This is a genomic window from Pseudomonas sp. B611 (assembly GCF_055407965.1).
In genome coordinates this window covers 279,728-337,398 of record NZ_JBUZST010000003.1, presented here as the reverse complement: position 1 = coordinate 337,398, position 57,671 = coordinate 279,728, and the positions used below count along the sequence as shown (strand labels likewise).

Genomic DNA, 57,671 nt, shown 5'->3' with positions numbered 1-57,671 from the left:
CGCGCCATTGATATCGAACTGGCCGACCTTGTCAGTCAACTGGCGCAACGGGCGGGTGATCCAGGCAAAGGCGATCAAGCCCGCCATCAGGCACAGCAACGCCACCAGGCCGATGGACCACAGCGCGATTTTCAGCGCCATGCCGGTCGCATCCTTGGCGTCGAACACATCGTGGGCCTCACCCAGCAGGACCACATACAGGAAACCGGTCTGCTTGCCGTTGGCCTTGAGCGGCGCGGCGCTGAACACCTTGCGCCCCTCGACGCTGCGCGGGTCATCGCCGAGGATCGGCAGCATGGCGCCGCTGAGGAAACGCCGCACCGGCGCCAGGTCGACGCGGTCGCGCAACAAGTGCCCGCTGGGTGCGGCGTTGCCGACCACACGACCGTCGATGTCGAGCAGGTACACCTCGACGCTCGGGTTCACCAGCATCAACTGGCTGAACAGCATGCGCACCGCCTCGGGCTTGAGGCCATCGGCGTCCATCAGTTGCGTGTCACGGGCGATGTGCGCCGCGAGGTCGCGGGACAGGCCTTGCACCACTTCCAACTCGTGCATGCGGTTGGAGCGTACTTGCAGCCACGCCGAGGTACCGCTGCAGATCAGCAGCAACACGGCAAACACCACCGACAGGCGCTGGGTCAGGGTCAGCTTCATGGCGGGCTCTCGGCAAACTTGTAGCCACGGCCCCACACCGTAAGGATGCGCGCCGGGTTGGCCGGGTCGGTCTCGACCTTGGCACGCAGGCGGTTGATATGGGTGTTCACCGTGTGTTCATAGCCCTCATGGCTGTAGCCCCACACGGCGTTGAGCAAGTCCATGCGCGAAAACACCTTGCCCGGCTGGCGCGCGAAGAAGTACAGCAGGTCGAACTCACGCGGTGTGAGGTCCAGGCGCTGGCCTTGCAGAGTCGCGTCGCGGGTCAGCGGGTTGATGAACAACTGGCCCAGGTCGAGGCTGCCGGCGTCCATCTTCAGGTTGCGTGCCATGGCATCCACCCGGCGCAGCAGCGCCTTGACCCGCGCCACCAACTCCAGCATCGAGAATGGCTTGGCCAGGTAATCATCGGCGCCCAGTTCCAGGCCGAGGATGCGGTGCAGCTCACTGGAACGCGCGCTGGTGATGATGATCGGCGTGTAGCGCGTCATGGCACGGGCGCGCCGGCAGATCTCCAGGCCATCCACGCCAGGGAGCATCAGGTCGAGGATCAGCGCATCCCAACCGCCTTGCTCCAGCAGGCGCAGGCCCTCGTTGCCATCGGCGCTGTGCACCACGTCAAACTGCTCGTCACGCAGGTGCAGGCAGATCAAGTCGGCGATATGGGCATCGTCCTCGACCACCAGGACACGTTTGGGCTGATCCATGTAAGCGAAACCTTGGCTTGTAGTCGGCGCATTGTGCGGCTTTTGCCTCAGTGTAGTTATCACGAATTGTTTAACTCTGCGTGAGGATTTGGCGACCGGTCGAGGGGCAGGATGGTGTCATTGCAGTTGGGGAAGGGCTTGTATGTGGCGAGGGAGCTTGCTCCCGCTGGAGTGCGTAGCGCTCCCAAAAAGCCGGCTCCAGCTGCGCTGTCGAGCGGGAGCAAGCTCCCTCGCCACAGGGCCTTGAATGGAGAAACCTATGTACTCACGCAGACAAATCCTGCTGGCCGGCGGTGGCCTGGGTGTCGCCGTCCTTGCCGGTGGCTTGCTGAAACAGCTCAACCTGGTCAGCGAAGCCGAGGCGGCTGAAACCTTCGAGGTCAGCCACAGCGACGCCGAGTGGCGCAGCCTGCTCAGCGCCGAGCAATACGCCGTGCTGCGCGAGGAGGGCACCGAGCGCCCTTACAGCAGCCCGCTCAACGATGAACACCGCACCGGCACCTTTGCCTGCGCCGGTTGCGCGTTGGCGCTGTTCTCGTCCACCACCAAGTTCGACAGCCATACCGGCTGGCCGAGTTTCTGGCAGCCGCTGGACAACGCAGTCGCCAGCCGTACCGACCGTTCTTTTGGCATGGCGCGCAACGAAATCCATTGCCGCCGTTGCGGCGGTCACCAAGGGCATGTGTTCGACGACGGCCCACGACCCACGGGCCTGCGCTATTGCATGAATGGCGCGGCCATGACGTTCACGGCGGCTTAAGCCGATGTCTCTTTCTTATAAGGTCTTATCCCATGTGGCTTCTGCTCCTCGCGTACCTGGGCGGCGTGCTGACCATCGTCAGCCCGTGCATCCTGCCGGTTCTGCCTTTTGTCTTCGCTCGCACCGGGCAGCCGTTTTTGCGCAGTGGCTTGCCGCTGTTGGCGGGGATGGCGGTGACATTTGCCCTGGTGGCCACGCTGGCCGCCGTGGGCGGCGGCTGGGTGGTGCAAGTCAATCAATACGGGCGCTGGCTCGCGTTGCTTTGCGTGGCGCTGTTTGGGCTCACGCTGCTGCTGCCACAGCTGTCGGAACGCCTGACACGGCCGCTGGTGGCGGCCGGCAGTCGCTTGTCGGAGGCCGCCGGGGCCGACGCCAGGCCGCGTGCAAGCGCTTCGTTCCTGATCGGCGTGGCCACCGGGTTGCTCTGGGCGCCGTGCGCCGGGCCAATCCTCGGGCTGCTGCTGACCGGCGCGGCGCTGCAGGGCGCCAATATCGGCACTACCTTACTGTTGCTGGCCTACGCCGCCGGTGCGGCGACGTCCCTGGCGCTGGCGTTGCTGGTCGGCGGTAAAGTCTTTGGCTTGATGAAGAAGTCCCTGGGCGCCGGTGAGTGGTTGCGTCGCGGCCTGGGTGCGCTGATGTTGGTGGGTGTCGCGGCGATTGCGCTAGGCCTGGACACCGGCGTGCTGTCGCGCTTGTCGACAGCGTCCACCGGTGGCCTGGAACAAAGCCTGGTGGACCGCCTGAACGCCAAGCCGCCAGCGCAGGGTGGGGCGATGATGATGGCGGCCAACCACAACAGCGATTCGCTGCCGATCGAAGGCGCGCTGCCGCCGTTGGACGGCGCCGTGCAATGGCTCAACAGCGCGCCGCTGAGTGCCGAAGCCCTCAAGGGCAAAGTGGTGCTGGTGGATTTCTGGACCTATTCCTGCATCAACTGCCTGCGCACCCTGCCTTACGTCAAAGCCTGGGCCGAGAAGTACCGCGACCAGGGTCTGGTGGTGATTGGCGTGCACGCCCCGGAGTTTGCCTTTGAGCGGGATGTGGGCAATGTCACCCAGGCCATGAAGGACCTGGGGATCACCTACCCGGTGGCCATCGACAACAACTACAAGATCTGGCGCGCCTTCAACAACCAGTACTGGCCGGCGCATTACTTTGCCGATGCCAACGGGCAGATTCGCTATCACCACTTTGGCGAGGGCGACTATGCCGAATCGGAGCGGGTGATCCAGCAACTGCTGCGCGAGGCCGGCGCACAAAACGTCGCGGGCGGCTTGATCGACGTGGCTGCCAAGGGCGTGCAACAGGCGCCGGACCTGAACACCGTGCAGTCGCCGGAAACCTACCTGGGCGCGCAGCGCGCCGAGAACTTCGTCAAGTCCGGCCCCTTGGCGTTGAACAACTGGACCCTGGAAGGCCAATGGAACGTCGGCGGCCAGCAAGTCACGCTGGAGCAGGCCGGTGGGCGCATCGTCTACCGCTTCCACGCCCGTGACTTGCATCTGGTGCTGGCGCCTGGCGCGGATGGCAAGCCGGTGCGCTTCAAGGTCACGGTCGACGGCAAGGCCCCAGGCGATGCCCACGGCACGGATGTCGCGCCGGATGGTACGGGCACGGTGACAGAACAGCGCTTGTACCAACTGGTGCGTCAGCCGGGTGAGGTGCAGGACCGTACTTTCAGCATTGAGTTTCTGGACCCGAATGTGGCGGCGTATGCCTTTACCTTTGGCTAACCGATTTATGAACTGACAACCCAATCAATGTGGGAGCGGGCTTGCTCGCGAATGCAGTGTGTCAGCCACTGAAATGCTGACTGACCCACCGCATTCGCGAGCAAGCCCGCTCCCACAGTTGACCGTGTTCTGGAGTGAGATTTATGAAAGTTCTCAGATTACTACCTGCACTGGCCTTGGTTGCCTTTATCGGCCAGGCCCAGGCCTTTTCTTTTGGTTCTTCCGACGATGCCGTCGTCATCGCACCACCCGCCCTGGACCTGCCAGCCTCGGCCAACCTGCAAACCGCTGTCTTCGCCGGCGGCTGCTTCTGGGGCGTACAAGGGGTTTTCCAGCACGTACAAGGCGTAAAAAACGCAGTCTCCGGCTATGATGGCGGCGCGGCGGGCACGGCGCAGTACGAGTCTGTCAGCGTGGGCGATACGGGCCATGCCGAGGCGGTGTCCGTCACCTATGACCCGAGCAAAGTCAGCTACGGCAAGCTGTTGCAGATCTACTTCTCGGTAGCTCACAACCCCACAGAACTCAACCGCCAGGGCCCGGATACCGGCACGCAGTACCGTTCGGCGATCTTTGCGCAGAATGCCGAACAGCAAAAAGTCGCCCAGGCGTATATCGCGCAACTGGATGCTGCGAAGTCGTTTGGTAAACCGATCGCAACCACGATTGAAATGGGCAAGCCGTTCTACCCGGCAGAGGCCTACCATCAGGATTTCCTCACCGAGAACCCGTCTTACCCGTACATCGTGATCAATGATTTGCCGAAGGTGGCGCAGTTGAAAAAGCTGTTTCCTGAGCAGTACAGCGCTGAGCCGGTGTTGGTGAAAACCCAATAAACACCGCAAAACCAATGTGGGAGCGGGCTTGCTCGCGAATGCGGTGGGTCAGCCAACTAATCTATTGACTGACACGCCGCCTTCGCGAGCAAGCCCGCTCCCACACAAGCCCGCTCCCACATTTTGTTCCTCTGTGTGGTTTAGACCACTTCGAGGTAAGAGCTGTGTATCGCCCGCGCCAACTCGCGCACGGTGTCGATAAAGTCCGTCAGCCGGCTGTGCAGGCCGTCTTCCAGAATTTCATCAATCCCCGTATACCTCAGCCGCGCTTCGAACTCCGCTGCCAAACGCTGCGCTGTGCGCCCATAACTGCCGGGCAAGTCGGCGAGGATGTGGCTCAATTCCTCGATACACGCATGCAAGGATCGCGGCACGTCGCTGCGCAGTAACAGCAGTTCGGACACAGAGCGCGCATTCAGCGCATTCGGGTACAGCTCGGTATACGCCTCGAACGACGACAACGCGCGGAGCAGGGCGCTCCACTGGTAATAGCCGCGCGCCGAGACGTCGCTGACTTCCTCCGACTCTTCGCCAAACATCTCGTAGCGCGCATCCAGCAGGCGCAGGGTGTTGTCGGCGCGCTCGACAAAGGTGCCCAGGCGGATAAACCGGTAGGCGTCGTTGCGCATGATCGTCCCCGACGTGGCGCCACGGAACAGGTGCGAGCGTTGCTTGACCCAATCACAGAAGTGGCTGATGCCATGCCGCGCCAGGCCACCGGCAGCGATGCTGCGCATTTCCAGCCAGGTGGCGTTGAGGTTTTCCCACATATCGGCGGTGATGCGCCCACGTACTGCGTGGGCATTGCCGCGAGCGGCGCGCAGGCAGTTGTAGATGCTCGCCGGGTTTTCTTCGTCGAGGGCGAAGAAGTGCAGCATACGCTCGGCATCCAGTTGTTTGTGGCGCTCCAGGTAGCTGTCGAGGGTGCCGCTGCTGAGCAGCGACATCGCCAGTTCATCCAGGCCATCGCTGCGCCCGGATTGGGGCATCAGCGACAGCGAATAACTGACTTCCAGCATGCGCGCCAGGTTCTCGGCGCGCTCCAGGTAGCGGGACATCCAGTACAGATCTGCGGCGGTTCTACTCAACATAATCAGCCCTCCACCACCCAGGTGTCCTTGGTTCCGCCGCCTTGCGACGAGTTGACGATCAGCGAGCCTTCACGCAAGGCCACGCGCGTGAGGCCACCGGGCACCAGGCGGGTTTCCTTGCCCGACAGCACGAACGGCCGCAGGTCGATATGCCGGGGGGCGATGCCGTTTTCGACAAAGGTCGGGCAGGTGGACAGGCTCAACGTGGGTTGGGCGATATAGGCGTGGGGACGGGCCTTGATGCGTTGGCGGAAGTCCTCGATCTCGGCGGCCGTGGACGCCGGGCCCACCAGCATGCCGTAGCCACCGGAGCCCTGGGTTTCCTTGACCACCAGTTCCGGCAGGTGCGCCAGTACGTGGGACAGCTCATCGGGCTTGCGGCACTGGAAGGTCGGTACGTTCTGCAACACCGGTTCTTCGTCGAGGTAGAAGCGGATCATCTCCGGCACATAGGGGTAGATCGACTTGTCGTCGGCCACGCCGGTGCCGATGGCATTGGCCAGCACCACGTTGCCCGCGCAGTAGGCGGCGACCAGGCCGGGCACGCCGAGCATCGATTCGGGGTTGAACGCCTGCGGGTCGAGGAACGCGTCGTCGATGCGCCGGTAGATCACGTCCACGGCCTTGGGGCCATCGGTGGTGCGCATGAACACCTTGAGGTCGTGCACGAACAGGTCGGCACCTTCCACCAGTTCCACGCCCATTTCCCGGGCGAGAAAGGCGTGTTCAAAGAACGCGCTGTTGAAGCGGCCAGGGGTAAGTACCACGACGTTGGGGTTGTCCAGGCGGCTGGAGCTTTTCAGGGTTTTCAGCAGCAGGTTGGGGTAGTGGTCCACCGGCGCGATGCGTTGCTTGGCAAATACTTCGGGGAACAGGCGCATCATCATCTTGCGGTCTTCGAGCATGTAGCTCACGCCGCTGGGGGTGCGCAGGTTGTCTTCAAGCACGTAGTAGGTGCCGTCGCCGTCGCGCACCAGGTCTACGCCGGAGATGTGCGAGTAGATATCGCGGTGCAGGTCGAGGCCGACCATGGCTTTCTGGTAACCCTCGTTGCCCAGCACCTGGTCGGCGGGAATGATTCCGGCCTTGATGATGCGCTGGTCGTGGTAGATGTCGGCGAGGAACATGTTCAAGGCGGTGACGCGCTGGATGCAGCCGCGCTCGATCACGCTCCACTCACTGGCGGGGATGCTGCGCGGGATGATATCGAAGGGGATCAGGCGCTCGGTGTCTTGCTCGTCGCCATAGAGGGTGAAGGTGATCCCGGCGCGGTGAAACAGCAAGTCGGCTTCGCGGCGACGCTGGGCCAGCAGTTCCGGTGGCGTATTGGCCAACCAGCGGGAGAATTCCTGATAATGCGCACGGCACACACCGTTTGCGTCATTCATTTCATCGAAGAAAGATCGAGCCATTCCAGTACCTTGTCAGTGCCGAGGGACGCTTGGGTGGCACTGCCGCTTTGAAAAACGCATGTTTTTATGAGCCCGTGGCTAAGGATGCCACTGGGCCTGGTCCTTACTTTCTGATGGGGTCGGCTCTGGGTCGGGGGGTAACGAACGCTCCTGTGTACGGGCAGTGATGAAGGGCTAAAGCAATGCCTGTGCCGAAACCCGTAGTTGTGGCAAGGGAGCTTGCTCCGGCTGGGCTGCGCAGCGGCCGCAAAAACGTGGGAGCGCTGCGCACTCCAGCGCGAGCAAGCTCGCTCGCCACAGTTAGGTGCGTGGGTTGCCTTGGATTGGTGCATGAACGAACTTGAACTTCGGGCAAGTGCCGTTCTTCTAACGTCTCTCGAATCTTCTTGGAGCACCGCCGTGCCCAGAATCATCTCGCCTCAGTCCCCGGAAACGGCACTGACCGACCACAGTGAACACAACGCCAAGATCTTCGGCTCGCCCAAGGACCGCCTGGACTTCTACCGCCGTGAGATCCAATACGAAACGACGATCCTGGCCAACCGCACCGATGCCTACCTCACCGCGCAATCCTTCCTGGTCATTGCCTTCGTCTCGGGCATGGGCAACCTCAACCCCGAGTGGGGCAAGCTGTTCACTCTGGTGGTGCCGGTGTTTCTGGTGCTGCTCGGCATCTTCAGTTCGCTGAACGCTTGGCCGGGGATTCGCGCGGCGTACGACATCATCGACCACTGGCACTACAAGCAAAGCGAACTGCTGCGCAGCGAGCCGGTGATGGGCCTGGCGTATGACGATTCGCCTCTGTTCTGCGAGACCGAGTCGTCCCACAAGGGCTATCGCAAGTCGCTGCTATTCTCTATGCGTGCGCCGTGGTTATTCATGGTGTTCTGGCTGTTGCTGGGGGCGTATGCGTTTTATATCCAGGTGGATAACCCGGGTTCATAGAGGTGCAGGTCATGTCAGATGAACGTGAGAACGAACTGGACGAGGAGCTCAACGATCCGGGAAACGAAGACCCGGGATCGTTGATGGATGATGCGCAGGTGCCGCTCAAGGATGGCGAGCCGGATCAGGAATCGATCCAGGAGTGCTCGGCGCCGATCTTGACGTTGAACCGGTGCTGAAGCGGGAAGTAGTGCTCCTTCAGTTGCTTGATCTGCTTCCCCAGTGTGTCCGGTGGGACGATGCCGCTTCGCAGGAAGGACTGGCGAACATCGTTTTCAATGTTGACTATCGAGCCGTGCGGTTCGAGTTTGTTCCCGACCACCTTGTTCTCCCTGGTCAGCCCATCAAAGCCCAAGTCGTACATGTCAGGACGCTTGAGCTTGAGGTTGTCGTTGAACAGCGTCGGCCCGACCGTTTCGAAAATCTTGCTTTCATAGGCCTTGAACTCAGGGGTGTACTGCACGACACCGTTGGCGTCCCTGGCCCCAATGGGCCGGTTGGCCATGAAATAGTCTTTGTTGGCAGCGAAACGCTTTTTCATCTCGGTGATCATGTCGGTAATCACCGGGTTGTTTGCCTGGGTGCCGAAATTGCTGGTGTTGTAAAAAAGCTTGTAGTCACTGAGGGTATGGCCAACCGGACTGTTGAGCAGCACATCATTGGCGCCCGCATTCACCACCGCGGTGCTGACTTTTGTCTGAATGACATCATCGGTATCGAGATAGAACCCTCCGTATTTATTGGTGATGGGGTAGCGCGCAACATCTGAAGCCGCGGCCAGGTTTTTGCCTTGCCCTTGTCGGAAGTAATCGTACATCTCGTCGTTTTTCAATTGTTTGAAGACGTCATCTTCGCGAAGGTTCCTCACCTCAAGGCCTTGGACCTTGCTTTCCAGTTTCTGCTTTATCTGTTGAAAGAGGGCCGGGGTGTCGGCATCCACGTGCAGGATGGAGGTGTATCCGGGGGCCTGGGCAGCATTTTGGACGATGTTGTCAGCCAGGTTGGCAGGTATGTCCTGACCCGCCCAAAAATAGTGAAGGTTCTTGGGGATCGGTTTGGCATCGCTCGCGATTTTCACCGTTGTCGCCGGCATGACATCAACAAACGCATAGCGATGCGCGTCCTTTTTTTTGGCTTTCAGGAAGTCGCTGTACGGTCCTCGCTGCCATTTGCCTTTATCGGCTCGCCAGAAGTACTGGTGATTGAGCGCGTCGATCCCGGTTGAAAGATTGGTCTCTTTCCAGGCCCCCGCCACACTGTCGAAGATGACGTTATGATCCACGCCCTTGTAGTTGAGCTTGAAGGGAGTCGTCGAGTTTTCCACCGTCTTGATGCCGTCCATCGGCACCACATAGGTGTGGTCCCCCAGTTTCCAGCGCGAGGTGGAGTCGCTTGCACCACCGAGCAGGCGAGTGGACCGGCTTGAGGGCTCCCATCCCGCAGTACCCAGGTCCCTGACCGGAATATCGGGGCCCGTGCCCTTGGGATGTCGGATGATGCGCTGGCCGTCCTTGAGCTGCGACTCGTACAGCACGCCATCGATCTTCACATATTCCTTCTGGCTGCGACCCACATACACGTTGCCTTGCAAACCCTTGGTCGCGAGTTCATCTGGGACAATGTATTTGGCTTCATACCCCAGCAGGGTCGTGTCCAGGGACCGGACCTCGCCGCCGGCGGCAATCCGGCTAGGCGTGAAGTCTTTCAGGGGCGAGCCGTAGGGTTGTTTCTTGATCGCGTCGTAACGGTGCCAGTTGCCCTCGAACATGACGGCGGTGTCTTCCAGCGTTTTTTGCCCATCCTTGAACTTGCCACTGGCGGCCAGGCCGTGTTGCTGGCTGGCGGCAAGCACCCCATCAGCGTTGCCGATCGCTCGCAAACTGTCGGAAGCGGCGGCACCCGGGCCGTCAGCGACGAAGTTGTCCAGCGCTTTGCCATAGGCTTGCTGGGTGCGTGGGTCCACGGCGTACCACTTGCCTGTCGCCTCATCGAATTTGGCCAGGGCTTTGCTTTCAACCGTGGTGTTGATTGCCTTGTAGGTGCCTTCAGCGATGTCTGGCTGTTTGGCCAGCTTGAGCAGATTGGCGCTGTCACGGTACCTCAGATACCTGATGCCCCTGTGCCCCGCCTTGAGCACGCTTGCCGTACCGGTTAGTGCGCTGCGCAACAGGTCATCCACCCCGCTGACTGGATTGAGCGCGCCCACCCCGGCGCGCCCGACGATCTTGAGGGTATGCCCGATCTTGGCGAGCGCGGAAGCCCCGGTGGCCACCGCTTTCGCGCCTTTGAGCCCGGCGCCGAAGCCAACGAGGAAGCCGAATATATCCCATGACAAGTCCCCCAACCCCTGGGCAACGTTGCCTTTTTGGAAGTTGATGATCGCCGATCGGAATGGAATGAGGTTGAGGGCAAATTCCGCCGCTTTTTCATGGGTTGGTACTTCGGTATCAAAGGTGGTTTGACCTTTCGCCCATTTTTTCACCCCGGGCAGGTCCATGTCCTGGAGCATGGCATCTGCAAGGTAGGCGATTCTCGCGCTGGTGAAGCTGTCAGGGTTACCCGCCGCGCCTTTGGACTCTTTGGTCAGCCCGTCCGGGTATTGGCCCTCGGGGGTGATGACCTTGAATTCGTTTAAGGGCCGTCCTTCCTTGTAATAAGGCTCCCCGGTCTTGAAGTCGCCCAGGTCTGGACGTTGGGTGATGGTTCCGCCCAGGCGGTCCAGTTGATAGTTGTGGACCTTCCCATCGCGCTTGATCTTGATTTGCACGCAACCTTCGGGGGTTTCATTGCGTACACCGCCCCATTCATAATGGACTTCCTTGGCGATTGTGATGTTGCCGAACTCGAAGTTCTGACGATCTGCCAGGGGCAGTTTCGATACCATGTGCTTTATGTGCGCGGCAGTTGCCGTCTTGATCGCACCCGAGTAAGCCGAAAACGCCGTATTGAATGCCTCGGACAGCCGCGGCAACTGTTCAAGCTTTGGCATGACGGCGTTGATGTCCAATGCCGCCGAAGACGAAACCCAGGCACCCGGTCTGCCGTCCTCGGGTGGGTTCACAGCGCCAGATGTGAAATGTCGCACCAGGCTTCTGCCCGTTTCCCCCCAGTTGTCCGCAGAATCAGGTGCCTTCGGAATTCCCCGACCATCCATGTACAAATCCAGTATTGAATAGGGCCCCGGAAAATGTCGGTTGGACGGTTGAACGCTGATGCACTTTTCTTCCAAGAGCGTCGGGTCTAAATCTGGCAGGGCCTTTTTCAATTGCTCCAGTGCCATGTCCTTGGCGGTCGGCATCACTGCCATGGAGGCCTCAGACGCCTTCTTGAGTTCGTTGACTTGTGCTGAGAACGCCTCACGCACGCGTGTCAATGCGGCTTTGTTGACCGGATACGGCATGCCGTTGAAGACGGCCCACTCGTTGATCGCGGCACCCTGGGCGACAAACTCAATGCGCTGCTCCTCCTCGGAGATGGGCGCAATGCTCGCCCGGAGCATCACTTGGGTGTAGCTCATTGTTGCTGTCGCCCCCGGGGCCAGTGCTTCGATACGGGCGACAGCGGTGGTGAAGCTGACCCAGCTGTGGGTGCCCACGACCAGATCCTGCGGAATGTCCTTGACCAGAAACTCCGGTGCCCGGCTGGCCAACATCAGTGTGGCCAGAATCGCAGCCTGCTCAGGCGACGAACCCTTGCCAGCCTTGGCCAGCTCGGCCGTCAATTCACTCAATACCGTCGTGGCGGCCTTGCCTGCATTCTGTGGGGCTGACAACGTGTAACCCGCGATAACGGTTGACCCGGTTCCCGGAGCAGCCTCTGCCGGTCCGGACGGGTCCAGTGTCAGTGCGGCCAGCAACCAGTCGTTGGCACTGCCTTTGACCGAACGCGCCTCGAACTGCGCCTGAATCGCCTGGCTTAATGCCTGGCCCTTGGGTGACGCGATCAGACGATCGATCAGGCGCCTGGGATCAGTGGTGTGTGAAGGAAGCACTTGTTCGCCATCGAGCAAGTATTCCAACACGCTCGTGGCGGGATGGAGGTCAATCTCGCCGATCTTGCCCTGCCGGATATCGGCGCTCAATTGTTGCGCACTCTCGGTATCCAGCGGCACAGGCCATGCGCGCGCGCCGCCGTAGTTGCCGTTGACGGGGGCCTGGGGGAAAGGGGTCAGCAGCGCGTTGACGAGATTGTCCAATTGATCGAGGGTGGTGGGGATGTTCCAGCCCTGGTCCTCAATAAATTGCTTCAAACTCACGCTGTTATGGTTGCCGGTGTTCGCCGGTGTGTAAGTACCTGAACTGTCGACATAGACAACACGAGCGCTCAACTCGTCGGCTATCTCCATTTCATCCCGGGTGCCTTCCCTGACGAAGTCTGCCAGATGCCGCAAATCGAAAGCCGCCTGGTAGCGATTGCGGATATCGGCCAGTTGCGCCCGATGTTCCGCCAGCCGCTCCTCATTGCGGTTGTTGTGCAACGGCGAAAAGACTGCCGTTGCCTTGAAAAAATGCATCATCAGCGCTAACGGAGCGTTATTGGCAGTTCCTGACAACGGTGGGGAAAACGTGGTGGCGGTGCCGTTGGCCACGATGATACGGCCAGCATCCAGTATCGGACCGCTGACGGCTGCCCAGCCCGGGTCGTCGAGGCCCACGGTATGCACCCGTTGTCCAGGCTCTGTTTTAATCGTGAACTGGATCTGGCCTGAGGTTGGGTTGATGCTTATCGAGCTGGGGTTTATGCCTCTGTCTTGTATCCACTGCTGGACGTCAGGGGACTGAAACGCTTGCCCCAGTTGGTTCCACCATTGCTCGAAGGTAGAGTTGGCGGGGATGGGGAGGAGCGTGGGGGTGCCCTGGGGAGGCGTATCCGCCGTGCGCCGCTGCGGTGCTGCATGTACCTGCAGCTTGTCGGAGGGGAATGGGTGGTTGGAAGTCGCACGGCTTGGATGGATCATCGTGGCATTGCTCGTCATGTGGTTGGCAGGTTTTTCGCTGAGGCATTGCAGCCTCTCGGATAAATCTGTGTGTCACATGCGCATTCGATGATTCCGGTGCTGGGCTTGTTTTATATTGCCGCGCGTATCCGGCCCGGTTCATTGAGGCTTGAGCAATTTCCCCCGAAGCCATCGCTCCAGCGCCGCCGCCGGCAGCGGCCGGCTGAACAGGTAACCCTGCAACTGATCGCAGCCAGCCTCTTTCAAAAACGCCAACTGCGCTGGCGTTTCCACCCCTTCGGCCACGGCGCGCAGGCCCAGGCTGTGGGCCAGCTCGATGATGGTACGGGCAATCGCTGCGTCCTGAGGGTTGCTGGTGACTTCGCGGACAAACGCGATATCGATCTTCAAGGTGTCCAGGGGAAAGCGCCGCAGATAAGCGAGGCTGGAGTAGCCGGTGCCAAAGTCATCAATGGCGATCTTCACCCCCATCGCTCGCAGGCGTTGCAGGCTGCTGATGGTGTGCGGGGTGTTTTCCATCAGTGAGCTTTCGGTGAGTTCAACCTCCAGCCAGTGGGGTTCTACCCCGGCTTCGGCCAATAGCTGGCCGATATCGGTGATCAGGTCGCCTTCGATCAATTGATGGCCGGACACGTTCACCGACACTTCCATCGCGCCGACGTCCGAATGTTGCCATCGCGCGATTTGCTGGCACGCCTGCTCGATCACCCAGCGCCCCACGATGCCGATTAACCCCAGGCGTTCCAGGATCGGCACAAATACCCCGGGCGACACTGCACCATAACCGGGGCGCTCCCAGCGCAGCAGCGCTTCCACGCCACTGATCCGGCCGTTGGCCAAATCCAGCTTGGGTTGGTAGTGCAACCTGAATTCACGCGCAGTCACCGCTTGGCGCAGGGCATTTTCCAGGTCGAGCAAGGCCAGGTCGTGAACGTTCATCTTTGCCGTTTCGCTGCCGCGCTCGCGCAACTGCTGTTCCAGTATGAGGCTATGGCTTTTCAACTGGTCGCCATAGGCCTTCAGACGCAGGAGGTTGCGCACCCGCAGCCATAACTCGACGCGCTCCACTGGTTTGCTGATGAACTCTTCGGCACCGGTTTGCAGGCCACTGAGGCGCGCACTCGGTTCGCTCAGTGCCGAAAGCATGATGATGGGGATGTTTGCCGTGGCCGGGTCGCCCTTAAGCTGGTGAGCCACTTCATAGCCGTCCATGCCGGGCATCATGATGTCCAGCAAGATCAGGTCCGGCGGTTGCTGCGCCACCAGCGCAAGGGCTTCTTCGCCACTGGCGACGCTTTGGGTGTGGTAACCCTCGTATTGCAGCAAGGTTTCCAGGAGTTTGCGCACTTGGAGTTCATCATCGACGATCAGCAGCGTGGCCATAGTGGGAACTCATCCGAGTGGGGTTTTTCAAGTAGGGCGTCGATCACCTGATACAGCTCCTTGTAGCGCAAGGGCTTGATCACATAGGCGTCGCAGCCGGCCAGGCGGGTTTTTTCGCGGTCTTCCTTCATCGCCATGGCGGTCAGGGCGATCACCGGGATGTGCGCCGTGAGCGGGTCGTGCTTGAGCAGAGCAGTGGCCGCCAGGCCGTCCATGCCCGGCAGTTGGATATCCATCAGGATCAATGCGGGTTGGTATTCGCGGGCCAGGGTCAGGCCGCTTTCCGCATCGGCGGCCCAGCGCACGCTGTGCCCGGCATTGGTCAGCAGCAAGCGTGCCAGGCGCATATTGGCTTCGTTGTCTTCGATGATCAGGATATCGGCCATGGGCCCTCCAGGCGGGTGGCCCGCCGCAACGGCAGCCACACCACAAACCGCGCGCCGAGGCCTGCGCGGCTGGCCACGGCGACGCTGCCACCATGCAGATCGGCCAGTTGCTTGACCATCGCCAGCCCCAGGCCGGTGCCTTCGAATTTGCGTGCCAGGCTGCTGTCGATCTGGCTGAACGCCTTGAACAGCTTGCCCATGTCGTTTTCGGCGATGCCCAGCCCGGTGTCGCTGACGCTGAACTGCAAAAACGCCTGATGCGCGCCGGGCGGCAGGTCAAAGCCACGCACCGGCCAATCCCCGGGGACCTTGCCGACTTGATCAGCCTTGACCTCTCGCACCGCCAGGGTCACGCAACTGCCGTGTTCGCTGAACTTCACCGCATTGGCCAGCAGGTTGTAGATGATCTGCTTGGTCTTGCGCAGGTCCAGGGCCAGGGTGCCGAAGTCATCCGGGCTGTCCAGCTTCAACTGGATCTGCTGCAACGCTGCCTTCTCACGCACGATTAGCAGACTGTTGGCCAACAGCCCCGGCAGTTCTGCCGCTTCCAGCTCCAGTTCCATCATCCCGGCCTCGACCTTGGACAGGTCGAGAATGTCGTTGATCAACGACAGCAAGTGCTGGCCGCTGGTGAAAATATCGCCGATGTATTCGCGCTGGGTCTCGGTCATGTCACCCACCAGCCCGTCCTTGAGTGCTTCGGAAAACCCGATCACCGCGTTCAACGGCGTGCGCAGTTCGTGGGACATGGTGGCGAGGAACTCGGACTTCATGTGGCTGGCGTGCTCCAGCTCCAGGTTCTTTTCTTCCAGGGCGCGTTCAAAACCTTTGCGCTCGGCTTCTTCCTGCTTGCGGGCGGTGTTGTCGGTGCCGATCAGCAGGTAACCGATGATGGTGTCATGGCGGTTGCGCAGGGCGGTCACAGAGACCATCGCGGACAGGCGGCTGCCATCCTTGCGGATATAGGTCAGCTCGTAGATGTCTTCGATGCCCCGGGAGGCCTTGAATACCAGGGCTTCAAACCCTGGCGTTATCGGCGTGTCGAGTTCCTCGCTAAGGGCGGCGGCGCGGGTGATCAGCTCGACGGGGTCGGAGATATCGGCCGGGGTGATGCGGTTGACCACGTCGGCAGCGGCATAGCCAAGCATGCGTTCGGCGCCGACGTTGAAGATCTGGATCACGCCTTTTTCGTCAGTGGCGATGCTGGAAAAGTACGCGCTGTTGAAGATGGCATCCTGCAAGGCGCCGGCCTTGAGCAGGGTTTTCTGGCGTTTGAACTCGACGATCTTTTCGGCGCGTGATTGCGCGGGGCCGGGTAAAGGTGTGTCCATCGCTGGGTCATTCCGTGAGGTTCAGGCCCGCCATCGTCAAGTGGCGACGGCGCAGAGCATGCTCACAGAAGATCGCGGTGAGGCGACGAGGAGGAGATGAGGTCATTGGACAGTAGCAGAGATTGTGGCGTTTTGATGTCTTGGTTTTAGCGATAAACCCTCAATTGGATAGAAAGGTTGGAAAATTGCGTGTGTGGTCATAATTGCCTGATGAAACGATTCATCATTCGACAAATGGCGCACGCAAGCGCTTGCGCAAGCAAAAGCATCTGTTTTAGAGTCGGCCTCGCTCGACAACAAAAATAATAAAACCAGGAGCTCAGCCATGAGCCTTGAACCCTTGCTTGAGATGCAGGGCATCAGCATAACCTTCAACGGTTTGCGCGTGCTCAAGAATGTCGGCCTGAAGGTCTACCCCGGCGAAATCCACGCCTTGATGGGGGAGAACGGCGCCGGCAAATCCACCTTGATGAAAATCCTTTCCGGCGCCTACCAAGCCGACCCCGGCGGTGAAATCCGCATTGCCGGCCAAGCCATCGCCACGTTCGACCCCGCCACCGCCAAAGCCCTCGGTATCGCCGTGATCTACCAGGAACTGAGCCTGTGCCCGAACCTCAGCGTGGCCGAGAACATCTACCTGGGCCGCGAACTGCGGCGCGGCTGGACCATCGACCGCAAGGGCATGCAGGAAGGTTGCCTTGAGGTGCTGCAACGCCTCGGCGCCGAATTCACCGCGGCGACGCGGGTCAGCAGCCTGTCGATTGCCGAGCGCCAACTGGTGGAAATCGCCCGCGCCCTGCATGCCCACGCCAAGATCCTGGTGATGGACGAACCCACCACGCCGCTGTCCTCCCGCGAAACAGACCGCCTGTTTGCGTTGATCAAGCAGTTGCGCAGCCAAGGCCTGGCGATCATCTACATCAGCCACCGCATGGCCGAGATCTACGAGCTGTCGGACCGCGTCTCGGTGTTGCGCGACGGCCAGTACATCGGCGAACTGACCCGCGACGCGCTGTCGGCCGAGGTGCTGGTGAAAATGATGGTGGGCCGCGACCTCTCTGGCTTCTACAAGAAGGAACACGCCGCCTATAACCCCGGAAACGTGGTGATGCGCGTACGCGACATGGCCGATGGCAAGCGCGTGCGCGATTGCAGCTTCGACCTGCACGCCGGCGAAGTGCTGGGCATTGCCGGGCTGGTGGGGGCAGGGCGCACCGAACTGGCGCGGCTGATCTTTGCCGCCGACCCACGCACCCGTGGCAGCCTCGAAGTGGTGGGCAAGACCATCACCCAACTGCGCACCCCGGCGGATGCGATCCGCGCCGGTGTGGTCTACCTCACCGAAGACCGCAAGGCCCAGGGCCTGTTCCTCGACATGAGCGTGGCCGACAACATCAACGTCTGCGCCTGTGTGCCCGACGCCCACGCCGGTGGCGTGCTGGATCGCGGGCACGGCGTGCAGCGCGCCGCTGAGGCGATCAAGGCGCTGTCGATCCGGGTGGCGTCGGGCAAGGTCAATGTCGGTGCGTTGTCCGGCGGCAACCAACAGAAGGTGTTGCTGGCGCGGCTGCTGGAGGTCAAGCCCCATGTGCTGATCCTCGACGAACCGACCCGGGGCGTGGACATCGGCTCCAAATCCGAGATTTACCGCATCATCAATCAACTGGCCCTGGCCGGCGTGGGCATCGTGGTGATCTCCAGCGAGCTGCCGGAAATCATCGGCACCTGCGACCGCGTGCTGATCATGCGCGAAGGCCAGTTGGTCGCCGAAGTCGGCGGCGCGTCCGGCCAGGCTATTTCCCAGGAACGTATTATTGACCTCGCCACCGGTGGCGATCAGGTGGTGGCCAATGGCTGAATTACAGATGACAACAACAATCGGCAAGGCGGAGCGCGCACGGGAATTGATGCGCACGGTGGGCATGTTGCCGGTGCTGGTGCTATTGCTGGTGGGCTTTGCCCTGGCCAGCGAGAACTTCCTGACCATGCAGAACCTGTCGATCATCACCCAGCAGGCCTCGGTCAACGTGGTGCTGGCCGCAGGCATGACCTTTGTGATTCTCACGGCGGGCATCGACCTGTCGGTGGGCGCGATCCTCGCGGCGTCGGCGGTGGTGGCGTTGCAGGCGTCGATGTCGCCGCAGTTCGGCATGTTCGGAATCGCTGCCGGTATCGGCTTTGGTCTGTTGCTGGGTTTGGTCAACGGCGGCCTGATCGCGTTCATGCGCCTGCCGCCGTTTATCGTCACCCTTGGCGCACTCACCGCCATGCGCGGCTTGGCGCGGTTGCTGGCGGATGACAAGACCGTGTTCAACCCCGACCTGCCGTTTGCGTTTATCGGCAATGACTCGATCCTCGGCGTGCCGTGGCTGGTGGTGATTGCCGTGGCGGTGGTGGGGTTGTCGTGGTTCATCCTGCGCCGCACCGTAATGGGCGTGCAGATCTACTCGGTGGGCGGCAACCCGGAAGCAGCGCGGCTGTCGGGGATCAAGGTGTGGAAGGTGCTGCTGTTTGTCTACGCCATGTCCGGTGCGTTGGCCGGGCTGGGCGCGGTGATGAGCGCTTCGCGGCTGTTCGCCGCCAACGGCCTGCAACTGGGGCAATCCTATGAGCTGGATGCGATTGCCGCCGTGATCCTCGGTGGCACCAGTTTTACCGGCGGTGTCGGCACCATCGGCGGCACGCTGATCGGCGCGCTGATTATCGCGGTGCTCACCAACGGCCTGGTGCTGCTGGGGGTGTCGGACATCTGGCAGTACATCATCAAGGGCATCGTGATCATTGGCGCCGTGGCGCTGGATCGTTATCGCCAGTCCGGTGCGCGGACCTGATTTCACTCATACAACAATCACAAGAGAGACCCGCATGAACCTTAAACGCCTGTTTCCCGTCGTCGCCCTGACCGCCTTGATGGCCCATACCGTCGAAGCCCGTGAACTCAACGCCCTCGGCATCAGCATGGGCTCGCTCGGCAACCCGTATTTCGTGACCCTGGCCGACGGCGCCACGGCGCGGGCCAAGGAGTTGAACGCCAACGTCAAGGTGACGTCGGTGTCGGCCGACTATGACTTGAGCAAGCAGTTTTCGCAGATCGACAACTTCATTGCGTCCAAGGTCGACCTGATCCTGATCAACGCGGTCGACCCGTCCGCCATGGCCTCGGCGATCAAGAAAGCCCGCGACGCCGGGATTGTCGTGGTGGCGGTAGATGTGGACGCCAAGGGCGTCAACGCCACGGTGCAGACCGACAACGTCGAGGCCGGCAAGCTGGCCTGCCAATACCTGGTGGACAAGCTCGCAGGCAAGGGCAATGTGATTATCCAGAACGGTCCGCAGGTCACCGCCGTGACCGACCGCGTCAAAGGCTGCAAGGCCGCACTGGCCGGCGCGCCGGAGATCAAGGTGCTGTCCGACGACCAGGACGGCAAGGGCTCGCGCGAAGGCGGCCTGAACGTGATGCAGGGTTACCTCACGCGCTTCGCGAAAATCGACGGCCTGTTTGCGATCAACGACCCGCAAGCCATCGGCAGTGACCTGGCGGCGCGACAGCTCAAGCGCAGTGGCATCATCATCACCTCGGTGGACGGTGCACCGGACATCGAGAACGCGCTGAAGTCCGACACGCAGATCCAGGCCTCGGCCAGCCAGGACCCGTGGGCCATGGCGCAGACCGCGGTTAATGTGGGCAACGATATTCTGCATGACAAAGCCCCTGGCGAAGCGGTTACCCTGCTCACGCCAAAACTGATCACCCGCGACAACGTCGGTACGTACAGCGGCTGGTCGAGTAAACATTGATCGCATAAGGGGAACAGCAACGTGGTGACCATGGATGACGTGGCAAGCCGGGCGGGGGTGTCGACGTCCACCGTGTCCCACGTGTTGAACGGCACGCGCAAGGTCAGCCCGGCCTCGGTGCAGGCGGTGCAGCAGGCGGTCCAGGCGTTGGGCTACATCCCCAACACCCTGGCGCGCTCGCTCGCGCGGTCGAGCACCAGCACGATTGGCGTGGCGATCTCGGCGCTGTCCAACCACTATTTCAGTGAAACGGTGCACGCGATTGAAACCGAGTGCGCCAAGCACGGCTACATGATGCTGTTTGTCGACACCCACGACGACCCGGAGCAGGAGCTGCGGGTGGTCACCGCGCTGCATCACCGGCGTGTCGACGGGGTGATCCTCGCGCCGTCGAATGACTCGATGGCGTTGGAGTACCTGCGCAGCAACGGGATTCCCACAGTGCTGGTGGACCGGATGATGAGCGCGCAATTTGACCAGGTCGGTGTGGAGAATACCCAGGCCACCCAGGCCCTGATCGCGCATCTGATTACTCATGGGCACCGTCGCATCGGCTTTATCGCCGGGCGTACGGGGTTCAGCACCACCGACGAGCGGGTTGCCGGCTACAAGGCCGCGTTACAGGCGGCGGGGCTGGGGTTTGATCCGCAGTTGCTGGTCAATGGCGGCTCGAACACTGAGCCGGCGCGCCAGGCCACGGTGCAGTTGCTCGGGTTGAGCGCGCCGCCCACGGCGATCATGGCCGGCAATAACCTGATGACCCTTGGCGCCATGCACGCGCTGCGTGACGCGGGGCTTGAGGTGCCGGGGCAGATGGCCTTGGTGGGCTTTGATGATTTTGACTGGGCCGATTTCTTCGTGCCGCGCCTGACGTTGATCGCCCAACCGGTCAACGACCTGGGCGCGCGCGCCGTGCATCTGCTGCTGCAACGCATGGCGACGCCCGACGCGCCGCCGCAAAGCGTGCGCCTGGCGCCCAGCCTGCAACTGCGCCATTCATGTGGCTGTAACTGATTGGAATGAAACGCGTATGAGCAGTCCTGTTTCCCTCGGCATAGACCTCGGCACTTCCGAACTCAAGGCGATCCTGATGGATCTGGACGGCACGGTATTGGCCCACGCTGGCGTGCGCTTGAGCGTGTCGCGGCGCCACAGTGGCTGGTCCGAACAGGCGCCGGAAGACTGGTGGCGGGCGTGTTTGCAGGCGCTGGCGCAACTGCGTGGCCATCCTGCCTTTGCGCGGGTGGCCTGTATCGGCTTGTCGGGGCAGATGCATGGCGCCGTATTGTTGGGGGCGGACGACCGGGTGTTGTATCCCGCGATCCTGTGGGACGACTCCCGCGCCATCGCCGAGGCCGAGGCGTTGGGCGCAGGGTTTGCCGAGGTTACCGGCAGCTTGCCGATGGCCGGGCTGACGGCGCCGAAACTGCTGTGGCTGCAACGCCACGAACCCGAGGTGTTCAAGGCGATTGACTGTGTGTTGTCGCCCAAGGACTACCTGCGTTTGCGCTTGAGTGGTGAGCGCGTCAGCGAGATGTCGGACGCCGCCGGTACGCTGTGGCTGGATGTGGCCCAGCGCGAATGGTTCAGCCCGATGGTGCAGGCCAGCGGCCTGACCCCGCAGCAGCTGCCGAGGCTGGTGGAGGGCGGCGCGGCGAGCGCGGTGCTGACCGCCACCGGCCTGGGGTTGCCCGGCGGGGTGGTGATCGCCGGCGGCGGGGGCGACAACCCGGTGGCGGCGGTGGGCATCGGCGCGATCAACGCTGGCGACGGCTTCATCACCCTGGGCACCAGTGCGGCGATTGTGGCGATCACCGACCACGCCGCTGGCAACCCGGCCAGTGCCGTGCACAGTTTTTGCCATGCGCTGCCCAATCGTTGGTACACCATGGGCGCCATGCTCGCCGGGGCCAGTTGCCTGCGTTGGGTCACGCGCCTGACCGGCGCGGCGGATGAGCAAACGTTATTGGCAATGGTGCAGGCACAACTGCCGATTACCCAGGCGGTGCCGCTGTCGGCACCGCTGTTTCTGCCTTACCTGGCCGGCGAGCGCACGCCCCATAACGATCCCTTGCTGCGCGGTGGCTTCATGAACCTGGGCCACGACTGCACCCCGGCGCTGCTCGGCTATGCGGTGATGGAGGGCGTGGGCTTTGGCTTGCTGGACGCCCTGCACGCGGTGCAATCGGCGGGGGCCGACGTCGGTGCCTGTGCCTTGGTGGGCGGTGGCGCGCGCAGTGAGTATTGGGCGCAGTTGCTGGCGAATATCCTGCAACGGGAGATCTACACGTTGCAGGGCAGTGAACTGAGCGCCTGCGTGGGGGCGGCGAAGCTGGGGTTCATGGCGATCGGGGAGGGGGCCGAGCTGTTGCAGGCCGGTATGCCGGTCAAGGCGCGTTACTGGCCGGATGCCCGGCAGCAGCCGGTGTTGGCGGCGCGGTATGGCAAGTTCAAGGGGTTATTGGCGGCGGCGAAGGCGCTGCATGACTGAGGGGCTGATCGTTCCCACGCTCTGCGTGGGAATGCATCCCTGGACGCTCTGCGTCCGTTCTTACAGGCGTGACGCAGAGCGTCACCGGCGGCATTCCCACGCAGAGCGTGGGAACGATCAAACTCAATCCCCACCACCTAGCGGCGGCAAGCGCCGTTTCACCGGGGTTTTCTTGACGATCGCCGTGTTGGTCTCGGCGTAGACGTTGAGCCGATCGAGCAAGGTGTCCAGCTGTTCCATGGTGCGCACATGCAGGCGCGCGATAAAGCAGTCGTCGCCGGTGACCTTGTCGCACTCGGTGAACTCGGGGATGGCCTGGATCTGCCGCTCAACCTCCTGCAACTTCCCGGGCAGGGGGCGGATGCGCACGATGGCTTGCAGCAGGTAGCCGAAGTGTTTGGCGTCGATGTCCACGGTGTAGTGGGTCAGCACACCGCGCTCTTCGAGGCGGCGCAGGCGTTCGCCGACGCTGGGCGACGACAGCCCGGTGATGCCCGCCAGGGCCTTGAGGGACAGGCGCGAATCGTCCATCAAGGCGGCGATCAGTTGCTGGTCGATGCTGTCGATCATGGCTTTTGCCTAATAAGAAAAGGTGATTCGGGGTTCTGGCCTTTTTTAGTCACTGGAGGCGCTGCCCAGCAGATTGCCATAATTGAGCCTCACTTGAGGAGCATCAATCGTGGATACATCCATCCGTCGCGGTTCGTGGGAAATGGTCGCCGCCATGCTGATTTCGGGGACCATTGGCTGGTTCGTGCTGGTATCAGGCGTGTCGGTGATCGAAGTGGTGTTCTGGCGCTGCGTGATCGGCGGGCTGACCTTGCTGCTGGTGTGCGCCGTGTTGGGTTACCTGCGCGTGGACCTGCTGAGTTGGGCCACGCTCGGCCTGGCAATGCTCAGTGGCGTGGCCATCGTCGGCAATTGGCTGCTGCTGTTCGAGTCCTATTCCCACGCGTCCATCGCCATCAGCACGGCGGTGTACAACGTGCAGCCGTTCATGTTGGTGATGCTGGCGGCGGTGTTTCTCGGCGAGAAGATCACCGTGCAGAAACTCACGTGGTTGAGCGTGGCATTTGTCGGGATGCTCGCGATTGTCACCGCCCACGGCACTCAACAGAGCGGCGGGGATTACCTGGCAGGCATCGCGTTGGCGTTGGGCGCAGCGTTTCTGTATGCGATTGCTGCGCTGATCATCAAGCGTTTGAAGGCGGTGCCGCCCCATCTGATGGCGCTGGTCCAGGTGACCACCGGCGCCGTGTTGCTGGCGCCTCTGGTGCCGTGGGGCAGCGTGCCTGTGGCGCCCACTGCCTGGGCGGCGCTGGTGACGCTGGGCGTGGTGCACACCGGTGTGATGTATGTGTTGCTGTACGGCGCGATCCAGAAACTGCCGACCGCATTGACCGGCGCCTTGTCATTTATCTACCCGATTGCGGCGATCTTCGTCGATTGGATCGCCTTCGGGCATCGCCTGGGCTGGCAACAATGGCTGGGGGTGGCGGCGATTCTGCTGGCGGCAGCGGGGTTGCAGCGGGGCTGGTGGTGGCCCCGCTCCCGGAGGGTCAGTGCGTACCCTGGAAAATGATGTTTTCCGGGTTGAAGTGCTCCACTGCGCTACCGGGTTGCGGCAGGCCGAGGATATGCCCCTTGATCTTGCCCACCACGTGCATTTCGCAGGGTTTGCAGTCGAACTTCAGGGTCAGCACTTCATCGCCATGGATCAACTGCATCGGCGCGACCTTGGTCTTCACCCCCGTCACACCCTTGGCCTGTTTCGGGCACAAGTTGAACGAGAAGCGCAGGCAGTGCTTGGTGATCATCACCGGCACTTCGCCGGTTTCTTCGTGGGCTTCGAAGGCAGCATCGATGAGCTTTACGCCGTGACGGTAGTAGAAATCACGGGCCTTCTGGTTGTAGACGTTGGCCAGGAACGACAAGTGCGCTTCCGGGTACACCGGCGGCGGCGTGGTTTCGGCTTTACGCCCACCCCGCGGGTGCGCGGCCACACGGGCGGCGGTCAGCGCTTCGATCACTTCGCGGCGCAAGGCCTTGAGCTGCGAGTTGGGAATGAAGAACGCGTGCGGCGCATCCAGCTGGATGTCGGTGGCGTGGTATTCGGTAGTGCCCAGTTGGCCGAGCAGGTCGCGCAGGGTGTCGAGCGCCTGTTCCGGCTTGTTGGCCACGCCGAACGGGCCGGGCAGGGTGACGCTGGCGCTGATGCCTTCTTCGCTGGTGGCGGTGACTTCCAGCTGCTCTTCACGCAGGCGTGCGGCCCAGGTCAGGCCGATACGGCGTTCGGACGAGGTCTTGAGCAGCGCCTGTTGCCAGTTGTGGTCCAGGTTGCGGTTCAGCGGATGGTTCGGGCGCAGCTGATGCAGGCCGGCCGGCATTTCGTTCGGCTCGACGCGGTAGCGGTAGCGCTTCTCGCCGTCTTCCTCGAATTCGCCCTTGGGCTCGGCGATGTTGGCGCGGAAACCCACCACTTCGCGCTTGACCAGCACATTGAGGCCGTCGCCATTGGACAGTGGCTCATGGGTGACCACCTGCAAGTCGCGCTTGCCGGCTTTTTCCACCACACCCACCGGCAGGCCGGTGAAGGTCGGGGTGTCGAAGGCACCGATGTCGACCTTGCGGTCGGTGACGAAATAGTCGGTGCTGCCACGGTGGAAGGTTTTTTCCGGGTCGGGCAGGAAGAAGTGCACGGTGCGGCCGCTGGAGGCACGGGCCAGGTCCGGACGGTCCTCAAGTACATCGTCAAGGCGCTGGCGGTAGTAGGACGTGATGTTCTTCACGTAGCCCATGTCCTTGTAGCGGCCTTCGATCTTGAACGAACGCACGCCGGCCTCGACCAGCGCGCGAATGTTGGCGCTCTGGTTGTTGTCTTTCATCGACAGCAGGTGCTTTTCAAAGGCCACGACGCGGCCCTGGTCATCTTTCAAGGTGTACGGCAGGCGGCAGGCCTGGGAGCAATCGCCACGGTTGGCGCTGCGGCCGTTCTGCGCGTGGGAGATATTGCACTGCCCGGAGAACGCCACGCACAAGGCGCCGTGGATAAAGAACTCGATGGCGGCATCGGTCTCGTCGGCGATGGCGCGGATCTCTTGCAGGTTCAGCTCACGGGCCAATACCAACTGCGAGAAACCGGCCTGGTCGAGAAACTTAGCGCGGCCCAGGGTGCGAATGTCGGTCTGGGTGCTGGCATGCAGCTCGATGGGCGGGATATCCAGCTCCATTACGCCCAGGTCTTGCACGATCAACGCATCGACACCGGCGTCGTAGAGCTGATGGATCAGCTTGCGCGCGGGTTCCAGTTCGTTGTCATGCAGGATCGTGTTGATCGTGGTGAACACGCGGGCGTGGTAACGGCGGGCGAATTCCACCAGTGAAGCGATGTCGCTCACGTCGTTGCACGCATTGTGGCGGGCGCCGAAGCTTGGGCCGCCGATGTAGATGGCGTCGGCGCCATGCAGGATCGCCTCGCGCGCGATGGCCACATCGCGGGCAGGGCTGAGCAATTCAAGGTGATGCTTGGGCAAGGACATAGTTTTTTTAGTCAGGCTTGTCACGGTTGAGGCGCGCATTGTAGCTGTGAAACGCTGGGGGGGCACCTACCACAGTGCTGGCGGGGGTTTCCTATGCCTTGGGATTGCAAACCCAATCAAATGTGGGAGCGGGCTTGCTCGCGAAGGCGGTGGGTCAGCCCATGAATCTGGCGACTGACACTCCGTATTCGCGAGCAAGCCCGCTCCCACATTGGCTTAGGCTTTTGCGGCCATCGCGGTGACTTCGACACGCATGCCTTCAACAGCCAGGGAAGCCACACCCACCGCTGCCCGCACCGGCCATGGCTTGGCGAAGAAGCGCTTATAGACTTCATTGAACGCCGCACGATCGGCCATATCCGTCAGGTAGATGGTCAAGTGCATCACCCGGTCCATCGAACTGCCGGCCTTTTCCAGGGCGACTTTCAGCGCTTGCAGGGTGCATTCGCTTTGCAGGGTGATGTCGCCCAGTTCCAGGCTGCCATCGGCGCGGGTCGGGATCTGGGTGGAGACCAGGATGCCGTTGAAGCCGATCACGTCGGAAGAAATCGAGTCGGCATCCGGATCGGGGGTGTAGGACAGGTCGTGGTTGGCCATGGGCGCCTCTCATTGGCAGGTAAAAGAAAGGCGCCCATGGTCCGCGAAAATCACCTGCGGGGCAAACTACGCCCAGCGGCGGAACAGCACGCTGGCATTCACGCCGCCAAAGCCGAAGCCGTTGGACAGCGCGTATTCAATCGCCATTGGCCGGGCGGTACCGCGCACCATGTCAAGGCCTTCGGCGAGGGCGTCGGGGTTATCCAGATTCAGGGTCATCGGGGCAATTTGGTCACGCAGGGCAAGTACGGTGAAGATCGCTTCGATACCACCCGCCGCACCCAGCAAGTGGCCGGTGGCGGATTTGGTCGAGCTGATGGCGGGGCTGGCGGCTGCACCGAACACCGTTTTGATCGCTGCAAGCTCGCCCTTGTCACCCACCGGGGTAGAGGTCGCGTGGGCGTTCAGGTATTGCACCGCAGACGCTTCAATCCCGGCTTGGCGCAACGCCTGCTCCATGGCGCGGCGCGCACCGTCACCGTCTTCCGGGCCAGCGGTCATGTGGTAGGCATCGGCGCTGGTGCCGTAGCCCACCAGTTCGGCGATGGGTTGGGCGCCGCGGGCCAGGGCGTGTTCCAGTTCTTCGATGACGAGGATACCGGCGCCTTCACCCATGACAAAACCGTCACGGGCTTGATCGAACGGGCGGGAGGCTGACTCGGGCGTATCGTTGAAGTCACTGGACAGGGCGCGCGCCGCAGCAAACCCAGCGAGGCTGACCCGATGGATCGCCGCTTCGGCACCGCCGCACACCGCCACGTCGACTTCCCCCGCGCGAATCATCCGCGCTGCGTCACCAATGGCCTGCACACCTGCCGCGCACGCGGTGACAGGTGCGCCCAGCGGGCCTTTCAACCCATAGTTGATCGACACATGCCCAGCCGCCATGTTGCTCAGGAAGGACGGAATGGTGAACGGCGACAAGCGGCGTGGGCCCTTGCTGTCGGTGGTGCGCACCGCCTCGGCAATCGCCGGGAAGCCACCGACACCGGACGCGATGATCGTCGCGGTGCGCTCCTGTTCCTGCGCGGTTTTCGGTGCCCAGCCCGCCTGTTTCAGCGCTTCATCCGCCGCCGCCAGGGCGAACAGGATAAAGCGGTCCATCTTGCGCTGTTCCTTGGCCGCCAGCAGGCGATCAGGATCAAATCCGCCCTCAGGGTCTTGCAACACGCTCTGTACCTGGCCGCCGATGCTGATCGCGAGGTCGCCGATCAACTCTTCAGGCAGGCGCCGAATCCCCGACTGCCCGTCCAACAGGCGTTGCCAAGTGGATTGCACACTCGCGCCCAGCGGCGTCAGCGCGCCCATGCCTGTCACAACGATGCGTTTACTCATGATCAATCGACTCCGGTTGTGTTGAGGGATACAGACCCTATGGACGTCACTATCATCATGAAAGTAACATGGCGTCACACAACTTTGTACCCACCACGGGAACCACCCATGCAACGCAAGTCCCTCGTCAGTGAAGAATGCCCCGTCGCCCGTAGCCTTGAGCGGGTAGGGGAGTGGTGGAGCATCCTGATCATGCGCGACGCGCTGCACGGCCTGCGCCGGTTCGATGAGTTCTCGCGCAGCCTCGGGATCGCACCCAACATGTTGACGCGGCGCCTGAATGGTCTGGTGGAGGCGGGCATGCTCGAGCGCCGCCCTTATAGCGAGCGACCGCCACGCTACGAATACGTACCGACGGCGAGGGGGGAGGATTTCAGTGGGGTGCTGATGTCGCTGGTGGCTTGGGGCAATCGGCATTTTGCCGAGGAGGGCATCAGTGTGGAGGTGGTGGAACGTGCCACCGGGCTGCCGGTACAGCCAGCGATGGCGAATGCCGAAGGTAGGTGTGTGCCGCTGGAGGACTGCATGATCCAGGCCGGCCCCGCCGCTAGCGCGGGAATGCGCCAACGGCTGGGCTCGATGCCTGAGTGATTACAGCAAGGTAAACGGGTAATCGACGATCAGCCGCAACTCGTTCAACTTGCCGTCACCTTGGTCGGCATTAGACGAGACGATGGCATCGCGCACCCGCAGCGACAAGTTCTTCGCCGGGCCGCTCTGGATCACGTATTTGGCTTCCACGTCGGTCTCGTGGTGCGCGCCATCCGAGCCGTAGTCGTTGACGTAGGCGCTGTGCTCCGGCGTGTGTGTGCCATCGATGTCCGAGCCGTTGATATAGCGGCCCATGAAGCTCAGGCCGGGTACGCCGTAACTGGCCATGTTCAGGTCATAACGAATGCCCCAGGACTGTTCGCCCGGACCGTTGAAGTCACCCCACTGCACCGAGTTGGCGAGGAACACCGAGTCGCCCCCTTCGCCAGCACCGTTGTTGCCGGTGCCGATGTAGTCAAACGGCGTGTCGCCATGCACCTTCTGGAATGACAGCGTCAGCGTGTGGGCCTGCAGGAACGAATAGGCCGCCGCCAGCGAGTAGGTGGTGTTGTTGATCGCTCCGGCCTTGGCGCTGCCGGTGTCGAGGGTGCGGTACAGGTTGCCGTCCAGGGCCAGCGACTGGTCATTCGGCAACGGGATCACGTAGTTGAGGTTGGTGTAGTACTGGCGCCAGATATCTTCCAGCTCGCCCGCATACAACGTGGCACTCAGGTTCGGGGTAAAGGTGTATTTGCCGCCGACAAAGCTCGCGCTGTTGGCGGCGATATTGGCGTAGGTCGCGTAGATATCGTGGTCGTGGTTGCTGGTCATGCCGCTGTTGGTGCTGGTGAAGTGCCCGGCTTCCAGGTCGAGGCCGGCGATTTCGCTGCTGGTCAGGTCGAAACCGGTGGCAGTCTGCGGTAGCAGGCGCGTGCCGCCGGTGGCGAAGACCGGGGCGGTGGGCTGCATATCACCGAATTTCAGCTCGGTCTTGGAGATCTTCACCTTCACCGCTGCGCCGACGGAGCCGTAGGCATTTTCCGGGTCGCCATGGCGATCGGTGGGCAGGTTGCCGGTGCCTGCGTCGGCATGGGTGGCGTCCAGCTTCAACCCGCCGTAGGCGTAGGCATCCACACCGAAGCCAATGGTGCCCTGGATGAAGCCCGAGGCGTAGTTGAGCATGGCGCCTTGGGTCCAGTCGCGGTTATCGGCCTTGCCGCTTTGGCGGTCGCGGTCCATGTAGTAGTTGCGCAACAGCCCGGTAATGCTGCTGCCTTCGATAAACCCCTTGGCATCGGCCTGGTCCGTCACGGACTCGGCAAAGGCCATTTGACTGATACCGGCACACACCGCCAGTGCTAACAGGCTCGACTGCTTAATCATGGTATTCACTTCCCCGGGTAATGAACGCGCGCACAGAAACACTGCACTTTTTAAATGGCGCAAAACGTATGATCGGCAGAGTTTTACAAGGTGGGCGTTACAGTTTTTTATTGTGTTCGGCGTGGTTGCCGAAGTTGATTCTAAGCCCAGTTTGCGGGGGCTACAGCCAGGCGATGGATGAAACTCGATTAATTAAACTTCACGTTATTCAAGCGGCGCAGGGTGTAGCGTGGGAGCTGTCTTAGCCGCTCTGCTTCGACAAAAAATCCTTTGGTTGCCGCCGCAGACTCTGCGGCGGATTTTTTCGTTGGGATAGTTTCAAGTTGAGGCGCTTAGTGCGCCAAGCCGTGTAAGGCGATACCCATCGGGAACGGCGGCTGGCTGGCGGGCGCAGCCTTCATCTGCGTACGGTAACCGAGCGGGCTGGTGCCCAGTTGTTTTTGGAACGCCCGGCGCATGCGCTCCTCTCGACCAAAGCCCACCGTTTCGGCAATCCGCTTGATCGGCTCGTTGGTGGTCGCCAGCACCCGGCAAGCGGCCTCCAGGCGCAGACTTTCCACCGCTTGCGCCGGCGTATCGCCCGTGGCGGCGACGTAGGCCCGGGCAAAGTGGCGCGGGCTCATGCCGAATTGCTCGGCCAAGCGTTCTACCCGTAGATCACCGTTCAAGTTCCCCGCAATCCAGGCATGCAAGCGCGCCAGGCGCACGTCGGGATCGGTGCGCAAGGCTGTGGACTGCGCATTCAGCGAAGCACTCAGCTGCGGCTGTTCGCCCGAACGCCACAGGAACACCGTGAAATAACGCGCCAATGACAGCGCGGCCTGGGCGCCGAGGTCCTGTTCCACCAGCCCGAGGGCCAGGTCGATGCCGGCAGTGGCGCCACCACAGGTCCACAGGTTGCGGTCGTGCAGGTACAACACGTCGGTTTGGCAGATCACCTTGGGATAACGCGCCTGCAGTTCATCGGCAAATTTCCAGTGGGTCACCACCTTGCGCCCATCCAGCAAGCCGGCAGCGGCCAACGCAAAGGCCCCGGTGCCGATCGAGCACAGGCGGCGGATATGCGCCGCGCGCCGCTGCAACCAGGCGCACGCCTGTTCGTTGGCCTCCAGCGCGGCCATGCCTGGGCCGCCCGCGACAATCAAGGTGTCAATCAGCGGCGCCTGCCTGTCGATCTGCGCTAGTGACAGGGTGTTGGCGCTGATCCCCGACACGGACGTGATCGTGCCCCCCTGCGGCGAAGCCAACAGCAGCCGATACGGCGCCGCACCGCCCAACAGGCGCGGAATCGCCGCAAACACCTCCAGCGGGCCAGCCGCGTTCAGCAGCAGCAAGTCATCGAACGCCAGCACGACGACCGTGCGCACGCCGTTGTCCGGTGTGGCAGTAAAGGAGGGGTGTTTGGCATGGAGCGTCACGGCGAGCCTCGACATACTGGGTTCAACGCAAAAATGAGGGCACGACAATGACGCTAAAACCTGACGCTGCCAAGCATCCCGTACTGCGCCGCCTGGTCGGGCTGGCGTGCCTGGCGACGCTGTTGATCGTGCAGCCGGTGTCGGCAGCGCTGAAGGTCGGTGACCAGAGCGGCCTGATCCAGGCCATGCTGCATGCGTCCGGGGAAGACAAGGACCTGCCGGCCGCGCTGGTGTGGCATCCGTTCAACGCCGGCACCACGCTGCTGGAGGCGTTGAGCGCCGGTGCCATCGATATCGGCGTGGTCGGCAATGCGCCGCCGGTGTTTGCACAGGCCGGTGGTTTTGATGTGCGCATCATTGGCGTGGCGAGCGGGGCGCAGAACAACAATGCGCTGTTGCTGCCGGAAGGTTCCAGCGTGCAGCGTGTCACCGACCTCAAGGGTAAGCGCGTGGCCGTGGCCAAAGGCACCAGCGGCCACTACCTGCTGCTGGCGGCGCTACACGAGGCCGGGTTGACAACGCGGGATGTGAACATTGCCTACGCCAGCCCGCTGGACGCGCAAACCGCGTTTGCCAGCGGCCGGCTCGACGCCTGGTCGGTGTGGTACCCCTTTGTCGGCCAGGCCACTTCGCGGGGCGCTCGGGTATTGGTAGACGGCGGCGACTGGCCGGAAACCGGGCAGAACTTCACCCTGGCGAGCCTCCAGGCCTTGGCCGACCCACAACGCGCCGCCGAAGCCGGCGATTTACTCGCCAGGCTTGCCCGCGCGCAAGCCTGGGCCACGGCCAACCCGGACGCCTGGGCTGAGGTGTTCGCGCAGACCACGCGGCTGCCGCTGACATTGGTGCGCGACATGCTCGCCCATCAAAACCTGCGTTATGTGCCGATTGATCCCTCGGTCATCGCCTTGCAACAGCGCCTGGCGGATCTGTTCGCCGCCGAGCGGGTGATCCCGCACCCGCTGGACGTCGGGCAGATCTTCGACGCGCGCTTCAACGCCGTTCTTCCCCCTAACTGATCCCTGTTTTTGACCTTGCCGGTGTGCCGCCGGCAGGGGTTCCTGCACCCGGAGAAAAGCCATGCACAGCACCACCCTCAAGCGCCAGAAGACCGGCCTGATCGCCGTCGATCACGCCCGCAGCGCTGGCGGCTACACCTTGTTCGCGCCGCAAACGGCTGACGGCAATGTGTTCCTGGTCGACCTCGACGGCGAGGTCGTTCACCGCTGGAAGCTGCCCCAACGCCCGGGCCGCGACGCGGTGATCCTGGCCAACGGCAACCTCGGCTACAACGGCAACCACCCGGACTCCCCGGAGCTGTTCCCCGGCTGGTCGGTGTGGCACGGCGGCGCATTCAGTGAAGTCACTCCAGAGGGTGAAGTAGTGTGGGAGCACACCGACCTGCTGCACCACCACGATGCGCAATGGCTGGACAACGGCAACCTGCTGTACACCACCGTCGAGCCCCTCAGCGCGGCACTGGCCAGCCGCGTGGTCGGCGGCATTCCCGGCAGCGAGGCGGCCGGCGGGGTGATCTATGCCGATGTGGTCAAGGAAGTCGACCGCCAGGGCCAGGTGGTGTGGGAGTGGCGCAGCTGGGAACACCTGCTGCCTGAGGACTACCCCCTGCACGCGACATTCGAGCGCTACCACTGGCCGATGACCAATGCGGTGTCGCCGGGGCGCGACGGCAAGGTCATCCTGAGCCTGCGCAGCGTGTCGTCGGTGATTGCTATCCAGCGTGGCAGCGGTGAGGTGCTGTGGCGCCTCGGTCACGACCTGGTGGCGCAACAGCACTGCCCGAGCGAGCTGGAAAACGGCAACATCCTGGTGTTCGACAACGGCATTTCCCGCCCGCACATCAGCATGCCGCACTCGCGCATCCTCGAAATCGACCCGCTGCAACAGCGCATCGTCTGGCAATACGCCGATACCCCGGGTTATGCGTTCTTCACGCCGTTCATGGGCGGCGCCCAGCGCCTGCACAACGGCAACACCCTGGTGACCGAGGCCAACTTCGGCCGTTTGTTCGAAGTCACCCCGGCCGGTGAAGTGGTGTGGGAATACGTCAACCCGCACTTCGCCACGTACCCCGATGCAGCCTCCCGCCGCTACCTGCCAGGGGAAAACAACGCGATCTTCCGCGCACACCGTTACCAGCGCCAGGACATCCCCTGGCTGCGCGACTGACCCAACCCCGCAACGATCACGCTCACGCAGGCCACGCGCAGCGAAGTATCGACTCATCCCAGACTTAAGGAACCACCGATGACTCTGCTTTATTCGCGCCCTTTGCGCGTGGCTGCACTGGGCGTTTGCGCGCTGATCCAAGGGCTGCCAGTAGCGGCCGAGACGTTACCCGAGCCACCCGACACCGTGCTGCAAGCGGTGACGGTGGAGTCGCGCCGGCGCAGCGAAGACGCCCAACACGTGCCCGTGGCCATGAGCGTGCTCGGCGCGCAAACCCTGGAGGAACAGCGCCTGTATCGCTTGCAGGACTTGCAGCAGGCGATGCCCAGCGTCAACGTCGCCTTTATGCATGCACGGCAATCCAGCCTGTCGATTCGCGGGCTGGGCAACAACCCGGCCAGCGATGGCCTGGAGGGCAGCGCCGGGATCTACCTCGACAACGTGTACCTGGGCCGCCCGGGCATGGCGGTGTTCGACCTGCTGGATGTCGAGCAGATCGAACTGCTGCGCGGGCCCCAAGGCACCTTGTTTGGCAAGAACACCACGGCGGGCGTGTTGAACATCACCACGCGGCGGCCCACGTTTACCCCGCAGGGCAGCCTCGCCACTTCACTGGGCGAGGACGGTTACGTGCAAACCCAGGCGAGTCTTTCCGGCCCGCTCAACGACACCCTGGCCGGGCGGATTGCGCTGTATCGCACCCATGAAAACGGCTACGTCGAGAACCAATACAACGGCCACACCCTCGGCGGCGGGCAACGCCAGGGCTTTCGCACGCAGTTGCTGTTCCAGCCCAATGAAGATTTCAACCTGCGCTGGATCGCCGACTACCACGAAGAAGACTCCAGCGCCGGCACCCGTTCGCTGTTCAGCACCGGGCCGACCATCAACGGCGTCAACCGCTACGAACAGCGCGCCGCCGCGGTGGGCGCGACCTTGGTGAGCGGGCGCCGCGTGAACCTGGACGCGGACCAGAGCGTCAAGGTCTTCCAGGGCGGCACCTCGCTGGAAGCCAACTGGACATTGCCCAACGACTACACGCTGACCGCCATCAGCGCCTATCGCTGGTGGGATTTCACCCCGCGCAACGATGACGAGCTGAACGTCGAGGTGATGCACAACGTCGGTCAATCGGCCCGGGACAAGCAGTATTCCCAGGAACTGCGCCTGGCCTCGCCGGTGGGCGAACACTTTGATTATGTGCTGGGCGCGTATTACTTCCGCCAGGAGATGCGCAACACCGTGTTCACCGATTACGGCCCGCTGGCCGACACCTGGAACGGCACCGCCCAAGGCGCGCTGAACAATGTCAGCAGCGTCGGGCACGGCACGGTAGATACCGACAGCATTGCCACGTTTGCCCAGGGCACCTGGCATTTGACGCCCAGCCTGGATTTCAGCCTCGGCGTGCGCGGCACCTATGAACGCAAACTGGCGCAGGTAACGCGCAACGCGCCGGTGGGCGGTGCTGCGGTGTCGGGCGCAGCGGCGGGCACCAGGGCCGGACGGCTCGGCGCCTATGATTCGGGTGACTTGAGCCTCTACAGCTTCAGCCCGTCGGCGCTGGCCAGCCTCGCCTGGCAGGTGGACGAGCAGGTGCTGGCGTATGCGTCGTTGTCCCACGGCGAGAAGTCCGGCGGGGTCAACCTCAGTGTGGCCAGCGCGCCGGTGGCCGGGGCCGACTCGCTGTTGATCGGCAGCGAACGTGCCAACGATGCCGAACTGGGGGTCAAGACCACCTGGTTCGACCAGCGCCTGCTGCTCAACGCCAACCTGTTCTGGACCGTGGTTCACGGCTACCAGACCAACGCCTATGATGACGCCAACCTCACCAGCTACCTGACCAACGCGGGCACCGTGCGCAGCCGTGGCCTGGAGCTGGACAGCAGTTGGCGGCCACTGCGAGGCCTGACCATCAACATGAATGGTTCATGGAATGACGTGCGCTATCTGTCTTACGAGGACGCACCATGCCCGGCCGAAGTCGCCTTGCGCCCAGGAGCGCCGGCTGCCTGTGATTTGAGCGGGCACGCGGTGGTCGGGGCGTCGAAATGGATCTACAACACCAGCGCGAGTTATCAATGGCAGTTGAATAACGGCTTGCAGCCCTATGTGAACGGCAACTATGCGTGGCGCTCCCACGCGGTGGGTACGGTGGATGATTCGCGCGAAGCCCAATTGCCGGGCTACGGGTTGGTCAACCTGTCTACCGGGGTGCGGGGGAATTGGGGGGATGGGCAATGGGACGTGTCGCTGTGGCTGAAAAACGCCTTCGACAAGACCTACTACACCACGCTGTGGAACTCGCCAAACGGCGCTTATACCGGGGTGCTGGGCACTCCGCGGACGCTGGGTGCAACGGCGCGTTATGACTTTTAAGAGGGGGGAGGTTGATGGGTAACTGACCCATGCCAACGGTGGCGGTGAGCCCAAGGCAGTAGGAGGGCATTCACCGCTTACCTGGCAGGTAAGGACTACTCTTTTACATCCATGAACTCTTTCGCCCACGCCACGTAGTTCTCGGGCAACGTGTAGGTGTGCGTCAGTTCGGTAGCGCTGAGGTTGGAGGTACTGTGGGTCAGCTGGCGCTGGGCGCGCAGGCTGTCGTAAGTGGCTTTGATCGCCGCGAAGTAGGCACCATGACCGGCTACCACGATGCGTACGCCAAGGCTGGCCAGGCGTGCCGCGTCATTCAGCTTTGGATTGCCGTAGGTCACCAGCATCAACGGCACTGTGAGGTGTTCTGCGATCTTCTCCAGGTGTTCGAAGTCGCTGACGCCAACCATGCAGATCCCATCCGCACCGGCTTGTTGATAGGCCAGGGTGCGTTCGATCACGGCTTCGGTGGGCAACACGCCGGCGTTGGTGCGGGCGATGATCGACAGCTCGGGGTCAACCCGCGCTTCCAGGGCAGCGCGCACTTTGCCGATGCCTTCTTCGATGGAAATCAGGTCGGTGGATTTGCGCCCGAATTGCGCCGGCAGCAAGGTGTCTTCAATCGTCAACGCGGCCACGCCGGCACGCTCAAGTTCTTCGACGGTACGCATCACGTTGAGGGCGTTGCCGTAGCCGTGGTCGGCGTCGGCAATGAACGGCAGTTGGGCGACGCGGCCGATGCGGGTGGCCTGCTCGACGAATTCACTCAGGGTGATCAGGGCAAAGTCGGGGGCTGCCAGTACTTGCAGGGAAGCGACGGAGCCGCCGAGGATGCCGACTTCGAAACCCAGGTCGGCGGCGATGCGGGCGGACATCGGGTCAAAGACAGAAGCGGTTTCAACGCACGCAGGCGTTGCCAGCAGTTCACGGAAATTACGGCGCAGGGCTGTGTGGGACTTTTTCGGCATGATCTTTCCTGGTGGGGCCATTGACTGCATACGATCAATGCCTATGGGTGGACGTGTGAGATTACCATGTAGGAAAAGGTAGGATTATGACGTTTGAGAATGGCCCATGCGCAATTCACATAGGCTGCTGCACCGATTCAGCAGCGTGCGCGTGAGTGGCGCCAATAAACATATACATCGCCGGCACCATAAACAGCGTGAGCAGGGTGCCGATCGACAGCCCGCTGAAGATCACCAGGCCCATGTCATGCCGCCCCGCAGCCCCGGCGCCCGAGGCCCAGACCAGTGGCGCCACGCCCAGCACCATCGCGGCGGTGGTCATCAGGATCGGGCGCAAGCGCACCGCGGCCGCCTCTTCAATCGCCTCACGTTTGCTGCGGCCGGCCCGTTGCAGTTCGTTGGCGAATTGCACGATCAAGATGCCGTGCTTGGTGATCAAGCCCAGCAGCGTCACCAGGCCGACCTGGGTGTACACGTTGATCGAGGCGAAGCCCATGGTGATGAACGCCAGTGCGCCAAACAGGGCGGGCGGCACGGAAAAGAGGATCACCACCGGGTCGCGAAAGCTCTCGAACTGGAAGGCCAGCGCCAGATAGACGATCAGGATCGAAAACAGCAACAGGCCGACAAACCCGCCAGATTCCTGGATGAACTGCCGGGATTCGCCGGCGAAATCCGAGGTGTAGCCCGATGGCGCGATGCTGTTGAGGATCGCGTTCAGCTTGCCCAGCAGTTCGCCCTGGGCCACTCCACTCACGCCGGCCAGGGTCGCCGAGTTGAGTTGCTGGAAGTGGTTGATCGACTCCGGCTGCGTCGAGGTTTCGATATGCGCCACGGTGCGCGCCGGGATCATCGCGCCGCCAGGTGTGCGGATGTAGTAGTCGAGAATCTGCTCTGGGTTGAGGCGGTCCACCTGCAATACCTGGGGAATCACTTTGTACGAGCGCCCGGCGGTGGAGAAGTAGTTCACGTAGTTGCCGCCCAACGCGGCGGACAGCGCGGCGCCGACATCGGCCAGGGTCATGCCGAGGGCGGCGATTTTTTCCCGGTCGACCACCAACCGCGCTTGGGGCTTGTCCAGTTTCAGGTCCATGTCGGCAAACCAGAACAGCTGTTGTTTCTGCGCCTCGGCCATCACCGCCTGGGCGACTTCGTTGAGGTTTTCCACGGAGTCGGTGGTGGTGATCACGAACTGCACCGGCAAACCTTGCGCCCCCGGCAGTGACGGCAACGGGAACGCCGCGATGGTCGCGCCCGGCACCTGGTTCCATTTTTGCTGCAAGTCCAGGATCAGCTCTGCCTGGGAGCGCGTACGCTCGCCCCAGGACTTGAGCAACACGCCGCCCAGGCCCTGGTTGAGCGCAGGCAGGCCGGTGAGCTGGAACATTTGCGCGTATTCGGCCTCTTTGTTGGCGATCTGGAACGCCTGGTCGGCAATGCGCTCCATCTGCTGGGGCGAGGCGGTCGGCGGGCCCATGATCTGCATGAACACCAGCCCCTGGTCTTCGGTGGGCGACAGCTCGCTCTTGGCCGTCATGCCACTGGCGGCCACCAGCAGGAACAGGACAAAACCAAAGGTCACCAGCACCGGCCAGACATCCAGGCCGCGGGACAAGATGCGGTGATAGCGCCCGCGCAGCCAGTCAAAATAGCCATCGAGGCGGCGGGCGAAGCGGCCTTCTTCCTGCCCGGGCTTGAACAGGCGCGAGGTCATCATCGGCGACAGGGTCAGCGCCACCACGGCGGAAACGGTCACCGCGCCCGCCAGGGAGAAACAGAACTCCTTGAACAACGCCCCGGTCAGGCCGCTGCGCAAGCCGATGGGCACGTAGGCGGCCACCAGCACCACGGTCATCGCCAGGATCGGCCCGCCCAGCTCCCGCGCCGCCACCAGCGACGCCTCCAGCACGCCTTTGCCTTCCTCCTTGATATGCCGGTCGACGTTTTCCACCACGATAATCGCGTCATCCACCACCAGCCCGATGGCGAGCACCAGGGCGAGCAACGTCAGCAGGTTGATGGAGTAACCCAGCAGGTACATCACAAAGAACGTCCCGACCAGCGACAGCGGGATCGCCACCAGCGGCACAATCACCGCGCGGAAAGAACCGAGGAACAGGTAGATCACCACCGAGACAATCACCATGGCTTCGGCCAGGGTCTTCACCACTTCCCCAATCGAGGTGTTAATGAAGGCGGTGGAGTCATACACGATCTCGCCGCGCACGCCAGCGGGCAACTGCGCTTGCAGCTCTGGGAAGGCCTCGCGCACGCTGTCGGCGACGGTCAGGATGTTCGCGCTGGGCGCCACCTTGATGCCGATGAACACCGAGCGCTTGCCGGAAAACGCCACGCTGCTGTCGTAGCTTTCGGCGCCGAGGGTGACGTTGGCCACGTCCTCCAGGTACACCAGGGCATCGCCTTTTTGCTTGATCACCAGTTGCTTGAACTCATCCACGGTGTGCAAGTCGGTGCCGGCGGTAAGGTCCACCGTGACCGTTTGCCCACGGGTGGAACCCACGGCCGACAGGTAGTTGTTGTTGGCCAGGGCGGTGGCCACATCCTGGGCGGTGACGTTATGCGCCGCCAGTTTGTCCGGGTCCAGCCAGGCGCGCAGGGCGAATTGGCGCCCGCCGAGGATCTCTGCGGTCTGCACGCCCTGTACCGAATCCAGCTTGGGCTTGACCACGCGCACCAGGTAATCGGTGATGTTGTTGGTGGGCAGTGTGTCGCTGTAGAAACCCAGGTACATGGCGTCGGTGGTTTGCCCGACCGCCACCGTCAGCACCGGTTCCTGGGCCTGCGCCGGCAACTGGTTCTTCACCGAGTTGACCTGGGTGTTGATCTCGGTGAGCGCCTTGCTCGCGTCATAGTTCAGCCGCAGGGTGGCGGTGATGGTGGACACGCCAGTGATGCTGGAGGACGACAGGTAGTCGATGCCCTGAGCCTGGGCAATCGCCGCTTCCAGCGGCTGGGTGATAAACCCGGCGACGGTGGACGCGTCCGCACCGTAGTAGGCGGTGGTAATGGTCACCACGGTGTTTTCGGTGCGCGGCCATTGGTTGACCGGCAATTCAAAGATCGAGCGCAGCCCCAGGATCAGGATGAACAGCGAGACCACCACGGCCCAGACCGGTCGATGAATAAAGGTGTCGGTGAATTTCATGGCGCACCCTTAGTGTTCTTGGGGAGTCGGGGCGGGGTCGTTCAGGGGCGCGGCGCTGTTGTCGACTTTCACCGGCGAGCCATTTTTCAGCTTCATCTGGCCGCTGGTGATCAACAGGTCGCCTTCCTTCACCCCGGACACAATCGCCACTTGGTCGCCACGGGTCGGGCCGGTCTTGATAAAAGTCTGTTGCGCCGTGAGCACTTCTTCGCCCTTGTCGTTCTTGCTCGCGGTGGCGATGAACACGGTGGTGCCGTAGGGGTTGTAGGTCACCGAGGTCTGCGGCACGGTGAGGTAGCGCTGCGGGCTGCCGGCGTTGACCACGGCGCGGGCAAACATCCCCGGCACCAGGCTTTGCTTGGGGTTGGCGACGGTGGCTTCGACGGTGACGTTGCGCGTGGTCGCATCGAACTGGGTGTCGAGGGTCGTGATGCGCCCGGTGAAGGTTTGATTGGACAGGCCGTCCGCCGTCACTGCGACGGTTTGCCCGATGGCGATGGCTTCCAGTTGGGTCTGCGGCACGGTGAAGTCGATATAGATGGGGTCGAAGGTTTGCAGGGTGGCGATCTTGTCGCCGGGGTTGAGGTACTGGCCGGGGTTGACGCTGGTAATGCCGATGCGTCCGGCAAACGGCGCACGGATCGACTTTTTCTCCACCAGCGCGCGCTGTTGTTCGGCGGCGGCGAGCTTGGCCTTGAGGTCGGCGGTGTCGCTGTCCACCAGGGCCTGGGACACCGCGTTGACCGCCAGTTGCGCCTTGTCCCGCTTTAGCACGATTGCAGCCAGGTCGGCGGTGGCTTCCAGCGCGTGCAGCTGGGCGATGTCCGAGTCGGCATTCAATTGCACCAGCAGGGCCTGGGCGGCCACTTCCTGCCCGGGCTTGAAGCCGAGTGTACGCACGATGCCGCCCACCTCGGTGGTCACATCCACGCCGCGCACGGCCTTGATCGAGCCGACGGCGGTGACGCTGGGTTGCCAGTCTTCGAACGGCACGTGCAGGGCCGTGACCACGGCGGCGGGCATGGGCTGTTTGGACTGGGCGATCAGCGCGGAGATCTGCACGAATTTCACCCCGGCAATGATCGCGACAATCACCAGGACCACCACGACCATGATCAGCATGGGCCGCCACAGCCGCCGCTTGCGCGGGGCCGGGGGCAGGGGAGAGGCAGTCTGGACGTCGGCCATGGGGGTTCTCGCTGTATCAATGAGTCGGTTCAGTCGCCGCCGTGTGGGCCGGCCGGAGTTCTTGCCAGGTGGGCAGGCCGAAGCGGTCCGGGCGGCCTGCGGTGGCGGGGTCTACGTCACTGCGGTTCCACCAGCCGCCGCCCAGGGCCTGGAACAGCGCCGTGGTGTCGCTGTACCGCGCCGCCTGCGCGCGGACCCGCGCCAGCACGGTGTTCTGGTAGGTTTGCTGGGCCGTGAGCAGGTTGATATAGGCCACGGCGCCGAGCTTGAACTGGGCTTGCACCAGGTCCAGGTTGGCTTGCGCCGAACGCTCGGCCAGCACCTGCTGGTTGAGCGCGTCGGCATCGGCTTGCAGCGCGCGCAGAGCGTTGGCCACATCCTGGAACGCGATAAGCACGGTGCCGCGATAACGCGCGGCCGACTCGTCATAGGCGGCCACGGCGGCGCGCTTGCGGTGTTCCAGCGCGCCAGCATCAAAGATCGGCTGGGCAATCGCCCCGGCCAGGCTCCACACGCCGGTACCGGCCGAGAACAGCTTGGTCCCGCTGGCCACCGTAGAACCCAGCGACCCGGTAATGCTGAACTGCGGCAGTTGGTTGGCCACGGCCACGCCAATATTGGCGCTGGCCTGATGCAACTGCGCTTGCGCCGATTGCACATCCGGCCGCTGGCCGACGAGGGCCGAGGGCAGGCTGACCGGCAACGCTTGCGGCAAGTGCAGGGACGCGAGGTTGAACGCCTCGCCACGGTCCTGGTTGGGGAACCGGCCCAGGTACGCCATCAGCTGGTTGCGGGTTTGCGCCAACTGCTTTTGCAGCGGTGGCAACGTCGCGCGGGTTTGCGCCAGGGTGGTTTGCTGGGTGAGCACGTCGGTATTGCCGATGGCACCGAGTTGGCGCTGGGCCTGCAACAGATCGAGCTGGCCGCTTTGCAGGCGGATGATTTCTTCGGTGGCGGCGACCTGATCGCGCACGGAGGCCAGGTTGATCGCGGTGTTGACCACGTTGGCGGTCAAGGTCAGGTACGTCGCCTCCAGCTGGAAGCGTTCGTACTCGGCTTGCGCCGTGGTGGACTCGATTTGCCGGCGGGTGCCGCCGAACACATCCGGGGCGTAGGACACGCTCAATGACGCCGAGTTGACCGTGAGAATCGGTGACGACGGGCTGCCGGTCTGCACCCCGGAGAGCTTCTCGCGGGTTTTCGACGCGTTGGCGCTGACCGATGGAAACAGCGACGCCTGGTCGGCGTAGACCAGCTCGTTGGCCTGGCGCAGCGCGGCCTGGGCGGCGCTGACATCCGGGTTGGCGCGCAAGGCTTCCTCGACCAACGCGTTGAGCGCGGGCGAGCGGAACAGCGTCCACCATTGCCCGGGGATGTCCATTCCGGCGACCAGCCGTTGTGCGGCGCCACCGGGGTCGATATCGGCGTGGGCGGTAGTGGTCAGGTTTTCTTTTGTATAGCCCGCGCCTGCGGGCACCTCGGGGCGCTGGAAGTCAGGACCGACGGTGCAGGCGGCGAGGGCGAGACACAACAGGCTCAAGGGGGCCAGGCGAGAGGCTTGTCGAGGGAGGCCGATCTGCATCAGGCGGGCTCGCTGAAAAGGACACGGGGAAAACCGGGTTCAAATCAGTGTAGGTGGTGCCGGGCACTGCGCAATGTGCCGTGGGGTGCACCGATGATGAAAATGCATCTAACGCATTATTATAGAATTAGGTTATGCATTATAGGTATTTTACACGGCGTGATCCTGGCCTCATCGTAGCCCACCTTGTGAATACTGCCGAGACCGCGCGCGCGGATCGACCTGACCTGCCTGGAAAGGCATCTGGAGATTGATGTGCGTTACCTGACAACACTGGCGGCGGCCCTGGCTGGCGCGATGCTGAGCCTGACGGCCCAGGCGCAGACCCTGACCGTCGGCGACCAAAGCTACAACGCCCAGGCTGTCATGGAGGCAGCGGGGGTGTTGGATAACCTGCCCTATACCCTGGAGTGGAAACAATTTACCGCCGGTTCGCCGGTCGCCGAGGCGCTGAATGCCAACAGCCTGGATATCGGCTTGCTTGGCGATGCGCCGGTGCTGTTCCTTGGCGCTTTGGGCGCGCCGATCAAAGTGATTGCCGTCACCCGGCAAAATCTCGAGGGGGTGGCGATCCTGGTGAAAAAGGAGTCATCGATCCATAGCCTGGCGGACCTTGCCGGCAAGCGCGCGGCCATCTGGAAAGGCTCCTGGAGCCAGCAACTGCTGCTGACCGCACTCGACAAGGCCGGCGTTGCTCGGGATTCGCTGGAGTTCCGTTACCTTAGCGCGTTGGATGCCTCCCATGCGCTGGAAGGTGGCTCAGTGGACGTCATCGCCACCTGGGAACCCTACGTCACCCAGCAAGAACGCCAAGGTGCACGGGTGTTGGCAACGGCTGACGGCTTGATCCCTGCCCAGAGCTACATCGCGGCCAATACCAAAGCCGTGGACACCAAACGCGCGCAGATCAGTGATTTTCTCCAGCGCCTGAAAAAAGCCCGCGACTGGACACGCCTGAACCCGGCCAACGCCGACGCGTATGCCGATGCCTGGGCCAAACGCACCCGCGCCGACGCCGACATCGCCCGCGCCTGGTTTGCCCGCGCCCGCACGACGGTTGAGCCGGTCACCGCCCAGTCGCCGGTAGACGCACAAAAGACCGTGGACTTTTTCGCCAGCGAAGGCCTGGTCAAGTCCTACGCCGCCGCCAGCCTGTTCGACGCCTCCTTTGCCGGCGCCCTACAGCCTGCCGTCGCCAAAACCCAGCCCTGAACGCCGCAAGGAACACCCCACACATGAGCAAACGACAGCTGAAACTCGGCGCCCTGACCATGGGCTGCGGCGGGCCGGGCCGCCACAACCTGTGGCTTGACCCGCAATTGCCGGCGGATGCCAGCGTGAACGTCGACTGGTACATCGACATCGCCCGCCAGGCCGAGGCGGCACTGTTCGACTTGATGTTTATCGTCGACAGCCAGTTCATCACCCCGGGCTCGCCGTCCCACTACCTCAACCGCCTCGAACCGCTGACGCTGTTATCGGCGCTGGCCGTGAGCACCCGGCATTTGGGCCTGGTCGGTACCCTGACGACGTCCTACAACTCACCGTACAACGTCGCACGACGGCTGGCCTCCCTCGACCTCATCAGCAAAGGCCGCGCCGGCTGGAACGTCGTCACCAGCGGCGACGCCGGCACCGCGGGCAACTACAGCCGTGACGAGCACTACGACTACGACACGCGCTACGGCCGCGCGGCCGAACACGTGCAAGTGGTGCAAGGGCTGTGGAACTCCTACGAAGACGATGCCTTCGTGCGTGACCGCGCCACCGGCCAGTTCCTCGACCCGAGCAAACTGCACAGCCTGAATCACAAAGGCGAGCATTTCTCCGTGGTCGGCCCGCTGAACATCCAACGCTCGCCCCAAGGCCAACCGGTAATCTTCCAGGCCGGCGACTCGGAACAAGGCCGCGACCTCGGCGCCGCCACGGCGGACGTGATCTTCACCCACGCCGCCAGCATCGAACAGGGCCAGGCGTTTTACCGGGATATAAAGGGCAGGGCAGTGCAACACGGCCGCGACCCATCACAGTTACTGGTGATGCCCGGAGCTGAGATCTACGTGGGCGATAGCGACGCGCACGCGCGGGAAATCGAGCAGCACTACCATCAGGCCGACCACAGCTTTGAACTGGCCCTGAAGGAATTCGGGCGCAATTTTGGCTGGCATGACTTCAGCCAATACGACCTGGACGCGCCGTTTCCCCAGGAGAGTTTGGAGGCCGCGCGCAGCAGCTTTTTCACCGCTGCCAAACGCATTGCCGATCAGGCGCGGGAGAAAGGCTTCACCTTGCGTCAGGCGGTGGAGTTTGGCCGACAACTGCGCCCGGGGGCGTTCGTGGGTTCAGCGGAGACCGTCGCACAGAAAATCGCCGATTGGTTCGAAGCGCGGGCGGTGGATGGGTTCAACATCTATATAGGGCACCCGGAGCAGTTCACGCGCTTCACCCAGGAAGTCATTCCGTTGCTGCAAGAGCGCGGGGTGTATCGCACGGCGTATGAAGGCACGACCTTGCGCGAAAGCCTGGGGTTGGCGATTCCGCGGTTCGGCTAGGCAGAAATCGGGGTAGAGTGGTCGCCAATTTTTCAATTGTTGTTTGCCGCATGAATCGTCCGCTGTTTGTTGCGCTTGATGGGCCCAAGGGGACCGGGAAAACCACGTTGCTGGAGGCGGTTACCCGAGAACTGCGGGCCCAGGGCAAGAAGGTCATCCGCCTGTGTGAGAAAAAGAGTGATCCCTTTAGGGGGGAAACGATGGCGCTCGTCAACAAACTCGCCAGAGATCCGAGCCGGGAGTTGGAATGGGCGGTGTGTGAGCGGTTGGCGGATAGTCGGGCTTGGATCTCGCAGCATGTGTTGGTCAAGCAGCCGGTGGATAGCATTATCCTGATTGATCGGTGGTATCCGTCGGATGCGGCGTTTCGCAGGATGGTGCCGTTTGGGGAGATTTTGCAGTTGAATCTGGATCGAGGGGTGCGGGTGCCGGATTTGCATGTGGGGGTGGTGACGGACCCTGAGATTTCATGGGCGAGAGCAGTGGGGCGAGGGCGGGGGTTGGGGAGTACGGTGATTCACAGGTTGGAGGAGCAGGTGGCTTGTACGGAGGCGTTTGAGAGGGTGGTTGGGGAGCAGGGGTGGGTGTTGTGTAGGAATGAGGGGGCTGTTGAAGAGGCTGCGATGCAGGTGGTTTCTGATGTTTATCGCGTACTTTGATACGATGTGGCCAATTAAACGTTGCCATCAGCAACCCGCGTTAATACACCGTGAGCTTGTTAGATTGAACTCAGAAATCATGCCGATACTATGACAGCCCTACACCGTTCGCTCGTCGCCCTGTGCCCTATGTGCCATGCAGACTTTCATTTTGTAGAACGTGCCGAATCTGACCGCGTTGCACAAGGTGAATGGACGGTGAAATGCAGGGCTTGCGAGGGTCGTTACAGGATTAAAGTTCGAGATCCCTACAACTCTTATACCGAATATATTTTTCAAGTCAGTCATTCAGACGACGAGGAAGATATCGCCACGCTGAAGTTGGCAACCGATATCATTGAGCACAACATCCCTTCAATAACGCTGGATTTCAAATACGATAAAACAGCCCCGGCGCTCTATCGCTGCGATTACAATCAGTCAGATTTAGACCTTGTTGCGTACGCGGCACTGGAGGTCGAGCGTGAGCATTTACAAGCCTTCTGGGTTAAATGGCACAGCTGGATATCAGCCAAAGGTATCCGGGCGCGCGAGATGGACAAAATACTGGTCCAGCTTGATATCTCTTGTGATTGCGGAAACCTTCATCGCGCTACCTTCGGCGCCCCAACAATACTGAGTCATATCCCGCCGGACCTTGTTAATCATTGCTTGCTGATAGACATCAGTTCTGCAAGCCTTGAAGACAGATTGAATTGTCTCGCCAGTAAAACAGAGGTGATGAGCTCGCTTGAGAAGCTACTTATTCGGTGGCACTTCATTTCCGACCAGATAATAATTGCCAGCCCGTTTGTGGGCCACCAGTACATGAGTGCTGAGGATATTTTGGCCATTTGGAAATGGTTGTTCAGAAACTCTGACCCGCGGAAAGTTACAGTGATTACAAGAGGGGAGGCATGGGCGGATTTAAAGGAGGCCTATAGTGGCTCGGAAATTCCGTATGACAAACGTGAGCGCTACGGCTTGCCAGAAAAAATTATTACCAAGGGCGTGACCCTTAGAAATTTCCACGCAAAATTTTTTGCAGGTTGTTCGTCTGGGAAAGTCGAGCTTTTGAGCGGCTCTGCCAACTTGGTGCGCGGTCCATCGCTTGAAAATATTTCGTTCAATACCATGCCAGCAACGCGGTTTAAGAAAAAATATTTGGACGTGCTTTGTACTTCGCTGCCACAGGCAGACAAAACCGATCGTGTTGTGAACGCAATAGTCCTTACGGGCAAAGTTTGGGAATCCACCATTTTGAAACCTGAAAGCTGGATTTAAAGAGCAGGCGTATTAGGTTCCAAGGGCCGACCATTGCGTTCAAACGGCTAGCCACTCGGTGATATGGCTTAGGGTTACCCTGAGCGTCCCCAACTCAGATCATACAGATCCCTTTTTATCGCGCCGAGCCATTCGTTTTTGTAATTGGGGCGAGAGAAGTTTAAGGCACTTTCAGGCGTGATCACCCACCCAGAACCTGACAAGATCGTGTGATTGATCTCGTCAAGTCTGCTTGGGTTATATGTTATTAGCGCATCGACAAATCGTTTTAGCTCGGGCCTGGAGATGCTCAAGCGCTCCTTCGCTACAAAGGTCTCAATGGAGTGCTGAACTTTTTTATAAAGTGGATGTGTGTCCGGGAGCACGTTTATAGTCACTTTCGGGGCAGGTGTTCTCAAACCCAGCTCGCGATGTTTTATGTAAGCGTCCAGGTCGATATTATACTGAAGCGCCTCGCTATCTTCATAAGGGTGAAGGTGCTCTTTTTCATAGAAATTTTCGGTGCTTTTTAGCGAGCTGTTACAAGGGTGGCAACTGGGGATAAGATTGTAGAGCGATAGCCCCAGATAAGGATACTTGTGTTTAGGGTAGAAGTGGTCAAGTGTAGGGCGCAACGCCTTACTTTTCGCGTCCCGATAAATGGTGACTGCTAAACTTTGTTGGCAGTACGGGCACATGGTGTACGTGGAGGTCGAGCATAATTTATACGCATTCCAGCCTTTGGTACTTTTCTGTGCAAAGCGATCGTAGTCAAACAGCCTTTTGCAGGCATCGTTGAACTCGTCGCAGATGTCTTGGTGGTAAGCTGCTTTGGCTTTTTCAATGTGTTGGACTATGGTTCTGAGTGTCGCTGGTTGAGAGGTGGCAAGAGCGGCTCCATATTCGAATAAAAGCGTCGAAATTAATGGATTACGGTGTGGAAATGCCCGAGATATGACGTCTTCAAAAAAATTCTTGTGAGCTTGTTTTACATCGTCCGACCATATGTCGGATATGTTGATTTGCATTTAGTCTAGGTCTCCGTCTAGTCGCGATCGTATAGCTTTTTTGTGAGTTGACGCCGAATGATAGGATCTCCGATCATCTCAATTCTTTCGGCGGAAACTGGAAGCCCTGCAATAACGTCTTCAACGACGCTTTTGATCGCTCGAGATGAGAACGTTCCCATTGTTCCGGTCTGCCCGACATGGCGTACTACCGCATCCAGCGGGGCGCCAAAGGACTCGCTTGGTTTTGTTGGGACAACGTCTTCCATCAATTCGTCGATCCAGTTTTTGGCGTCTAGCAGGTAAATGCACTCGCGCGGAAAATCAGACATAAGTACTGGGGAGTGAGTTGCAATCAAGACCTGGACAGTTGAAAACTGTTTTTTTAGCCTGGTGACGGTCCTGTCCAAATAATCTATATACCTTTGCTGCCACTCTAGATGAAGAAAAGCGTCTCCTTCATCGATCATTAACACCAAATTAGTAAATTTCTTCTCTCTCAATAGCTCTTCGCAAGCCATGTCGATACTGCCGAACTGATGTATCAATGTCGCGGCGCCGGAGCTTAGCTGAGTAAGGCTAAGGCTGCCGAGCTTTCCTAGGTTTATGGCCTTTAAGTCTTCGTTTTGTTCGTCATTGATGTGGTAGACCTTCTTACTTAACTGAAGGTCCTGTAGTATTTTTGCCGCTGCTCTAAGCTTTTCTAAGGCACCTTCATATTTCTTTTTCGGCACTGTAGCCTGTTTTGGCGGTGGCAGCTCAAATGAAAAGCCGAGAAGCGCCAGTAGCTGTTTTTGAGCGGAAGGTGAAATCGCTCGGCCAGAACTGGCAAAGTTGAAGGAGCGTATCTTTAATGCAAACTCAGTGCCGATTTTTTCGCGTAGTTCTTTTGCAAACTTACTTGCCAAATTTAGCCGCATTACTCTAAGTTTATCCATGTGCCCCCAGTCTAGCTTGCCATCTGGGAGGCGCACGCGTTGATTAAGCTGTTGTGATGCTTCTCGAAACGGCTTGAGCCACTGATCGGTGACGCCTTTTCCAGTCGGGATGACTTGGGACATGATTCTGTCAAAGTCGTATTCGTCTAGTTCGGGGAGTGTAAAGATTTTTCGGGCTTCAAGCCCAAACGCCGATTGGAGATCCTTAATGATTTCTTTGCGTTCAGAATTAAGAGGTTGATCTGTTCTTGTCAGGCTAGTCTTTATGAAGCGAAAACGTTCTCTGTTGTTGGGAGGGACTATGTGGTAAGGCACAGAAGTGTAAAAGATCGCACAAGTCGAATCGGCGTCCTGTTCGTTATCCCAAAAGGCACCAGAAGAATTTTTTCCTGATATGTGCTTCCGTGCCAGTATCGAAGCGAGGCCCGTCATTGTACGGGTTTTTCCGCTTCCGTTAGGGCCTACCAGCAATGTCATTGTGTCGGCCGCGAACAACTTGCTGTTAGCGGGCCCAAGTAGAGGGGAGGGGAGGAGTGGAATGGTTATTCCATCAATTTTGAAGGATGTGAGCAAGGTATACCCTTAAATGATCATTATTTTTCGAGAAGCTCGACTCAATTGGCCAAAGCTCAGAAATCAAATTTGCTGATCAAGCTTCTCCGACGCGCGCTTTCTCAGCCCGTTCAAGGCGGTGCGGATGGCATTCTCATCGGTGCATACAGATAAGTCCAAAGCCTCTGCGTAAGCGCGATATCCAGGATTGCCATCACATTCGAGGACCTCTCCCATGGCTGGATAGCACGTCAACTCCCAGACTTGCCTAAGCCAGTCGCATTGCCCTTTGCGGGGTTCCACGCATTGGAAGATATAGATGCGCAACTCGCTTCGGCTGTTCTCGACGATTGATGCTTCTTCGGCGTTTTCACCATTGCCCGTGTCGTTCCGGAGCCAAACGTCGAATAACAGATCACCCTTCTCATGGCAATGCACGGGATCCTCCTGCCCGCCGCTACGAAGCCATAGCACAGACATGTCGTTGAGCGGCAGAAAACGTTGCCCTGCGCTGTTGCTGACCTCTAGCCCATCCAGCTTGCGCGGCACACGATTTCGCGGTACCTGAGTGTAATAATCAGCGTCCAGCTCCTCACGTATGAAACCCAGTAGCTCAAGAATGCGCTGTTGATAGTCCGCGAGCAGGCGATAGGCCTTGCGCACATCCAGAAGAGCGCTGTCGATTGAGGTTGCAGTAGTCAAGTCAGTCAGCTCCAACGTGCAATGGGGAATTGGGTAATTTGAATAGAAGGTGCAGAAAGGTCTGACAGGAAGCGGGATGTCGCTACGTGGCTCGGGACTCGCTTGGCGCTAACGGTTCCGGGCGCGAAGATAGGGGAGCGCGTGGAGTCGATCGATACCGGGGCCAGTTGCCCTAACCAGCGCCGGGGAAGAATACGCAACCCATGCCATTCGTAAGCGGCGGCAATATCATCCAGCAGACGCTGAAGGCCTGGCGATGAGTCCGTCGAGGCGAGGGAAATAGCTGCTTCTAGAGCCTGGAACAGCTGATACCAACTGCAGCACGCCAACTCGTAATCTGAGCCTGCCCCGGGCAGTTCTCTGTCGATTTGGGATTTCAGCTCAGAGGTGCTTTTCTGCGTGTAATTTTGAAGGCCACCAATGGTGAGGAGTATCGAGCCCTCACCCAGGTGTTTGCCTGCCCAACCAGCCCGCAACTCATTTGCCAGCTGTACAGCGTATTGCTGTTGGAGATCGTCGTGGCGCTTGGCTTCAATCAGCAGCGTACGCTCCGAGCCGTACAGCACCACATCGGGTTCGACACGTCGCTCGTCAAGCCACCATGACGGCCAGAACTCGAAATCCTCCAAGGTGCCAATTGATTTGTCGGGTCCCAACAATTGAACGAAGAAGCTATCACGCACAGATTCGGGTAGGTAAATCAGTCGCTCGACGATGGTGGCGGTAAGGATGTCTTCCGCCCCGCAGGCATCTCCCAGGCTTGAATGCCTTCCTTCAACGCCGCTACCTCGGCGCTTGCCGTTCAATATTGCAGCGAGCATGTTATCTCCAGCCTGAAGCGCCAAGGGGTGTCATCGTACGAATGACGGTGATTGACTACTGGCGCAGAGCGAACTGTAGAATTCTGCCGCGCCCCGAGGCAAATGGCCAGTATTGTGATGATACTCTCCCTGACCAGATTTATGGGTGCCTGATGAGAACGAGGCGTTGAGCGAGTCCTGCGGAATGTACAAGCTCACTCCTTTAAGATTCGGCGCTTCTGCCAGTCAAGCTTCTCGCGAGTCCGCCGATACCTTTGCGGCATAAGTATGTCTGCCGCAAGGGTCTGGCGTCTAAACTCAAAGATGAACCGAGGAAGAAACAATGGCGATGGAATCACCTGCGCTCCTGCTGACCGATCTGAATAAAGCTCTGCGTCGTCTACGCGGGGCCTGCACCGACCTTGGTAACGAGGAAATCGACGAGAAACTGCTTGAGGTGATGCGCCGTCTGCTACTCGCCGAGGTACTGGGAAACACCTGGATCGTTGTGATGGGCGGCTCTCAGGGCGCGGGCAAGACGACGCTGATGGCGAGCATCTATGATCTGCGCGGTGATGGGCCGAGGTGGTTGCAGAGCAACGAGGGCCGTGGCGAGAAAATGCCGGTACTCATCCTTGAGATAGAGGGCCTCGAGCGCGCGCAGGGCTACGTTCGCAGGCTGGTTCCGGACGCGGCGTCGCAGGGCTACAGGCTGGATGACTTCGAGGTGGATGTTGCGGAGTTCCAGCGCGCCATCTGCGACCCCAATGCCGAGGATCTGCTGCCGGTCCTGAAAGTGCCTCGCCGCTACTTCAAGCGCGATAACCAGGCGTGGTTGCTGCTTCCGGGGTACGAGAAACAGGAGCGCGACAACCGCGCCTGGCAAGAACTGATGCGCCAGGCGATGATCGCGGCAGGTGGCTGCATCATCGTGACCGACGAGACGCGCATGGCCAACCAGCAGCAGCTCGAGATCGTCCGCGACATGCTGGAGAACGAGCTCAAAGGCTGTAAGCCGTACATCGTGGTCTCCAAGACCGAGGCCCATCGCAACGATCCCAAGCGGCAGGCTGAGCTGCGCTCAAGCGCCCAGGCGACGTTCCAGGTTGCGCCCGAGCTGGCCGAACGAAATATCATCCTGAGCGGCACCGACGACGCCGAGTACATTGGACAGTGGATGCCCCACCTGCGTCGCGCCATAGACGACCTCAACTTCACCGGAGAATCGGATCGCCACTTCCAGATGAGTCATCTCTCTGAAATCGTAGGCAAGGATTTGACACGGGTGTTGAATGCAATCCGCAGCAAGTCGCGGCTGTATTTCACGAGCGACAAAGCGAGTGGGATTGATGGCGCTGAAGTGCTGGAAGAGGTCTTGGGCCGGTTCGATGAGGCAGCAGCGGAGCTTCGCAGCCAGCATCATCGGCTCGTGAGCGAGCTGGCTGGGGAGGCCTTTTCCAAAGCGTCCAATTCAATGAGTGCTCGGCTCATTGCCGATCACGAGGGCTTCGGCAACTGGTTGTCGAATGCATTCGATACCAGCAGCCAGACCAGAATGAAGATGCAGGATCTTGTCCAGGGATCTTGGCGCGAAGCAGCGCCGGCGTTTTTTCAGCACTACTCGCAAGGCGTATCGTCGTTAACGGCGAGCAAGCTTGAGCGAGTGTCCGCAGAGAAATCGGGGGAGGGTTCTCTCGCGCGTTTGCCACAGGCGAAATCCGAGAATCTGATCCAGATGGGCTTTGTGCACGCATCGGGTCAACCCGTACGTTTCGAGAAGCTAAACCCTGAAGCGATCAGTGATATCAGCATCCTTCTGGGCAATGGCCACCGGGAGGACTCGCAGGCTAACCAGGATGTCAGCAAACAGGTGGGTGCCAGTGCCGAGCTGATCCCTGCGATGTCGCTGGAATACACCCGGCTTCTCTTCGCTATGCCTGAGGCCGTTGGCGTCAAGCAGGACTTCGTACCCATCGATAGCACGCCTGGCGCCAATGCCGTCTCAGCCAGTGTCGAGAATCTCAGGACAGGCGTCGAGCTTGGCAAGACTGCTATTCGTTCGCTCGCCACCGTGTTGGCGGTAGACGTGGTCAGCGATGGAGACTCCGACATACTGGGCGCGCTCTTCGGCAAGAAGGCTGGCGCGGATGCGGGCGATGCGGCTGATGCGGCTGATGCCGGCGATTCGGGATCGGAGACCAAACTCCCGATGCCGCTCACGCTGCACCCCGCTGCAGTGGCGGCCACCGCAGTCGTCGCGGCTGCGTATCTGACTGGCGTGGCGGTAACGCGGATTCGCAGCATCGAGAAAGCAGCAAGCGCCCAGGCTAGGGTCATGCTCGGCACCGTCCATGACCACCATGTTGAAAATCTTCGCACGTCCTTCGATGAGACCATGGCCGTGGCGCGCGCGCGCGTCTGTGCGAGGCTGCGTGCCCGCTACCGCATGGACGAGCTGCTGATGCGCAAGGACCGGCTTGCCAAAGCCATCGCCGATGTCACCTCGATCACCAGTGACTTGCGCTATGAGTTGGATTCGTCGGCTTCTGGCTTGCAGCTGTTCATCGCCGACCGTGGTGTCTGACATGGCCAAGCAAGCCGTGATGGACCATTGGCACGCTCTGCAGGAACATCAGTCAGACTGGGCGTTCCGTGCCTATGCGCGGTTGATCAAGACGTTGAGCAAAGACGTCCAGGAAAAGCTGCAGCTCAAGGAGGAAGTGGCCGAACCCTATGTGGTCATATTCGGCAAGACCCAGGTCGGCAAGACCACGCTGCTGCTCGACCTGATGGGCATCGACCCGGCCCAGTTGGGGAGGATCTCGCAGGTCATGCGTGGCGGGCGCGAGGCGGGCAAGTCGGCGACGGCCACCGCCATGGAATATTGCCGCTCGGCCAACGGCCGCTGGGGACTGACTCTGCGCTCGAAAACGCGCTGGTTCGAGGCCGAAGCCGACGTTACCCGAGCGCTTGGCCGGCTCAGGGAAGATATGGAGGGCGGGCGACTGGTTGCCGAGTCGCCCTGTGTGGTACATATCCCATCGTCTTTCTTTACCAGCCAGACCGCCGAGGGGCCGAGCATCCGCATTCTGGACCTACCAGGCGACAACCCTGCCAACGCTGCAGAGCAGGCGCATGTGAACCATATGGCGAAGACTTATCTGCCCTTCGCTGACCTGGTGTTGCTGGTTGGCCGCGGCGATGACCTAGGCTTCCTGCGGCCTGAGGCGCTGACGCTGCCTGGAATCGAAGACTGGCAGGCCATGCCGCACCGTTTTCGCATTGTCACAACCTATTCGTACTTCGCACAGTCGATCAAAGACGCGGCTCGCGAGGATGCGAAGTTCGATGCTTCGAAGTCTCGGCGCCGTCTCATCCAGCAAATCAAGCTTTTCGGTCGCCTGAGCGCTCAGGCCCAGGATGAGCAGCTGTACTTTCCACTGGAGTTCGGCACCAGCTGGATGAGCATGCAAGAGAATGAGCCGGAACTGCATGCCCGGATCGCGCCGTTGATTGCCGGGTTGCGCAGCGAGTTGCTGGAGCAGATCTCGCAATCCACAAGTCCGGTTGGCCGCCTGCGTAGTACGCTCGATAGTCACTTGGGCGTCAGCTATATCCAGAAGAAGAAGACCGAGGCAGTTGAGCAGACCATTGAGCGACTGGAAAGCCAAAACACAACGCTTGTGAACGAGATCTCCATCTGGACCGCAGCGATCAAGAAGGCGCAGGATAAATTGAGGACGGCATTGCAAGACTTGCATGCCAATACATTGGTAGAGGGAACGAAGTTGATCGAGCACGCGGCCTCGAGCCCAGTGTTCACTGCCTCCGGTAGCTATCCTCCCAAGGAGGGTGCGGTCAAGGATGACTGCCAGACGCTCAGGACGTTGGTTAATGACTATTACAGGCTACTCAAGGGGATGCGCCTGGAGGTTAAGGGCAATCCCCGATTGTCGAAGTCCTGTGCGTATTGGGAAGGTGTGCGCAGGCTCGTGAATGAGCCTGGCTTGCAGGTGATCGAGGATATTATCGACGATGCGTTCAGTTCCATTCGCTACACACTCGCGGACTACACCTTCGATACCTATCTGTTCTCATCAAACTATCAAGAAGATTTGAGGCAGGTTCACAGCGCAGGCAGCGAAGCCCGGCACGAATTGGTCCGCTTGTGGAAAAGACATTGGCTCGGGGCATTGACAGCGCTTGACCAAGCGTTCAAACGCGACATGAATGCGCTCGAAGCCAACCTCGAACTGCAGCGGCACGAGCAGATGCTTCTGATCAAGCAGCGCGAGCGAGTTGAGCACGAGACCGCCCTCAAGCGCGGCGAGTTGAAGCGCATTGCCCAAACCTCGCAACAAGACCTCGAGCGATGCAAACGCTTCGTTCACTTGCTCGACGAGGAATACCTTGCCGAACTTAGCCAGCGGATGAGCTTGGCGATGAACGAGCAAGATGATTGTGACGCGTTACTGCAACTGCTGGCCTGTACGCAGTTGAGCAACCAGCGGGCAGAACTGATGAGACTAAGCCAAGATGGCCGGGCCTGAAAAATGAGTACAGCGACAGAGATTCATAACAAAGAAAAGACCCTTGCCGAGTTGATGGTAAAGATCCTGAAGGAGCCTCTCAACCCACTCGAAACCTCGATCAAGGCACTGAACGGAGACCTTGCGGACACACGAGATGCTATCACCGCTATCAACGACATCTTGGGCGCCTCCGCGGACGATGCGGAAAAAGCCACGAAGTCGTTGCTGCAGTCGTTGCGCAAGATCCGCGAAGAAGACGTCCCTTCGTTGCTCACCAAGCTTCAGAAACATATCACCGACCAGAGCGCGAGTGACGCTCGTGCAGTCGAGGCCTTGCTCGAGCACTCTACGGCCGTCCATTCCTCTAGCGTGAGCTCGACTGAGGCCGTGCTGCTTGAAGCGATCGCTGGGGCGACCCTGCAGCAGGGGGAGCTGGCGCGGTCGATCGAAGCGCTGCGTCCGCACATCGAAAGCTCGGCCGCTGAAGTGTCGCGCCAGCTGTCGTCATCGCATAGCTCAAGTGTCAATGATTTCAACGCAGCGGTCGTTGGCGTTGGCGTTCGCATCACCGAGCAGCAGCAAGCTTCGCAGGACACCCTTCTGGCTGGGCTGCAAGCACTCGGGCGTGACGACCAAGCAGCCAAGGTCGAGCAGGCCGAGGTGGTGGAAAAGGTCTTGAAAGAAATTGCGTTGAACCGGGAATTCAGCAAGAGGATCAACTCGGCCTTGGTGGTGCAAGTCAGCACCCTGGGCACGGACGTGGCAGGTGTATTGACCCAGCTGTCGACGCAGGTCGAGGCCGTGGCAGCTGAAAACCAACGCATTGTGCAACAGCTCTCGGCAGCGGTCACAGGCGAGCAAACCGCACTTGTCGCGCTGCTGACCGAGCAGAATGCGGGCCTAGCTGCGCAGCTCTCATCCAGCCAGCAGCATGTGAAAAGACTGACAGTCATCACGGGCGTGTTTTTCGCATCGATGCTGCTGTATGTGGGGTATGACATCTTGCGGAATTTGCTCTGATTTAGCACGCTGCAATAGCAATAAGCGACCCTGCCACGTTTCTCTGTTCGGTAGAAGCTCAGTTACCTCTGTAGGTAGAGAACCCGTAGGGGCTGAGCAGTAGCGGGATGTGGTAGTGCGCAAGCGTGCCGTCAACCTCAAAAATGACCGGTACTTCTGGAAAAAAGCTGGAGATTTTGTGAGCTTTGAACCACTCACCGGTTTGAAAGGTGACACGGTAGGTGCCTTTCTCCAGGGCCTGGCCATCGGGGTACAGCCCGGGAATACGCCCTTGCTCGTTTGTCGCGGCGCTGTTGAGCATCTTCCAGTTCTTGCCGTCCTGTTTTTCCAGCGTGACATTGACGCCAGGGGAGGGCAGACCATCTTGTAAGTTGAGTACATGCACGCTCAGCGGGTTTCCTGCCGCTAATGCCAGTGACGATACGACACTCAATACAACACCAGCGAAGAACGTTTTCAATCCAGTCATGATGATGTCCTTAGTTTTTGACGGTAGGTAAAATTTCGTTGATAGCTGCCAATGCGCAACTTTCATCGTTTGCTGCACCACCGGCACCAGCCACGCCGATAGCGCCAATGACTTGCCCTTCAAACATCAACGGCACTCCGCCGCCCAGCAGCAATAGCTCACCCAGGGTGTTGAGGTTTTCAGCATCGGGTGTACTACGTGCACGCTCTGCCAAGAGTCGTGTTGGCGTCTTGGTGGATAGGGCGGTAAAGGCTTTGCGTTGGGCGGCTGATATGTTGTGTGGCCCCACGTTATCGTCACGTTGCAGGGCGACTAAATTTCCTCCACGGTCGACAATTGCAGCAACACCTGTGCGGCCTTCGGCATGGCACGCTGCCAGCGCGCTATTTAGCAAATCATTGGCCATAGCCAATGAAACGTCGTTGCGCTGCACAA

At 60.9% G+C, this 57,671-nt stretch carries 46 protein-coding genes (2 of these 46 running past the window's edge); 22 read left to right on the top strand and 24 right to left on the bottom strand.

All coding sequences use genetic code 11. The features are described from left to right. On the bottom strand, positions 1–657 hold the start of the coding sequence (locus tag ACZRMO_RS09770) for a sensor histidine kinase (RefSeq protein WP_463972739.1). The gene continues 810 nt to the left of window position 1, outside the view; the window shows 657 of its 1,467 coding nt (coding positions 1–657); the start codon lies at positions 655–657; its stop codon lies beyond the left edge, outside the window. After that, complete coding sequence (locus tag ACZRMO_RS09765) at positions 654–1,364, bottom strand: response regulator transcription factor (RefSeq protein WP_463972738.1); 711 nt, start codon at positions 1,362–1,364, stop codon at positions 654–656. The genes ACZRMO_RS09770 and ACZRMO_RS09765 overlap by 4 nt, the downstream gene beginning before the upstream one ends. A gap of 259 nt (positions 1,365–1,623) precedes the next feature. Between ACZRMO_RS09765 and msrB the strand changes: the two genes are divergently transcribed. From msrB to msrA, 3 genes are all read left to right on the top strand, one after another. Then, on the top strand, positions 1,624–2,124 hold the full coding sequence (gene msrB, locus ACZRMO_RS09760) for a peptide-methionine (R)-S-oxide reductase MsrB (RefSeq protein ID WP_463972737.1): 501 nt from the start codon (positions 1,624–1,626) through the stop codon (positions 2,122–2,124). 32 nt (positions 2,125–2,156) lie between these two features. Further along, positions 2,157–3,860, top strand: coding sequence for a cytochrome c biogenesis protein DipZ (locus tag ACZRMO_RS09755; protein WP_463972736.1), 1,704 nt, complete (start codon positions 2,157–2,159; stop codon positions 3,858–3,860). Positions 3,861–4,003: 143 nt separating this feature from the next. After that, complete coding sequence (gene msrA, locus ACZRMO_RS09750) at positions 4,004–4,696, top strand: peptide-methionine (S)-S-oxide reductase MsrA (RefSeq protein ID WP_463972735.1); 693 nt, start codon at positions 4,004–4,006, stop codon at positions 4,694–4,696. A gap of 140 nt (positions 4,697–4,836) precedes the next feature. Here the strand turns inward: msrA and ACZRMO_RS09745 are convergent, their stop codons facing one another. Together ACZRMO_RS09745 and ACZRMO_RS09740 are read right to left on the bottom strand one after the other, a co-directional pair. Beyond that, positions 4,837–5,787, bottom strand: coding sequence for an alpha-E domain-containing protein (locus tag ACZRMO_RS09745; RefSeq protein WP_207042251.1), 951 nt, complete (start codon positions 5,785–5,787; stop codon positions 4,837–4,839). A 2-nt stretch (positions 5,788–5,789) separates the two neighbouring features. Next, positions 5,790–7,199 carry a circularly permuted type 2 ATP-grasp protein gene (locus tag ACZRMO_RS09740; protein ID WP_448185138.1) on the bottom strand — a complete coding sequence of 470 codons (1,410 nt, stop codon included), beginning with the start codon at positions 7,197–7,199 and terminating at the stop codon, positions 5,790–5,792. A 399-nt stretch (positions 7,200–7,598) separates the two neighbouring features. On the opposite strand from ACZRMO_RS09740, the gene ACZRMO_RS09735 reads away from it, so the two are divergent. Continuing rightward, positions 7,599–8,144: a hypothetical protein gene (locus ACZRMO_RS09735; protein WP_207042255.1), complete on the top strand. Its 546-nt coding sequence runs from the start codon at positions 7,599–7,601 to the stop codon at positions 8,142–8,144. An 11-nt stretch (positions 8,145–8,155) separates the two neighbouring features. Further along, on the top strand, positions 8,156–8,323 hold the full coding sequence (locus ACZRMO_RS09730; protein WP_463972734.1) for a hypothetical protein: 168 nt from the start codon (positions 8,156–8,158) through the stop codon (positions 8,321–8,323). Here the strand turns inward: ACZRMO_RS09730 and ACZRMO_RS09725 are convergent. The 4 genes from ACZRMO_RS09725 to ACZRMO_RS09710 form a co-directional block, all read right to left on the bottom strand. After that, entirely contained in the window at positions 8,269–13,119 is a 4,851-nt protein-coding gene (locus tag ACZRMO_RS09725) for a TcdA/TcdB catalytic glycosyltransferase domain-containing protein (protein ID WP_463972733.1), read from the bottom strand. The genes ACZRMO_RS09730 and ACZRMO_RS09725 overlap by 55 nt on opposite strands. A gap of 120 nt (positions 13,120–13,239) precedes the next feature. Beyond that, a complete protein-coding gene (locus ACZRMO_RS09720; RefSeq protein WP_463972732.1) occupies positions 13,240–14,484 on the bottom strand; it encodes a GGDEF/EAL domain-containing response regulator in 1,245 nt (414 codons plus the stop codon). Further along, positions 14,469–14,870: a response regulator gene (locus tag ACZRMO_RS09715; RefSeq protein WP_463972731.1), complete on the bottom strand. Its 402-nt coding sequence runs from the start codon at positions 14,868–14,870 to the stop codon at positions 14,469–14,471. The genes ACZRMO_RS09720 and ACZRMO_RS09715 overlap by 16 nt, the downstream gene beginning before the upstream one ends. Then, complete coding sequence (locus ACZRMO_RS09710; protein ID WP_463972730.1) at positions 14,855–16,201, bottom strand: sensor histidine kinase; 1,347 nt, start codon at positions 16,199–16,201, stop codon at positions 14,855–14,857. The genes ACZRMO_RS09715 and ACZRMO_RS09710 overlap by 16 nt, the downstream gene beginning before the upstream one ends. A 325-nt stretch (positions 16,202–16,526) precedes the next feature. Here ACZRMO_RS09710 and ACZRMO_RS09705 point away from each other — a divergent pair, with 325 nt between their 5' ends. From ACZRMO_RS09705 to xylB, 5 genes are read left to right on the top strand one after another with little or no spacing between them, the layout of a single operon-like run. Then, positions 16,527–18,059, top strand: a complete 1,533-nt coding sequence (locus tag ACZRMO_RS09705) for a sugar ABC transporter ATP-binding protein (RefSeq protein ID WP_463972729.1) — start codon at positions 16,527–16,529, stop codon at positions 18,057–18,059. After that, positions 18,052–19,032 carry an ABC transporter permease subunit gene (locus ACZRMO_RS09700; RefSeq protein WP_463972728.1) on the top strand — a complete coding sequence of 327 codons (981 nt, stop codon included), beginning with the start codon at positions 18,052–18,054 and terminating at the stop codon, positions 19,030–19,032. The genes ACZRMO_RS09705 and ACZRMO_RS09700 overlap by 8 nt, the downstream gene beginning before the upstream one ends. Positions 19,033–19,066: 34 nt before the next feature. Beyond that, positions 19,067–19,999 (top strand): ABC transporter substrate-binding protein, encoded by a 933-nt coding sequence (locus ACZRMO_RS09695; protein ID WP_463972727.1) that lies wholly within the window; start codon positions 19,067–19,069, stop codon positions 19,997–19,999. Between the two features lie 21 nt (positions 20,000–20,020). After that, on the top strand, positions 20,021–21,013 hold the full coding sequence (locus ACZRMO_RS09690) for a LacI family DNA-binding transcriptional regulator (RefSeq protein ID WP_463972726.1): 993 nt from the start codon (positions 20,021–20,023) through the stop codon (positions 21,011–21,013). A gap of 16 nt (positions 21,014–21,029) precedes the next feature. Then, the gene (xylB, locus tag ACZRMO_RS09685; RefSeq protein ID WP_463972725.1) at positions 21,030–22,490 is read left to right on the top strand and encodes a xylulokinase; all 1,461 of its coding nucleotides are present in this window, start codon (positions 21,030–21,032) and stop codon (positions 22,488–22,490) included. Between the two features lie 123 nt (positions 22,491–22,613). Here xylB and ACZRMO_RS09680 read toward each other — a convergent pair whose 3' ends face one another. Continuing rightward, positions 22,614–23,060 (bottom strand): Lrp/AsnC family transcriptional regulator, encoded by a 447-nt coding sequence (locus tag ACZRMO_RS09680; protein WP_124524783.1) that lies wholly within the window; start codon positions 23,058–23,060, stop codon positions 22,614–22,616. A 109-nt stretch (positions 23,061–23,169) separates the two neighbouring features. On the opposite strand from ACZRMO_RS09680, the gene ACZRMO_RS09675 reads away from it, so the two are divergent. Next, a complete protein-coding gene (locus ACZRMO_RS09675; RefSeq protein ID WP_463972724.1) occupies positions 23,170–24,072 on the top strand; it encodes a DMT family transporter in 903 nt (300 codons plus the stop codon). On the opposite strand, the gene ACZRMO_RS09670 is transcribed toward ACZRMO_RS09675, so the two are convergent. The 3 genes from ACZRMO_RS09670 to fabF form a co-directional block, all read right to left on the bottom strand. Then, on the bottom strand, positions 24,050–26,029 hold the full coding sequence (locus ACZRMO_RS09670; RefSeq protein WP_463972723.1) for a peptidase U32 family protein: 1,980 nt from the start codon (positions 26,027–26,029) through the stop codon (positions 24,050–24,052). The genes ACZRMO_RS09675 and ACZRMO_RS09670 overlap by 23 nt on opposite strands. A 216-nt stretch (positions 26,030–26,245) precedes the next feature. After that, positions 26,246–26,626, bottom strand: coding sequence for a RidA family protein (locus ACZRMO_RS09665; protein WP_463972722.1), 381 nt, complete (start codon positions 26,624–26,626; stop codon positions 26,246–26,248). A gap of 66 nt (positions 26,627–26,692) precedes the next feature. Further along, a complete protein-coding gene (gene fabF, locus ACZRMO_RS09660) occupies positions 26,693–27,961 on the bottom strand; it encodes a beta-ketoacyl-ACP synthase II (protein WP_463972721.1) in 1,269 nt (422 codons plus the stop codon). Between the two features lie 108 nt (positions 27,962–28,069). On the opposite strand from fabF, the gene ACZRMO_RS09655 reads away from it, so the two are divergent. Then, entirely contained in the window at positions 28,070–28,552 is a 483-nt protein-coding gene (locus tag ACZRMO_RS09655) for a winged helix-turn-helix transcriptional regulator (protein WP_463972720.1), read from the top strand. On the opposite strand, the gene ACZRMO_RS09650 is transcribed toward ACZRMO_RS09655, so the two are convergent. Next, complete coding sequence (locus ACZRMO_RS09650) at positions 28,553–29,875, bottom strand: OprD family porin (RefSeq protein ID WP_463972719.1); 1,323 nt, start codon at positions 29,873–29,875, stop codon at positions 28,553–28,555. Between the two features lie 332 nt (positions 29,876–30,207). Further along, positions 30,208–31,242: a GlxA family transcriptional regulator gene (locus ACZRMO_RS09645; protein WP_463972718.1), complete on the bottom strand. Its 1,035-nt coding sequence runs from the start codon at positions 31,240–31,242 to the stop codon at positions 30,208–30,210. Between the two features lie 98 nt (positions 31,243–31,340). Here ACZRMO_RS09645 and ACZRMO_RS09640 point away from each other — a divergent pair, with 98 nt between their 5' ends. The 3 genes from ACZRMO_RS09640 to ACZRMO_RS09630 all read left to right on the top strand — a co-directional run bounded on the left by ACZRMO_RS09640 (position 31,341) and on the right by ACZRMO_RS09630 (position 35,862). After that, positions 31,341–32,312, top strand: a complete 972-nt coding sequence (locus ACZRMO_RS09640) for an ABC transporter substrate-binding protein (protein WP_463972717.1) — start codon at positions 31,341–31,343, stop codon at positions 32,310–32,312. Positions 32,313–32,373: 61 nt separating this feature from the next. Continuing rightward, a complete protein-coding gene (locus ACZRMO_RS09635) occupies positions 32,374–33,483 on the top strand; it encodes an aryl-sulfate sulfotransferase (RefSeq protein ID WP_463972716.1) in 1,110 nt (369 codons plus the stop codon). 78 nt (positions 33,484–33,561) lie between these two features. Beyond that, positions 33,562–35,862, top strand: a complete 2,301-nt coding sequence (locus tag ACZRMO_RS09630) for a TonB-dependent receptor (RefSeq protein WP_463972715.1) — start codon at positions 33,562–33,564, stop codon at positions 35,860–35,862. A 95-nt stretch (positions 35,863–35,957) separates the two neighbouring features. On the opposite strand, the gene ACZRMO_RS09625 is transcribed toward ACZRMO_RS09630, so the two are convergent. The 4 genes from ACZRMO_RS09625 to ACZRMO_RS09610 all read right to left on the bottom strand — a co-directional run bounded on the left by ACZRMO_RS09625 (position 35,958) and on the right by ACZRMO_RS09610 (position 42,763). After that, entirely contained in the window at positions 35,958–36,827 is an 870-nt protein-coding gene (locus tag ACZRMO_RS09625) for an isocitrate lyase/PEP mutase family protein (protein WP_124524775.1), read from the bottom strand. A 115-nt stretch (positions 36,828–36,942) separates the two neighbouring features. Then, complete coding sequence (locus ACZRMO_RS09620; protein ID WP_463972714.1) at positions 36,943–39,993, bottom strand: efflux RND transporter permease subunit; 3,051 nt, start codon at positions 39,991–39,993, stop codon at positions 36,943–36,945. 9 nt (positions 39,994–40,002) lie between these two features. Then, positions 40,003–41,181, bottom strand: coding sequence for an efflux RND transporter periplasmic adaptor subunit (locus ACZRMO_RS09615; RefSeq protein WP_463972713.1), 1,179 nt, complete (start codon positions 41,179–41,181; stop codon positions 40,003–40,005). A 16-nt stretch (positions 41,182–41,197) separates the two neighbouring features. Continuing rightward, positions 41,198–42,763, bottom strand: coding sequence for an efflux transporter outer membrane subunit (locus ACZRMO_RS09610; RefSeq protein WP_463972712.1), 1,566 nt, complete (start codon positions 42,761–42,763; stop codon positions 41,198–41,200). A gap of 255 nt (positions 42,764–43,018) precedes the next feature. On the opposite strand from ACZRMO_RS09610, the gene ACZRMO_RS09605 reads away from it, so the two are divergent. From ACZRMO_RS09605 to ACZRMO_RS09590, 4 genes are all read left to right on the top strand, one after another. Beyond that, entirely contained in the window at positions 43,019–43,975 is a 957-nt protein-coding gene (locus ACZRMO_RS09605) for an ABC transporter substrate-binding protein (RefSeq protein WP_463972711.1), read from the top strand. 23 nt (positions 43,976–43,998) lie between these two features. Beyond that, positions 43,999–45,315 (top strand): LLM class flavin-dependent oxidoreductase, encoded by a 1,317-nt coding sequence (locus tag ACZRMO_RS09600; RefSeq protein ID WP_463972710.1) that lies wholly within the window; start codon positions 43,999–44,001, stop codon positions 45,313–45,315. 50 nt (positions 45,316–45,365) lie between these two features. Then, positions 45,366–45,974 carry a dTMP kinase gene (locus tag ACZRMO_RS09595; protein ID WP_463972709.1) on the top strand — a complete coding sequence of 203 codons (609 nt, stop codon included), beginning with the start codon at positions 45,366–45,368 and terminating at the stop codon, positions 45,972–45,974. A gap of 90 nt (positions 45,975–46,064) precedes the next feature. Further along, positions 46,065–47,237: a phospholipase D-like domain-containing protein gene (locus ACZRMO_RS09590; RefSeq protein ID WP_463972708.1), complete on the top strand. Its 1,173-nt coding sequence runs from the start codon at positions 46,065–46,067 to the stop codon at positions 47,235–47,237. 74 nt (positions 47,238–47,311) lie between these two features. Here the strand turns inward: ACZRMO_RS09590 and ACZRMO_RS09585 are convergent, their stop codons facing one another. The 4 genes from ACZRMO_RS09585 to ACZRMO_RS09570 all read right to left on the bottom strand — a co-directional run bounded on the left by ACZRMO_RS09585 (position 47,312) and on the right by ACZRMO_RS09570 (position 51,236). After that, positions 47,312–48,244, bottom strand: coding sequence for a hypothetical protein (locus tag ACZRMO_RS09585; RefSeq protein WP_463972707.1), 933 nt, complete (start codon positions 48,242–48,244; stop codon positions 47,312–47,314). Between the two features lie 17 nt (positions 48,245–48,261). Continuing rightward, positions 48,262–49,638: an AAA family ATPase gene (locus tag ACZRMO_RS09580; protein ID WP_463972706.1), complete on the bottom strand. Its 1,377-nt coding sequence runs from the start codon at positions 49,636–49,638 to the stop codon at positions 48,262–48,264. 159 nt (positions 49,639–49,797) lie between these two features. Next, positions 49,798–50,415, bottom strand: a complete 618-nt coding sequence (locus ACZRMO_RS09575) for a hypothetical protein (RefSeq protein WP_463972705.1) — start codon at positions 50,413–50,415, stop codon at positions 49,798–49,800. 5 nt (positions 50,416–50,420) lie between these two features. Next, the gene (locus tag ACZRMO_RS09570; RefSeq protein WP_463972704.1) at positions 50,421–51,236 is read right to left on the bottom strand and encodes a hypothetical protein; all 816 of its coding nucleotides are present in this window, start codon (positions 51,234–51,236) and stop codon (positions 50,421–50,423) included. A 322-nt stretch (positions 51,237–51,558) separates the two neighbouring features. Between ACZRMO_RS09570 and ACZRMO_RS09565 the strand changes: the two genes are divergently transcribed. The 3 genes from ACZRMO_RS09565 to ACZRMO_RS09555 are packed head-to-tail and all read left to right on the top strand — an operon-like array spanning position 51,559 to position 56,767. Then, positions 51,559–53,799 (top strand): sugar kinase, encoded by a 2,241-nt coding sequence (locus tag ACZRMO_RS09565; protein ID WP_463972703.1) that lies wholly within the window; start codon positions 51,559–51,561, stop codon positions 53,797–53,799. Between the two features lies 1 nt (position 53,800). Continuing rightward, positions 53,801–55,765 (top strand): hypothetical protein, encoded by a 1,965-nt coding sequence (locus ACZRMO_RS09560; protein ID WP_463972702.1) that lies wholly within the window; start codon positions 53,801–53,803, stop codon positions 55,763–55,765. A gap of 3 nt (positions 55,766–55,768) precedes the next feature. Next, the gene (locus tag ACZRMO_RS09555; protein WP_463972701.1) at positions 55,769–56,767 is read left to right on the top strand and encodes a hypothetical protein; all 999 of its coding nucleotides are present in this window, start codon (positions 55,769–55,771) and stop codon (positions 56,765–56,767) included. 58 nt (positions 56,768–56,825) lie between these two features. Here ACZRMO_RS09555 and uraH read toward each other — a convergent pair whose 3' ends face one another. Continuing rightward, positions 56,826–57,236: a hydroxyisourate hydrolase gene (uraH, locus tag ACZRMO_RS09550; protein WP_463972700.1), complete on the bottom strand. Its 411-nt coding sequence runs from the start codon at positions 57,234–57,236 to the stop codon at positions 56,826–56,828. Positions 57,237–57,246: 10 nt separating this feature from the next. Further along, on the bottom strand, positions 57,247–57,671 hold the 3' portion of the coding sequence (locus tag ACZRMO_RS09545) for a GlcG/HbpS family heme-binding protein (protein WP_463972699.1). Its footprint extends 79 nt past the window's final position; 425 of the gene's 504 nt are visible here — the last part of the coding sequence; the start codon falls outside the window, past its right edge; it ends in the stop codon at positions 57,247–57,249.

Excerpts from the sequence above, each read along its gene's own strand:
- ACZRMO_RS09765 (WP_463972738.1), bottom strand. The coding sequence starts at position 1,364 with ATGGATCAGCCCAAACGTGTCCTGGTGGTCGAGGACGATGCCCATATC.
- msrB (WP_463972737.1), top strand. The coding sequence starts at position 1,624 with ATGTACTCACGCAGACAAATCCTGCTGGCCGGCGGTGGCCTGGGTGTC.
- ACZRMO_RS09755 (WP_463972736.1), top strand. The coding sequence starts at position 2,157 with ATGTGGCTTCTGCTCCTCGCGTACCTGGGCGGCGTGCTGACCATCGTC.
- msrA (WP_463972735.1), top strand. The coding sequence starts at position 4,004 with ATGAAAGTTCTCAGATTACTACCTGCACTGGCCTTGGTTGCCTTTATC.
- ACZRMO_RS09745 (WP_207042251.1), bottom strand. The coding sequence starts at position 5,787 with ATGTTGAGTAGAACCGCCGCAGATCTGTACTGGATGTCCCGCTACCTG.
- ACZRMO_RS09740 (WP_448185138.1), bottom strand. The coding sequence starts at position 7,199 with ATGGCTCGATCTTTCTTCGATGAAATGAATGACGCAAACGGTGTGTGC.
- ACZRMO_RS09730 (WP_463972734.1), top strand. The coding sequence starts at position 8,156 with ATGTCAGATGAACGTGAGAACGAACTGGACGAGGAGCTCAACGATCCG.
- ACZRMO_RS09725 (WP_463972733.1), bottom strand. The coding sequence starts at position 13,119 with ATGACGAGCAATGCCACGATGATCCATCCAAGCCGTGCGACTTCCAAC.
- ACZRMO_RS09720 (WP_463972732.1), bottom strand. The coding sequence starts at position 14,484 with ATGGCCACGCTGCTGATCGTCGATGATGAACTCCAAGTGCGCAAACTC.
- ACZRMO_RS09715 (WP_463972731.1), bottom strand. The coding sequence starts at position 14,870 with ATGGCCGATATCCTGATCATCGAAGACAACGAAGCCAATATGCGCCTG.
- ACZRMO_RS09710 (WP_463972730.1), bottom strand. The coding sequence starts at position 16,201 with ATGGACACACCTTTACCCGGCCCCGCGCAATCACGCGCCGAAAAGATC.
- ACZRMO_RS09705 (WP_463972729.1), top strand. The coding sequence starts at position 16,527 with ATGAGCCTTGAACCCTTGCTTGAGATGCAGGGCATCAGCATAACCTTC.
- ACZRMO_RS09700 (WP_463972728.1), top strand. The coding sequence starts at position 18,052 with ATGGCTGAATTACAGATGACAACAACAATCGGCAAGGCGGAGCGCGCA.
- ACZRMO_RS09695 (WP_463972727.1), top strand. The coding sequence starts at position 19,067 with ATGAACCTTAAACGCCTGTTTCCCGTCGTCGCCCTGACCGCCTTGATG.
- xylB (WP_463972725.1), top strand. The coding sequence starts at position 21,030 with ATGAGCAGTCCTGTTTCCCTCGGCATAGACCTCGGCACTTCCGAACTC.
- ACZRMO_RS09680 (WP_124524783.1), bottom strand. The coding sequence starts at position 23,060 with ATGATCGACAGCATCGACCAGCAACTGATCGCCGCCTTGATGGACGAT.
- ACZRMO_RS09670 (WP_463972723.1), bottom strand. The coding sequence starts at position 26,029 with ATGTCCTTGCCCAAGCATCACCTTGAATTGCTCAGCCCTGCCCGCGAT.
- ACZRMO_RS09665 (WP_463972722.1), bottom strand. The coding sequence starts at position 26,626 with ATGGCCAACCACGACCTGTCCTACACCCCCGATCCGGATGCCGACTCG.
- fabF (WP_463972721.1), bottom strand. The coding sequence starts at position 27,961 with ATGAGTAAACGCATCGTTGTGACAGGCATGGGCGCGCTGACGCCGCTG.
- ACZRMO_RS09655 (WP_463972720.1), top strand. The coding sequence starts at position 28,070 with ATGCAACGCAAGTCCCTCGTCAGTGAAGAATGCCCCGTCGCCCGTAGC.
- ACZRMO_RS09650 (WP_463972719.1), bottom strand. The coding sequence starts at position 29,875 with ATGATTAAGCAGTCGAGCCTGTTAGCACTGGCGGTGTGTGCCGGTATC.
- ACZRMO_RS09640 (WP_463972717.1), top strand. The coding sequence starts at position 31,341 with ATGACGCTAAAACCTGACGCTGCCAAGCATCCCGTACTGCGCCGCCTG.
- ACZRMO_RS09635 (WP_463972716.1), top strand. The coding sequence starts at position 32,374 with ATGCACAGCACCACCCTCAAGCGCCAGAAGACCGGCCTGATCGCCGTC.
- ACZRMO_RS09630 (WP_463972715.1), top strand. The coding sequence starts at position 33,562 with ATGACTCTGCTTTATTCGCGCCCTTTGCGCGTGGCTGCACTGGGCGTT.
- ACZRMO_RS09625 (WP_124524775.1), bottom strand. The coding sequence starts at position 36,827 with ATGCCGAAAAAGTCCCACACAGCCCTGCGCCGTAATTTCCGTGAACTG.
- ACZRMO_RS09620 (WP_463972714.1), bottom strand. The coding sequence starts at position 39,993 with ATGAAATTCACCGACACCTTTATTCATCGACCGGTCTGGGCCGTGGTG.
- ACZRMO_RS09615 (WP_463972713.1), bottom strand. The coding sequence starts at position 41,181 with ATGGCCGACGTCCAGACTGCCTCTCCCCTGCCCCCGGCCCCGCGCAAG.
- ACZRMO_RS09610 (WP_463972712.1), bottom strand. The coding sequence starts at position 42,763 with ATGCAGATCGGCCTCCCTCGACAAGCCTCTCGCCTGGCCCCCTTGAGC.
- ACZRMO_RS09600 (WP_463972710.1), top strand. The coding sequence starts at position 43,999 with ATGAGCAAACGACAGCTGAAACTCGGCGCCCTGACCATGGGCTGCGGC.
- ACZRMO_RS09595 (WP_463972709.1), top strand. The coding sequence starts at position 45,366 with ATGAATCGTCCGCTGTTTGTTGCGCTTGATGGGCCCAAGGGGACCGGG.
- ACZRMO_RS09590 (WP_463972708.1), top strand. The coding sequence starts at position 46,065 with ATGACAGCCCTACACCGTTCGCTCGTCGCCCTGTGCCCTATGTGCCAT.
- ACZRMO_RS09585 (WP_463972707.1), bottom strand. The coding sequence starts at position 48,244 with ATGCAAATCAACATATCCGACATATGGTCGGACGATGTAAAACAAGCT.
- ACZRMO_RS09580 (WP_463972706.1), bottom strand. The coding sequence starts at position 49,638 with ATGACATTGCTGGTAGGCCCTAACGGAAGCGGAAAAACCCGTACAATG.
- ACZRMO_RS09570 (WP_463972704.1), bottom strand. The coding sequence starts at position 51,236 with ATGCTCGCTGCAATATTGAACGGCAAGCGCCGAGGTAGCGGCGTTGAA.
- ACZRMO_RS09565 (WP_463972703.1), top strand. The coding sequence starts at position 51,559 with ATGGCGATGGAATCACCTGCGCTCCTGCTGACCGATCTGAATAAAGCT.
- ACZRMO_RS09560 (WP_463972702.1), top strand. The coding sequence starts at position 53,801 with ATGGCCAAGCAAGCCGTGATGGACCATTGGCACGCTCTGCAGGAACAT.
- ACZRMO_RS09555 (WP_463972701.1), top strand. The coding sequence starts at position 55,769 with ATGAGTACAGCGACAGAGATTCATAACAAAGAAAAGACCCTTGCCGAG.
- uraH (WP_463972700.1), bottom strand. The coding sequence starts at position 57,236 with ATGACTGGATTGAAAACGTTCTTCGCTGGTGTTGTATTGAGTGTCGTA.